This window comes from Micromonospora sp. WMMD882 (genome assembly GCF_027497255.1).
GTDB lineage: Bacteria > Actinomycetota > Actinomycetes > Mycobacteriales > Micromonosporaceae > Micromonospora.
Map to the genome: position 1 here is coordinate 2704043 of NZ_CP114903.1, position 57671 is coordinate 2761713.

Genomic DNA, 57671 nt, shown 5'->3' on the forward strand with positions numbered 1-57671 from the left:
AGGTTGAGCAGCGGCACCCCTCCGAAGATCGTCACCGGGGTCTCCCAGGGCAGCGGCAGGGCGAAGGGGATCGACCGGCGTCGCCCGGCGGGCAGTACGAACCCGCCGGCCACCGCCGCCTGGTGGAACTGCGTCAGGCGGCGGGGCGCCTCGGGGGCCACCGGCTCCACCGCGGCGACCAGCCCCAACCGGACGTGTCCGACCGGCACGTCGGCGGCGCCCGCGGTGAGCGTCACCCGCCCCGGCAGACGCAGGCCGGGGCGGGTGCTCGGATTGGTCACCGAGGTGTGCACGGTCAGCCCGGCGCCACCGGGCTCCGTCGACACCCCCGTGAACCGCATCGCCCTACCGCATCCGCCGCCCGCGCGGCACCGGGTCGGTCTCGTCGTCGAACTCGCCGATGACCTCCTCCAGGAGGTCCTCCAGGGCCACGAACCCGATCGGACGGGTCGGGCCGCCGCCGTTGCGTACCAGGGCGAGCTGCGCCTGCACGCCGCGCATCGCGGCCACCGCCTCGGTGACCGAGGCCGTGTCGGGCAGGGTGAACGCGTCGGACATCAGCTCCCCCGCGGTCGCCGTCCGGCCGGTCGTGACCGCCCGCACCGCCTCCCGTACGTGCACCAGGCCGACCACCTCGCCGGCCGGGTCCACCACCGCGAGGCGGGACCGGCCGCTGTCCCGGCTGACCGCCTCGATCCGCTCGGCGGACTCGTCCCGGGGGACCGTGACGATCTGCGCGAACGGCTCCATCACGTCGGCCACCTTGGTCTCCTGGAGCTCCAGCATGCTGGTCAGCATCTGGTGCTGCTCCGCGCCGAGCAGCCCGTGCTCGCGGGACTGCTCCAGCAGCATCCGCAGCTCGTCCGGGCCGTGCACCTGGGCGAGCTGGTCCTGCGGGTTCACCTTCGCCAGCCGCAGCATCGCGTTGGCGACCGCGTTGAGCAACGACAGCACCGGGCGGGCCACCCGGGCGAAGGCCCGGAACGGCAGGGCCAGCAGCAACGCCGAACGTTCCGCGTCGGTGATCGCCCACGACTTCGGGGCCATCTCGCCGACCACCAGGTGCAGGAAGGTGACCAGGCTCAACGCGAAGATCAGCGCGACGACGTGGCTGGCCGCGGTGGGCAGCCCGACCGCGTGCAGCAGCGGGCTGAGCAGGCGCTCGATCGCCGGCTCGGCGAGCGCGCCCAGGCCCAGCGTGCAGAGCGTGATGCCGAGCTGCGCGCCGGCCAGCATCAGGGAGAGTTCCCGGACGCCGTCCAGCGCCGCCCGGGCCGCCCGGCCCCCGCCCGCCGCGACCTGCTCCAACCGGTAGCGCTTGCTGGCGACCAGGGCGAACTCGGCGGCCACGAAGAAGCCGTTCAGGGCGAGCAGCACGACCGAGGTGATCAGCGCGAAACCGGTGCTCATGCGGCCACCTCGCTGGTGCCGATGACGCGCAGCCGAACCGAGTCGGCCACGTGCCGGTCCACGGCCAGCACCTCGACCAGGGCCCGTGGGGCGGCTTCACCGTCCTCGCCGGGCAGGCCGATCTCCAGCAGGTCACCCACCTCGGGGACCCGGCCCAGCTCCCGCATGACCAGCCCGGAGATGGTGTCGTACTCCGGCCCTTCGGGCAGCTCGATGCCGGTGCTGTCGGCCACCTCGTCGATCCGCCAGCGGGCCGGCACCACCCAGGACCCGTCCTCCTGCCGGGCCGGGGACCGCTCCGGCAGGTCGTCCTCGTCGAGGATCGGGCCGACCAGCTCCTCGGCGATGTCCTCCAGGGTGATCACCCCGGCGAAGCCGCCGTACTCGTCGACCACGCAGGCGAGCTGCCGGTGCCCGCTGCGGAGCCGGTCCAGCACCGTGGGCAGCGGCAGCGTCTCGGGCACCAGCAACGGCGGTACGGCCACCGCGCCCACCGGCGTCGTCGCCCGCTGCGCCGGGGGGACGCCGAGCACGTCGGAGATCCCGACCACGCCGATCAGGTCGTCGACGCCCTCGGCGCCGCGTACCGGGAACCGGGAGTGGCCGGTGTCCAGCAGCTCGACCACCCGGCTGACCGGTTCGTCGGCCCGTACGGTGTGCACGTCGACCCGGGGCACCATGGCCTCTCCCGCGGTCAGCTCCCGGAAGTCCAGCCCACGGTCGAGCAGGTCGGACATGGCGGCGTCGAGGTGGCCCTCCTGCCGGGACTCGGCGATGATCTTTTCCAGGTCCTCCGGGGTGGCGCCGCTGGGCAGCTCCTCGATCGGCTCGATGCCGATCCGGCGGAGCAGCCGCACGGCGGCCCGGTCGAACAGCTTGATCAGCGGGCCGGCCACGGCGAGGTAGATCAGGGTGGAGCGGCTCAGCGCCCGGGCCAGCGGCTCGGCGCGGGCGATGGCGAGGTTCTTCGGGGCGAGCTCGCCGAGCACCATCTGCACCACTGTCGCGATGACCAGGGCCAACGCCACCGACAGCGGCAGGCTGACGGTGGTCGAGAGGCCGGCGACGCCGAGCAGCTCGGCGAGGCCCGCGCCGAGGTACGGCTCGGCGACGTACCCGACGAGCAGGGCGGTGACGGTGATCCCGAGCTGGGCGCCGGAGAGCATGAAGGACAGCCGGCCGGTCACCTGGAGGGCGCGGACGGCGGCCTGGTCGCCGTCGTCGGCGAGCTGCTTGAGCTTGCCCCGGTCGACGGCGACGTAACCGAACTCCTGGGCCACGAAGTAGCCCGTGGCGGCGGTCAGGACGGTGATCAGAACGAGTCCGACAGCGATCAACACGGGAGGCTCAGGGCTCCTCGGGACGCTGCGGAACGGGAAGGCCGGGTCGTACCCGGCCGGCTACTGCTGCCCTCCTGGGCAGAAGAGTCGATCATGGTGCCATTTTATCGGCAGCCGCTGAACGCCGCCTGGATGTCGCCGACTCGTGGCCGGACGGGTCCGCCGGGACGCCACCGCCCGGCGGGCGGGTCCGCCACACCGGCCACGCCCGGCGGACGATCCGGGTCCGCCTGCCGTCCGGCCGGGCCTGGAGGGGTGACGTCGGAGGATCGTCCGGTCTGTCGGGAACGGGACAGCGGATCGGTCGCAGATCCATCAGCAGGAACGGGAATCAGCCCCTTCTCCGACGGCAGGCGACTCGTTGACCAGAACGGCCGACAGAAGTCGGAGAGCCGCTTCCGTGACGAGCGGGACGCCAGGCGCCCACGACGACGGTACGGCGATGCTGGACGGCACCGGTCCGTCGTCGTCGCCACCACGGGAAAGGACGTTCACGTGCCGGTCGGAATCACTTCTCTCACTGTCACGATCGTGGCGGCGGCTGCCGCCCTGACACCCGCCGGGCCGGCCGCGACAGTCCCCCTCGGCACCGCTGTCACCAGGGCGCCGGCCCTGACCGCCCCGCCCAGCCGGAGCCCCGGACCCCCCGGACGCCTCGGTGAAGAGTTCGTCATCCAGTCGTGCCACGGCGACGCCGTGGTCTTCGAGGTGGACGTCGACACCCTGGAATGGCCCGGTACCGGCTGGGCCTGGACGACCGCCTCGTGCCGGGACGTCAACATCAGGCCGGGCACCGGCGTCAACGCGCGGGTGTGCTTCCGGAAGACAGGGTCCTGCAACAGTTGGAAGTGGGCGCCTGCTGGTTCGTGGAAGGTGATCGCCACGGACGTCATCGACGGCACCGCGTTCCACCTCCAGTTCGATCGCCACAGCACCGGACGGGCCGCCTTCTGAGCGTTCCCGAGCGACCGGGCAGCGGGACGGACAGGGCGACCGGGCGGGCCGGGCGACCGGGCGGGCCGGGCGACCGGGCGGGCCGGGCGACGGATCAGGCCAACTCGTCGATGTCGAGCAGTTCGTGGTTGAGCCGACCGGACCGGTACGCGGCGCGGGCGATCAACTGGGCCGTGATCGGGGCGGTGGCGAGTTGGAAGAGCATGACCAGCAGGATCATGCCCAGCGCGGTGACGCTGCGCAGGCGGGCCGCCAGCCCCAGCATGATCAGCAGCACTCCGAGCACCTGCGGCTTGGTGACCGCGTGGATGCGGTCCAGGGTGCTCGGCAGGCGCAGCACCCCGATCCCGGCGGCCAGGCTGAGCAGCGCCCCGGCCAGCAGGCAGACGCCCGCCAGCAGGTCCGCCACCCCGATCACGCTCGGCAGGCCGGCCGCTTCGTCGCCGGTCACGGTTTTCCCCCGGCGGCGAAGCGGACCAGCGCCACCGTGCCGAGGAAGCCGAGCAGGGCCAGCACCACCAGCACCGGCAGGGTGGTGGCGCGGCGGTGCACGGCCGCCTCCGCGCCCACCGCGGCGACCATCGTGGCGAGCAGCAGCTCGGTGGCGACCAGCCGGTCCAGCAGGGACGGTCCGCGCACCATCCGGGCGAGGGCGAGCAGCACGGCGCCGCACAGCAGCGCGGTGAGGGTGACGGTCAGCAACGGACTCATCAGGCGGATCCTTTCTCGACAGGACGGGACGCCAGCAGGCGGACCTCGGCGCTGGAGCCGACGGCCCGCACGATGCGCCGTTCGACGTCCCGGACGCGCTGCCGGCTGCCGCTCAGGTCCTCGGGGGCACGGACGTCGAAGACGTGGACGTAGAGCACCCCGGAGTTCCGGTCCACTTCGAGGACGAGCGTGCCCGGCACCAGGGAGACCACCTCGGCGGTGAGGGCGAGGTTCAGGTCGGTGCGTACCCGCAGCTCGGCTGCGATGATCGCGCTGCGCGGCCGGTACCCGGGCCGGACGGCCGTCCAGGCGACGTGCACGCTGGCCCGGACCAGCTCGCCGACGAACCGCGTCACGAAGGCCAGCAGCGCGCCGGGGCGCAGCCGGGCCTCAAGGGTGACCGGGGGCAGCGGAAAGAACACCAGCACGATGATCGCGACGAGCGCTCCGCCGAGCACGTTGCCCAGGTGGAACCGTCCCCAGAGCAGGTTCCACAGCAGCACCATCCAGCCCGCCGCGATGATCTGTTCCCGCCAGCCGCCCGGCCCGCGTACCGGAGGGGCGTCGGCCGTGGTCGGCGGGCCGGGCGGGGAGCCGTCAGCGGCGGACGACGGGCCGGATGGGGAACCTCCGGCCGTGGGCGACGGGCCGGGTGGGGGGCCCGCGGCGGCGGACGAGGCGGCCGGCGGCGGCCCGCCGGCGGGTCCGGCCGGGTCGTCGGGGCTCACGGCGCGCCGTCCGGGAAGACGGCCCGCACGTACGGGGTGCGACGGTTCAGGTCGGCCGCCGCGTCCGCGGTGACCGCGAAGATCGGCCCGGCGGCCACGGTGAGCGCCACGCCGAGGGCGACCAGCGCGAACGTCGAGGCGACCATCAGCGGGGGCAACCGGGTCGGCGGGTCGGCGGCGGCGAGCCGGGGTGACCGCCAGAAGGCGATGTTCCACACCCGGGAGGCGGCGTAGAGGGTGAGCAGGCTGGTCAGCGCCCCGGTGCCGATCAGCGCCCAGGGCAGTGGGCCGCCGGCCTGCGCGGCGGCCTGGAAGAGACCGAGTTTGCCGAGGAAGCCGGGGAACGGTGGCACCCCGGCGAGGTTCATCGCGGGGAGGAAGAACAGCGCGGCGAGCAGCGGGGCGACCCGGGCCAGGCCGCCGAGCCGACGCAGGTCGGTGCTGCCGGCGCGCTGCTCCACCAGGCCGGCGGCGAGGAAGAGCGTGGTCTGCACGGTGATGTGGTGCACCACGTAGAAGATCGCCCCGGTGAGTCCGGCCACCGTGCTCAACGCGATCCCGAAGATCATGTAGCCGATGTGGCTGACCAGGGTGAACGACAGCAGCCGCTTCAGGTCGGACTGGGCGACCGCGCCGAGGATGCCGACCAGCATGGTCGCCCCGGCCACCACGATCAGGACGCCGTCGACCTGGCCACCGGGGAAGAGCAGGGTCTCGGTACGGATGATCGCGTACACGCCGACCTTGGTGAGCAGGCCGGCGAAGACCGCGGTGACCGGGGCGGGCGCGGTGGGGTAGCTGTCCGGCAGCCACGCCGACAGCGGGAAGACCGCCGCCTTCACCCCGAAGGCGAGCAGCAGCACCAGGTGCAGGGCCAGGGCCAGCTCCGCCGGGAGCGTGTCGAGCCGGACGGTGAGCTGGGCCAGGTTGAGGGTTCCGGTGGCCGCGTAGACCAGCCCCGTCCCGCCCAGGAAGATCATCGAGGACAGCACGCTGACCACCACGTACGTCGAGCCGGTACGGATCCGCGCCTCGGTGCCGCCCAGCGTGATCAGCACGTAGCTGGCGGCCAGCAGCATCTCGAACGAGACGAAGAGGTTGAACAGGTCCCCGGCGAGGAAGGCGTTGGTGACGCCGGCGGTCAGCACCAGGTACGTCGGGTGGAAGATGCTCACCGGCGTGCCCTCGCCGAGGTCGGACTGCCCCTGACCGATGGAGTAGAGCAGCACGCAGAGCGTCACGGCCGCCGAGACGGTGATCATCAGTGCGGCCAACTGGTCGGCGACCAGCACGATGCCGACTGGCGGCGCCCAGCCGCCGATCCGGGCCACCACCGGCCCGTGGGCGTACGCCTGGACGAGCAGCACCGTCGACACGGTGAGCATGGCGACCAGCACGACCACGCTGACCGCCCGCTGCGCCCGGGCCCAGCGGCCCAGCAGCAGGGTCAGCGCGGCGCCCAGCAACGGCATCACCACCGGCAGCGGCACCAGGGACCTCACGGTCGTTCCTCCGGACCACCGGGGTCGCCGGCCGGCCCGCCGGACGACTCCCCGCCGCCGGAGCTCGTCGGGGTCGCGGCGTCCCGGTCGGCGAGCCCCACGACCTGCCGGTCCTCCGGGTCGTCGCGGACCTCGTCGTGGCCGGTGAGCAGCCAGCTCCGGTAGGCCACCGCGAGCAGGAAGGTGGCCAGCCCCAGGGTGATCACGATGGCGGTGAGGATCATCGCCTGCGGTAGCGGGTCGCTCATCCGCACGGTCGACGTGGTGCCCACCAGGGGCGCGTCCCCGGCCGGCCCGGCGAGCAGGATGAGCATGTTGACCCCGTTGCTGATCAGGATCACGCCCAGCACGATCCGGGACAGGCTGCGTTCCAGCAGCAGCATGACGCCGGTCGCGACGAGCACGCCGACCAGCGCCACCAGCACCAGGCTGGCGCCGTCGCCGGGGCCGGTCACGGCCGTTCCTCCCGGCGGTCGGCGGCCAGCGCGCCGACCCCGTCGCCACCGGTCTGCACCTGCCGGTCCACCTCGGCGCCGAGACTGCGCAGAACGTCCAGGGCCAGTCCGACCACGACCAGGTAGACGCCGACGTCGAAGAAGAGCGAGGTGACCAGGTAGCCGTCACCGACACCGGGCAGGCTGAACTCGATGCGGGCGCTGCCCAGCAGGTCGCCCAGCACGAGCAGGGCGACCACGCCGCTGCCCACGGCCAGCCCCAGCCCGGCGCCGAGCACCGTGCCGGCCCCGACCGGAGCGGCCTCCTCCAGCTCGTACCGGCCGCCGGCCAGGTAGCGCAGGCCCAGCCCGAGCCCGGCGACCAGGCCGCCGGCGAAGCCGCCGCCGGGGGCGTTGTGCCCGGAGAAGAGCAGGAACAGGGAGAACACCACGATGCTGTGGAACAGCACCCGGGTGATCACCTCCAGCACCAGCGCCCGGCTGCGTTCGCTCAACGTCGGCCCGCCCCGCAGCCAGACCCGCTGGCCGGGGGCCAGGGGTGGGCCGGCCGCGCCGCGTCGGCGGGGACGACGCGCGCCACGGGACCGCTCGAAGACCAGGCTCGCCACGCCGGTGGCGGCCACCACCAGCACCGCGATCTCGCCGAGGGTGTCCCAGGCGCGCAGGTCGACCAGTGTCACGTTGACCACGTTGCGTCCGTACGCCTCTTCCACGGCGAGCCGGGGGAAGTCCACCGAGACGGGCGGCGCCCGCCGGTGCGCCACCGCGGCGGCGGCCAGCGCCGCCAGCACGACCCCGGCGCTCACCCCGATCGCGCGCCGGGCCCACCGGCTGCGCCGGTGCGGCCGGGCCGAGAATCGGGGCGGGAGGCGGCGCAGCGCCAGCACGAACAGCACGATGGTGGCCGTCTCGACGAGGATCTGGGTCAATGCCAGGTCGGGCGCGCCGTGCAGCACGAAAATCATCGAGGAGCCGTACCCGGTGACGCCGACCAGCAGCATCGCGGTCAACCGGCGGCGGGCGGCCACCGCGAGCACCGCCGCCACCGCGACGACCACCGCGACAACCAGTTGCGCCGGGCCGTCCCACAGCCGGTCGGGCAGCGGCCACGGACGCAGCAGCAGCACCGCGCTACCCGGCAGCGCCACCAGGACGGCCAGCACGGTGCCGAGGTACTGCGGCAGGGAGCCGCGTTGGATCCGCGCGGTCACCTCGACCGCCGCCCGGTCGAAGACGTGTGTCACCCGCTCGTAGCGTCCCGCCTCGGAGCCGGGCAACCGCAGCCGGGTCACCAGCGGGGTCGGGATGTCCCGGCGCAGGAGTCCGAGGAACAGGGCCGCGCCGCCGGCCAGCACCACCACCGACCAGCCCAGGGCGGGCGTCACCCCGGCCCAGAGCGCCAACCCGTGCCCGACGCCGGGAAACCGCTCGGCGTACGGGGCGAGCAGCGACCCGACCGGCCCGGCCAGCGGAGCGAGGAGCAGACCGGCCCCGGCCAGCAGCGCCGGCGGAGCCACCAGCGCCCACGCCGGCCGGTGGACGGGCCGCACCGGCACGCCGGGCCGGTCGGCGAACGCCCCCCAGAGGAACCGGGCGCTGTACGCGACGGTGAACGCCGAGCCGACCACCACGACGGTGAGGGTCAGCGGCTCGTCGGCGACGGCGTACAGGACGGCTTCCTTGGCGACGAACCCGAACAGCGGCGGCGCCCCCGCCATCGACGCGGCGGCGAGCGTCGCCACCACGGCGAGCAGCGGCAGCCGTCGCCGCAGGCCGGTCAGCTCCCGCAGGTCCCGGGTGCCGGTGGCGTGCTCGACCGCCCCGACGACCAGGAACAGCGCCGACTTGAACAGGGCGTGGGCCAGCAGCATCGCCGACCCGGCCAGCGCGGCCGTCCGGGTTCCCGCGCCGGTCACCGCGACGAGCAGCCCGAGCTGGCTGATCGTGCCGTACGCGAGGAGCAGCTTGAGGTCGGTCTGGCGCAGCGCCGCCCAGCCGCCGACGACCAGGGTGGCGAGCCCGGCCACGGTGGTGACCGGCCGCCACGGCGGGGTGTGCGCCAGCACCGGCGACAGCAGGGCGACCAGGTAGACGCCGGCCTTCACCATCGCCGCCGCGTGCAGGTACGCGCTGACCGGGGTGGGCGCGGCCATCGCCGTGCGCAGCCAGCCGCTGAACGGCAGGACCGCCGACTTGGCCAACGCGCCGGTGAGGATCAGCAGCACGGCGACGGTCAGGTAGCCGCCGGCCGGCGGCGTGGCGGTGATCTCCGACCAGCGGTACGTGCCGGTCCGCTCGGCGAGCAGGACGAAACCGACGAGCATCGCCAGCCCGCCCAGGGTGGTGACGGTCAGCGCCTGCGCGGCGGCCCAGCGGGCGGCGCGGCGTTCCGGGTGGTGTCCGATCAGCAGGTACGAGCAGACCGTGGTGAGTTCCCAGCAGACGTAGAGCAGGAGCAGGTTGTCGGCGAGGACCAGGCCCAGCATCGCCCCGGCGAAGGCGACCAGGACGCCGACGAACCGGCCCAGCCCCGGCTCGTCGGGGGCCAGGTAGCCGGCGCAGTAGACCAGCACCAGCGCGCCGACCCCACCGATGAGCAGCACCATCAGCCAGGACAGCGTGGTCATCCGCAGGGCGAGGTCGAGCTGGAGCTGACGTACCCAGGGACGGGTCTCGACCAGCGCGTCCCCGGCGCGGACGGTCGGGGTCCGGGTGAGCGCCCAGCCGAACGCGGCGGCGGGCGCGACGGCCAGCGGATAGCAGGCACGCGGACCCCACCACCGGACCAGCAGCGGCGCGAGCAGGGCCGCCACGAGGTGAAGGATCAGCAGTACGAGCACGCGCGCCCTCCCGGTAGCCGCCGTGCACGCGAGGCGCTCGGCTACCAGGGATCACACGTCAGATCAGGGCCCCTATGGGGTGTTTTGCGCAAATGCCCCACCGTTGATGCATCCGGCGCCGCCCGGCCACGCCTCGCGCCCCGGGGGACCTCAGGGGCGGGGAGCGGCCTGTTCGCGCTGCGCCTCGACGAGCAGGTCCGGCCGGCCGAGGTGCAGCGCCACCCGGTTGGCGAGCCGCTGCGCCGCGGCGAGCGAGCGCACCGAGAGCAACCGCCCACGGCTCTCCCGACGCAGGACGAAATAGTGCACGGCGGCCCGCACCTGGGCCCGGTCGGCCGCGCTGGCCTGGGCGGTCTGCGAGACCAGTTCCCGCAGAGACCGGGCGAGCCGCTCGGCCAGCTCCAGCTCCGGCCCGTGCAGGCCGAGGCGCACCACGGCGAGGTGTGTGTCGATCTTGCGGATGAGCACGTCGACGCCGGATTCGCCAGCGCGGTCCTCGGCGGTCATCCGGCTCCCTCCACCTGGCTGGACGCTGTCGGAGAAGTTACTGTATGTGCCAGCGTGCGAGCAAGCAGTTAAGTAAGACTTAATGCGCGATAGCCTTCATCTTGGCGTTTACCTACCGAGATCAGGGCAAGCAGGACCGGTGGGCGGGCCACTGTCGTACCCGCGCGGCAGGATGGAGCCGTGACGGAGGCGGGGGCGGGCGCGACGGCGGGGTCGGGCGCGACGGCGGGGTCGGGCGCGACGGCGATGGCGGGCTTCGGCCCGGCCACCCGGGCGTGGTTCACCGCGGCGTTCGCCGCGCCCACCCCGGCCCAGGCCGGAGCCTGGCAGTCGATCGCCGCCGGCCGGCACGCCCTGGTCGTCGCGCCCACCGGCTCCGGCAAGACACTCGCCGCGTTCCTCTGGTCACTCGACCGGCTCGCCAGCGAGCCGGCCCCGACCGAGCGACGGCAACGCTGCCGGGTGCTCTACGTCAGCCCGCTCAAGGCCCTCGCCGTCGACGTCGAACGCAACCTGCGGACCCCGCTGGCCGGGATCCGGCAGGCCGCGACCCGGCTCGGCGTCCCGCCGCCCGACCTCACCGTCGGCATGCGCACCGGCGACACCCCGGCCGACGAGCGGCGGGCCTTCGCCCGCACCCCGCCGGACGTCCTCATCACCACCCCGGAGTCGCTGTTCCTGCTGCTCACCTCGGCGGCCCGGGATTCGCTGCGCGGCGTCGAGACGGTGATCGTCGACGAGGTGCACGCGGTCGTCGGCACCAAACGGGGCGCGCACCTCGCGCTCTCCCTGGAACGCCTCGACGAGCTGCTACCCCGGCCGGCGCAGCGGATCGGCCTGTCCGCCACGGTCCGCCCGGTCGACGCCTGCGCCCGGTTCCTCGGCGGGGCCCGCCCGGTCGACGTGGTGCAGCCGCCCAGCGCCAAGACGATCGAGGTCGGCGTCCAGGTGCCCGTACCGGATCTCACCCGGCTCGACGAGGTCGGGCCGCCGGAGGACGACCTCGGCGGCGTGGGGGCCCGGCGCGCGTCGATCTGGCCGGCGGTGGAGGAACGGGTCCTCGGGCTGGTCCGGGCGCACCGTTCGACGATCGTCTTCACCAACTCCCGGCGCAGCGCCGAGCGGCTCTGCGCCCGCCTCAACGAGCTGGCCGCCGACCCGCCGACCGAGCCGGCCCCCCGACCGCCGGGCGAGACGGGCGGCCTCCCGTCGGGCGCGGCGGACGGCCCGCCGTCCGGTCACCTGCCGGCCCGACCGCCGGCCGAGCTGACGGCCCAGGCCGGCACGGCCGTCGGGGCCGCCCCGGTGATCGCCCGCGCCCACCACGGCAGCGTCTCCCGCGAGGAGCGCAAACACATCGAAGAGGCGCTCAAGTCCGGCCAGTTGCCGTGCGTCGTCGCCACCTCCAGCCTGGAGCTGGGCATCGACATGGGCGCGGTCGACCTGGTGGTGCAGATCGAGGCCCCGCCCAGCGTGGCCGCCGGGCTGCAACGGGTCGGCCGCGCCGGGCACCAGGTCGGCGCGGTGTCCCGGGGGGTGGTGTTCCCCAAGCACCGGGGCGACCTGCTCTCCTGCACGGTGGTGGCGGAACGCATGGCCGCCGGGTCGATCGAGGAGCTGCGCCACCCGCGCAACCCGCTCGACGTGCTCGCCCAGCAGATCGTCGCGATGGTCGCGCTGGAGCCCTGGCGGGTCGCCGACCTGGCGGCCGTGGTCCGCCGGGCCGCCCCCTTCGCCGAGCTGCCCGACTCGGCCCTGCACGCCGTGCTGGACATGCTCTCCGGCCGGTACCCGTCGACCGCCTTCGCCGAGCTGCGCCCCCGGCTCGTGTGGGACCGCGCCACCGACGTGCTCACCGGCCGGCCGGGCGCGCAGCGGCTGGCCGTGACCAGCGGCGGCACCATCCCGGACCGGGGGCTGTTCGGGGTGTTCCTGGCCGGGGCGCAACGCGCCGCCCGGGTCGGCGAGCTGGACGAGGAGATGGTCTACGAGTCCCGGGTGGGCGACGTCTTCCTGCTCGGCTCGTCCTCCTGGCGGATCGAGGAGATCACCCCCGACCGGGTGCTGGTCTCCCCCGCCCCCGGGCAGGCGGCGAAGATGCCGTTCTGGAAGGGCGACCAGGCCGGTCGGCCGGTGGAGCTGGGCCGGGCCATCGGCGCCCGGGTTCGTACGCTGCTGCGGCAGGACGACGCGACGGCGACCGCCGCGCTGCGCGACGGCGGGCTGGACGAGTGGGCGGCCGACAACCTGCTGGCGTACCTGCGCGAGCAGCGGGCCGCGACCCGTTCCCTGCCGGACGACCGCACGGTGGTGGTCGAGCGGTTCCGCGACGAGCTCGGTGACTGGCGGCTGGCCGTGCACAGCGTGCTCGGCGCGCGGGTCAACGCGCCCTGGGCGCTGGCCGTCGGCCGCCGGCTGGCCGAGCGGTACGGGCTGGACGCGCAGGTGCTGCCGAGCGACGACGGCATCGTGGTCCGGTTGCCGGACACCGCCGACGAGCCGCCCGGGGCCGACCTGGTCGTCTTCGATCCGGCCGAGATCACCCAGATGGTGGAGGAGTCGGTCGGCACGTCGGCGTTGTTCGCCGCCCGGTTCCGGGAGTGCGCGGCCCGCTCGCTGCTGCTGCCCCGCCGCGACCCGCGCCGCCGCCAGCCGCTCTGGCAGCAGCGGCAACGCGCCGCCCAGCTCCTCGACGTGGCCCGCGAGTACGCCGACTTCCCGGTGACCCTGGAAGCGGCCCGGGAGTGCCTCCAGGACGTCTTCGACCTGCCCGCCCTGACCGGCCTGATGGGCGAGCTGGCCGCCCGGAAGGTCCGACTGGTCGAGGTGGAGACCGCCCAGCCGTCGCCGTTCGCCCGGTCGCTGCTCTTCGGGTACGTGGGCGCGTTCCTCTACGAGGGGGACGCGCCGCTGGCCGAGCGCCGGGCCGCCGCGCTGACCCTGGATTCGGCCCTGCTCGGCGAGCTGCTCGGCCGGGTCGACCTGCGGGAGCTGCTGGATCCGGCGGTGCTCGCCGAGACCGACCGGCAGGTGCGGTGGCTGACCGAGCAGCGCCGGCCCCGCGACGCGGAGGACGTGGTCGAGCTGCTCCGGGTGCTCGGCGACCTCTCCGACGCGGAGCTCGCCGAGCGGGGCGTGCCGCCGGGCTGGCTGACCGGGCTGGCCGCCGCCCGGCGGGCGCTGCGGGTGCGGATCGCCGGGCAGGACCGTTGGGTCGGCGTGGAGGACGCCGCCCGGCTGCGCGACGCGCTCGGCGTGGCCCTGCCGGTGGGGGTGCCCGAGGCGTACCTCACGCCGGTCGCCGACCCGCTCGGTGACCTGATCTCCCGGTACGCCCGCACGCACGGCCCGTTTCCGGCGCCGGCCTGCGCGGCCCGGTTCGGGCTCGGGGTGGCCGTGGTCGAGCAGACGCTGCGCCGGCTGGCCGCGACCGGCCGGGTGGTCTCCGGTGAGTTCCTGCCGGACGTCGCCGGCGTCCAGTGGTGCGACGCGGAGGTCCTGCGGTTGCTGCGTCGGCGGTCGCTGGCCGCGCTGCGCCGGGAGATCGAGCCGGCGCCGCCCCGGGCCCTTGCCGCGTTCCTGCCCCGCTGGCAGCAGGTGGGCGGCTCGGGTCGGGGCGTGGCGGCGCTCGCCGCCGGCGTCGAGCAGCTCCAGGGCGCGACGGTGCCGGCGTCCGCGCTGGAGAGGCTGGTCCTGCCGGCCCGGGTCGCCGACTACTCCCCCGCCTTCCTCGACGAGCTGTGCGCCAGCGGCGAGGTGGTCTGGGCCGGCTCGGGGGCGATCTCCGGCGGGGACGGCTGGGTCACCCTGGCGTACGCGGACGCCGCCCCGCTGCTGCTGACGCCGCCGGATCCGGCGCTGGCCCGCACCCCGGCGCACGAGGCGGTGCTGGACGCGCTCGGCGACGGGCAGGCGTTGTTCTTCCGGTCGCTGGCCGACCGGGTCGGCTCGACCGACGACGACGCGCTGGTCGCCGTGGTGTGGGACCTGGTCTGGGCCGGTCATCTGACCAACGACACGTTGGCCCCGCTGCGCGCGCTGCTCGGCGCGGGCGGCGCGCACCGGGCCCGACCGGCCGCGCCCCGGACCCGCTACCGCCGGCCCGGCCGGCTGGCGCTGCCCAGCCGGAGCGGGCCGCCCACGGTGGCCGGACGCTGGTCCCGGCTGCCCGAGCGGGACACCGACCCGACCCGGCGGGCCGCCGCCCTGGCCGACGTGCTGCTGGAACGGCACGGCGTGGTCACCCGGGGCGCGGTCGTCGCCGAGCAGGTGACCGGTGGTTTCGCCGCGGTGTACCCGGTGCTGTCCGCGCTCGAGGAACGCGGGGCGGCCCGGCGCGGGTACTTCGTGGAGGGGCTCGGCGCGGCCCAGTTCGCGGTGCCGGGGGCGGTCGACCGGCTGCGGTCGCTGGCCGAGGCCGGCGACTCCGGGCGGCCCCGGGCGGCGACCCCGCTGGTGCTCGCCGCGACCGACCCGGCCAACCCGTACGGCGCGGCGCTGCCCTGGCCGGAACGCGTGGTGGACTCCGGTGACGGCGCCGCCCCGGCCACCGGTCACCGGGCCGGTCGCAAGGCCGGCGCGCTGGTCGTGCTGGTCGGTGGCGAGCTGGCCCTTTACGTCGAGCGGGGCGGTCGGACGATCCTGTCGTTCACCGGCGACACCGACGCGTTGACCGGCGCGGCGAAGGCTCTCGCCGACGCGGTGCACTCCGGCGCGCTCGGCGCGATCAGCGTCGAACGCGCCGACGGCGAGGCCGTGCACGCCTCCCCGCTGCACGACGCGCTCACCGCCGCCGGCTTCCGGGCCACCCCCCGCGGCCTGCGGCTACGCGGCTGACCCCGGCCGGGCCGGCTGACCCGCCGGCCTCCCGCCGGCCGGTACGCTGTCGCCGCCCCGCCCCGCCCCGCCCCGCCCCGCTCAGCGCAGCCCGGCCAGGACGGCGTCGTAGCGTTTGCGCTGGGCGGCGCTGGTGGAGGTGTCCAGGTAGCTGAGCACGACGGTCCCGTCGCGGTACGCGTCGTCGCCCCACATGTCGGTCCGGTTGGTCGCGCTCGCCTCGTCCGGGAAGACGTACACCGACACGGCGTCGGTGACGAGCAGCTCGGCGCAGCCCAGCCCGGCGCCGTCCGGCCCGCAGTCGACCGAGCGGTCCCGCAGGTTGGGCACCGGCAGCTTCGCGGCGCGGAACGCGTCCACCACCTGCCGGGCGCTGGGCGCGCCGGCCGACCGGGTGGGCATGACGAACGGCGGGGTGCTGGCCCGGCCCGGCTCGCCCGGCCCGGCGGGCGGCGGGGTCATCCGTCCGGCCCGGGGCGGAGCGCTCGGGCTCGCGCCGGGGGCCGCCGGCGTGGCCGACGCCGACGGGGTCGCGCTCTGCGTCGGGGACGCCGACGCGGACGGGCCCGTCCACTCCGCGCCGCCCGGCCGCTCGTCGGGCTCGTCGCTCCCGCAGCCGGCGAGGGCGGTGGCGAGCAGCAGCAGGGCGGCGACAACACGGGTACGGGATGCGGAGGTCACCCCTCGCAGTCTGCCCGAGCCGCTCAAGGCGCCGGGAGGGCCGGTCGGTCGGCTTGCCCGTCAGCCGGCGGAGCCACGGGTCCGACGACGGGCCGCACGGTTCCGACGACGGGCCTTGGCGGTACGGCGACCGGGCGTCCGGGGTCGCCGCTCGGGGCCTAGGCTGGCCCGATGGGGTTCGGATGGATCTCGTTGACCACTGACTACGGGCTCTCGGACGGCTTCGTGGCGGCCTGCCACGGGGTGCTCGCCCGGCTCGCGCCACAGGTACGGGTGATCGACGTGACCCACCTGGTGCCACCGACCGACGTCCGGCAGGGCGCGGCGGTCCTCGCCCAGACCGTGCCGTACCTGCCGCCGGCCGTGCACGTCGCGGTGGTCGACCCGGGGGTGGGCACCGATCGGCGCGGCATCGCCGTCGAGACGCCGGCCGGCCTGCTGGTCGGGCCGGACAACGGCCTGCTGCTGCCGGCGGCCGAGGCGTTGGGCGGGGTCCGCGCGGCGGTGGCGCTGACCAACCCGGGGTGGCTGGCCCCGGCGGTGTCCCGCACGTTCCACGGCCGGGACGTCTTCGCTCCGGTCGCCGCCCGGCTGGCCGGCGGGGCGGCGCTGCCCGACGCGGGCCCGCCGGTCGACCCGGCCGAGCTGGTCCGGCTTCCGACGCCGACGCTGGAGCTGACTCCGGCCGGTTTCACCGCCGAGGTGCTGACCGTCGACCACTTCGGCAACGTGCAGCTCGCCGCGCCCGGCTCGGTGCTCGACGGCCGACCGGGCCGGCTCCGGGTGGCGGACCACGAGGCGGTGCACGGTGGGACGTTCGGTGACGCGCCGCCCGACGGTCTGGTCGTCTACGCCGACTCGGCCGGGCGGGTGGCGGTGGCGGTCAACGGAGGCCGGGCCGCGCAGCGACTGGGAGTACGGGCGGGCGACACCGTGTCGGTCCGGCATCCGGACTGAACCCGCTCCCCCGCTGCGTCGGCACACTCCATTGTGAAATGCTTTCCCGGTGGGTGAGCAGTTGGTTCCGGTGGCCTGTCCCTGCTGCGGTTACCGGACGGGTGGGGGCACGTGTCCGGTCTGCTTCTGGACCGACGACGGGCAGGGTGACGCCGACGCGGACGTGGTGCGCGGCGGTCCCAACGGTGACCTGAGTCTGTCGCACGCCCGGCTCAACTTCGCCATCTACGGCGCGAGTCACCCCCGCTACCAGGAGATGGTCCGCCCGCCCCGGCCGGACGAGCAGCCCTGACCGCCCGGCCCGGCCGGGGGGGGGACCCGCGACCGCGGCACCCGACCGCCCCTGCCGGGGTGACCGGCAGGCTACCGGGCGCCGCCTGCGACGCTTTGCTCTGCGCCCGCGGAGGCACCACCGGTCTCCTGAGGTGTCTGGTGCGCACGTGGGTGCAGAGCAAAGCGTCGGGAGGGGCGATGGTGGGGTCGACGGGGAAGGAATTCTTCGTTCCCGTCCCGCACGGGAGTGGACGGGCCGGCGGGTGGGCAGGATGGGATGGTGCCCGAAGGTGACACCGTCTGGAACACCGCCCGCGTGCTACGCCGGGCGTTGGTCGGTCACCGGCTGACCGGTACGGATTTCCGGGTGCCGCAGCTCGCCGTCACCGACCTCACCGGCTGGACGGTCCGCGAGTCCGTCAGCCGGGGCAAACACCTGCTGCTCCGCCTCACCGCCCCCACCGGAGCCGACAGCGCCGCCGACAGCGCGGGCGGGGACGACAGCCGGGACGGGGACGACAGCGCGGGCCGGGGCGGCGCAGGCGGGGACGGCAACGCGGGCGGGGGGCGGTGGACGCTGCACTCGCACCTGCGGATGGACGGCGCCTGGCGGACGTACGCGCCGGGGGAACGCTGGACCGCCCGCCCGGCCCACCTGATCCGGGTGGTCCTGCGCACGACCGACGCGGTGGCGGTCGGGTACCACCTGCACGAGGTCGCGTTGCTGCCGACCGACCAGGAGGACACCCTGGTCGGCCACCTCGGCCCGGACCTGCTCGGCCCGGACTGGGACGCCGCGGAGGCGGCCCGGCGGCTCGCCGCGCGCCCCGAGGCGACCATCGGCGAGGCGCTGTTGGACCAGCGCAACCTGGCCGGCGTGGGCAACCTCTACAAGTGCGAGCTGCTGTTCCTGCGGGGCGTCTCGCCGTGGACGCCGGTCGGCGCGGTGCCCGACCTGACCGGCCTGGCGACTCTCGCCCACCGGCTGCTGGCCGCCAACCGGGGACGGTGGACCCAGAGCACCACCGGCTCGTTGCGCCGGGGGCAGACCAGCTACGTCTACGGTCGTCGGGCCCAGCCGTGCCGGCGGTGCGGCGCCGCCGTCCGCAAGGACGAGCTGGGCGACCGGGTCACCTACTGGTGTCCGGTCTGCCAACCGGGACGACACTGACCGGTCGTCGGCAGATTGGGATGATTGGGCAATTCCCCCACCGAGGACCCGCGTCGCATGCTGCGGTTACGCGTTCACAGACTGTCAGCAGCGCCACGGGTACGACCCCGGTCACACCGGGGTGACGGTCGTCGTACCCCCGGCCCCGGGGGTGAGCCATGGCCATCTTCCGCAGATTCCGCCGTACCCCGACGACCACCACGGCCGGGACGATCCCGGCCGCCCGCAGCGGGACGGAGCCGTCCACCGCCGCGCCCACCACGGTCGGCCCGCCCGCCCTGGAACCGACGGCGGTGCCGCGCTACTTCGGGCCGGAACCGAACTTCGCGCACAGCCCCCGCCCCCGGCGTGACCCGACGGGCGTCGTGACGCCCGGCACCGGCCTGCGCAAGTTCGTCGACGCGCTGCCCGGCCCCGGGCCGGAGCGGGCCAACGAGCTGGGCGCGTACCTGCCGGTGGCGGTGCCCGACACGATCACGTACCCGGGCTGCGACTACTACGAGATCGGGTTGCAGCAGTACGCCCAACGTCTGCACCGGGACCTGCCCCAGACCACGCTGCGCGGTTACCGGCAGCTCAACCTGGGCACCGACCGGCACGGTCACAACACCGTCCACCCGCCCGACCGGGCGTACCACCTCGGGCCGATGATCATGGCCCGGCGGGGCCGCCCGGTACGGATCAAGTTCATCAACCAACTGCCCACCGGACGGGCCGGCGACCTGTTCCTGCCGGTCGATCCGACGCTGCCCGGGGCCGGGCCGGGGCCGTTGGACGGGCCGGCGCCGTACCCGCAGAACCGGGCGGTGCTGCGCCTGCACGGGGCACGGACCGGCTGGATCAGCGCCGGCAACCCCACCCAGTGGATCACCCCGGCCGGGGAGATCACCCCGTACCCGACCGGACCCGGGCTGGCGCACGTGCCCGACATGCCGCCGCCCGGACCGGGCGCGACCACCCTCTACCTGCCGAACGACCAGAGCGGCCGGATGATGTGGCTGCACGACAACACCCTCGGCCTGGCCCGGCTCACCACCTACTCGGGGCAGCTCGCGCCGTACCTGCTCACCGACCCGGCCGAGGAGGAGCTGATCGCCGACGGGGTGCTGCCCGCCGACCAGCTCCCGCTGGTGATCACCGACCGGACCTTCGTGCCGGACGACGCCCAACTCGCCGCCGAGGACCCCACCTGGGACCGGGACCGTTGGGGCGCCAAGGGCAGTCTCTGGCACCCGCACGTCTACCAGCCCCGGCAGAACCCGTTCCGGCCGGACGGGCGGAACCCGACCGGCCGGTGGGACTACGGCCCGTGGTGCCGTACCCCGGACGGGCCGGTGGCGCACGGCCCGACGGCGAACCCGTACCACGACCCGGTCGACGCGCCCGGCGAGCCGCCGCTGGCCCCGGGCGTGCCGCACCCCAGCGCGGTGCCCGGCGCGTACGGGGACACCCCGCTGGTCAACGGCGTCGCCTACCCGTACCTGACGGTCGCGCCGCGCGCGTACCGGTTCCGGATCCTCAACGCCTGCCCGGACCGCAGCCTGAACCTCCAGCTCTACCGGGCCCGCTCGGACGGGCCGATGTGGCACGACGACGGCAGCCTGGCCGACGCCGGAGCGGGCGAGGTGCCGATGGTGGCGGCGTCGCCCGCGCCGGGACGGCCGGCGTGCTGGCCGACCGACGGTCGGGCCGGCGGCGTGCCGGACCCGGCGGCGGCCGGGCCGGAGCTCGTCCGGATCGGCAACGAGTGCGGTCTGCTGCCGGCCCCGGTGGCGCTGCCGAACCGGCCGGTCGGCTACCGGTACGACCGGCGCGACGCGACGGTGCTCAACGTGGACGGGCACGCCCTGCTGCTCGCCCCGGGCGAACGGGCCGACGTGCTCGTCGACTTCGCCGCCGTGCCGCCGGGGACCGTCCTGATCCTCTACAACGACTGCCCTGCCCCGCTGCCCGGCGGCGACCCCCGCCACGACCACCACGCCGACTCCCCCGGCGCGGTCGGCGGATACGGGCCGGACACCCGCACCCTGCTCCAGCTCCGGGTCACCGGCCCGCCCGCGCGGCGGTACGACCTGGACCGGCTGCGGGACCGGCTGCCCGGCGCGTACGCGGCCAGCCAGCCGCCGCCGATCGTGCCGCAACCGGCCTACGACCGGGCGTTCGGCACCCGCACCGGGCAGGAGACGGTGGTGCCGGCGCACGCGGCCACGGTGAGCTTCACCCCGGTCGGGGCCACCGGGCCCGTCACGCTCCCGGTGCGGGACAAGGCCGTCCGGCAGGTCTTCGAGGCGGGGCACGGCCGGCTGACCGCCCGACTCACCGCCACCACCGCCGACGGGGCGACGCTCCCCCCGGCCGGCGCGCCGACGCCGACCGCCCCGCCGACGGAGATCCTGTACGCCACCGATCCGGCTGTCGGCGTCGGCACGCCCGGCGACGGCACCCAGCTCTGGCGGATCAGCGGCGACGGCCGGCTCACCCAGCCGCTGCATCTCGGCGGCGGGGACGCGCAGGTGGTCAACCGGGTCACCCGGGACGGCGTGGTCCGGCCCCCGGCGGCCGACGAGCGGGGCTGGAAGGAGACGATCCGGGTCGACCCCCGGGAGGCGGTGGTCGTCGCCCTGCGGCCCGTCCCGCCCGACCTGCCCTTCACCATCGGCGACTGTGTGCGCCCGCTGGACCCGACCGACCCCGACGGCACGCCGGTCGACCTCGGCTGGGAGTACCAGTGGCACAGTCAGCTCGCCGCCCACCGGGACCAGGGCGCCGCCCGGCCGCTGGTGCTGCGGGTCTCGCCGCCGGCCCCCACCGGGCTGACCGCCACCCCGGTCCCCGGCTCGACGATCGCGCTGCCGGCGATCGCGCTGGCCTGGACCGGCAACGGCGACCGGCCGCCGGCCACCGCGCACCGGCTGGACCGGGCCACCGATCCCGCGTTCACCGCCGACGTGACGACGCTGACCGTGGCCGCCACCGCCACCAGGTACGTCGACGCCACGGTCACCCCGGGCGTCACGTACCACTACCGGATCCGGGCCGAGAACGCGGTGGGCTGCTCGGGCTGGTCGGGCAGCGCCGCCGCGGTGGTGCGGCTCGCCGCGCCGACCGGGTTGACCGCGGTCGTGCCACCGGCCGCCCCGCTGCGGGTGGCGCTGCGCTGGACGAACCGGTCCTTCGCCACCGGGGTGGACGTGCAACGGGCCACCAACCCGACCTTCACCAGCGGTCCCGGGACCACCACGGTCGACGTCGTCGGCCACCACGTCGATCCGGTGGTGGCCCCGGAGACCACGTACTACTACCGGGTCCGGACCACCTGTCGGGGCGCCGCCTCGCCCTGGTCCACGGTCAGCGTGGTGACCACCCCGGCGATGCCACGCACCCCCGAACCGGTGATCGCCACGGCGTGCGTGTCGGGCCCGGAGACCGCCACGGTGATCCTCCGGTGGACCGCCGACGCGCCCGGCGGGAGCGGCTACGGGTTCGTCGTGGAACGGGCCGCCGATCCGGCTTTCACCCGGGAGCTGACCGCCTTCACCGTCTCCGGGCGTGGTTTCACCAACACCGGGTTGGCGCGGGGGGTCACCTACTGGTACCGGGTCCGCGCGGTCAACGTGGTGGGCAGCTCGGCGTTCACCGGCCCGGTGCCGGCCACCACGCCGACGTGAGGCCGGGTCGGCTCAGGCGGGGCGGCGTGCGGCCGGGCCCGGCTCAGGCGGGGCGGCGTGGGTCGCCGACCGCCCGCAGCTCGGCCAGGGCCGACGCGACCCCGTGCAGCAGGTCGGTCGCCTCGGTGAGCCGGGACGCGGCCGGGTGGGCGTCGGTGGGGCGGGCGTCCTCGGCGACGTAGCCGGCCGCCGCGACGACCAGGTGCTCGTACGCGGCGACGCCTTCGTGGAGCTGGGTGACCAGGACGCGGTGGGTGTCGGCCAGCGACTCCCGGGCCGGCGACGGGGCGAGCCGGACGGCCCGTTCGACGCTCGCCACCCGCTCGGCGAGGTCCCGCAGGGACCGGTCGGCCGCCGCGGCCTCCAGCTTCACCGGGTCGGCGAGCCCGGTGAGCCCGGTGAGCCGGCCGGCCATCCCGGCCAGGGTCAGCGCGGCGCGGTCCAGTCGGGCCCACGGCTCGGCGGCGGCGGTGCCGCGCAGCGCCACCCGGGCGCGGACCCGACGCACCTCGGCGACCACGTTGGGGCCGACCGGCAGGCGTTCCACGGCGGCGACCAGCCGGGCCCGGGAGCGGGCGGCGGCCTCGGCCGGGTCCAGCTCCGGCGGGGCCGGCTGCGCGGCGAGGGCCCGCAGGTCGATCCAGCGCCAGGCGGCCAGCGCCAGGGCGCCGCCGGCCGCGCCGGCCCACGCCGCGTCGGGCAGACCGAGCCCGGCGTACGGGGTGAGCACCGCCGCCGCCCCGCCGAGCCCTCCGGCGGTGACGCTCCACCGTCGGGCGGACGCCCGCAACCGACGCAACCGGCGGAAGTACCGTGCTCGTTCGTCTGCCACGCCTGCCTCCTCGCCCCGGCCGGTCACCCGGCGGCGGTGGTGTCTCCGGTGCCGCGGTCCCGGGTCATGCTGGCCCGGATCTCGTCCAGCCGGGCGGCGGCGGCCGGGTCGGCGGCGGGCGCCGCGGCCTGCTCGGCGCCGGCCTGGGCCGGACGGTCGGTGAGCTGCCCGCCGGCCATGCTGGCCCGGATCTGCTCCAGCCGGGAGGACCCGGCCGAGTCGAGGCTGGACTTCTGGATCTCCAGCATCCGGCCCTCGACGGAGTTGCCGGCCAGCTCGGCGCGGCCCATCGCGTTGGCGTACCGCCGCTCGATGCGGTCCCGCACCTCGTCGAGGCTGGGGGTCGAGCCGGAGGCGGTGAGCGAGGACATCGACTCCAGCGAGCGGGCCACGCTCTCCTGCATCTTGGCCTGCTCGAGCTGGCTGAGCAGCTTGGTGCGCTCGGCCAGCTTCTGCTGGAGGATCATGGAGTTGTTCTCCACCGCCCGCCGGGCCTGGGAGGCCGCGCCGATGGCCTGGTCGTGCAGGGTCTTGAGATCCTCGGTGGCCTGCTCGGCGGAGACGAGCTGGGTGGCCAGCGTCTGCGCGGACTGCTCGTACTTCGTCGCCTCGGCCTCGTCACCCTTGGCCCGGGCCTGGTCGGCCAGGACGAGCGCCTGCCGGGCCATCCCCTGGAGGCGCTCGACCTCCGACATCTGCCGGGAGAGCTTCATCTCGAGCTGACGCTGGTTGCCGATCACCGCGGCGGCCTGCTGCACCAGCGCCTGGTGCTGGCGTTGCGCCTCCTCGATGGCCTGCTGAATCTGCACCTTCGGATCGGCGTGCTCGTCGATCCGGGCGCCGAACATCGCCATCAGGTACTTCCACCCCTTGACGAACGGGTTGGCCATCTCCGCGGTATCCCCTCAGTCGCGCCGCTGCGCCCGCCCGCCGGGCCGGACCGGTGGCCCGGCGACCGACGGCTCATCCATCCTCCCAGCCCGCCGCCACCCAGGCGATGACGATGCGCCGGGACGGGCGTCACACCTGCTGATCAACCCTACGCGGCCGACACCAGCGGCGACCACGGGCGGTGTGGGCCAGCCGGTCGACGCGGCGACCGAACCCGGACCGGTGATCGGTCGGGCCGGCGGGACGGCGGTGGTCAGGCGGCGCAGACCACGTCCCGCTCGGCGGGACGGACCCGGGCGGAGCGCAGGGTGGCCTTGAGCGGGGAATCCTGGCGGACGGCCACCGCGACCGACCCGTCGCCGCCGACCTGCCGGACCGCCTGCGGGGCGACCTTGCGGACGCCGGCCCGGGTCACCGGCTCGACCGACTCGTCGACGACCGGAACCAGCACGCCCGGCATCTGCTCGGCCAACGCCACCGTGTCGCTGACCTCGCGCAGCAGCTCGGACAGGCGCGCGCCGAGCGCGTCGCAGATGGCGGCCAGCAGCTCGCTGGAGGGCTCCTTCTGGCCGCGTTCGATCTCGGAGAGGTAACCCAGGCTGACGTTCGCCGCGGACGACACCTCGCGTAGGGTGCGGTGCTGCCCCTGCCGACGCGCCCGCAGTGCATCACCGATCACCCGGCGTAGCAGGACCATCGCACCTCCCTGGAGGAACCGTTCCCCGGCGGCCGGGGCGCGCCGGGTGCGGGGGGCCGCCCCCGGGCCGGACCGCCCGTCGGAGTCTTCCCGCAACCGTACCCGCTGCCGGCCCCGCCGACATACCACCCCGGCGGGCCAGAAATCGGACCGGGCTCAGCGCCGGGCCGCGTCGACCGGCTCGCCGGCGGTCCGGATCTGGGCGGTGAGCAGGCGCAACGCCTCCTCGACGGCGGTCGCCCGGATGTGGTCCCGACCACCGTCGAGACGCAGTTCCCGCACGATCGTCCCGTTCGGTCCGGCAACCGCGACGAACACCAGGCCCACCGGTTTGCCGCCCTGCGGCTCCGGCCCGGCCACGCCGGTGGTCGCCAGCCCCCAGTCGGCCCCGCACCGCTGCCGCCCGCCCTCGGCGAGGGCCACCGCCACGTCCGGGTCGACCGGCCCGCGGGCGGCGAGCAGATCCGCCGGGACGCCGGCCAGCGTCGCCTTCAACTCGGTCGCGTACGCCACCACGCCGCCCCGGTAGACGCCGCTCACGCCGGCGATCTCCACGATCGAGGCGGCCAGCGAGCCACCCGTCAACGATTCGACGGTGGCGAGCGTCTCGCCCCGCTCGGAGAGCCGGTGCACCACCCCGGCGGCCGGATTGGTGACCGGCCGGTCGTCGGCGTCGTCCGGCGCCGTCACGTCGTCACGTCCCACTGCCATGTCCGCCTTTCTTCCCCCACCCGGTCGCGTCAACCATCCTGCACCGGGCCCGGTCGCGGGCGGACTGCCCGGCCGGGACCGGCGACGGAGCGCCCGCCCGGGGGCCGGCGACGGCCCGCCCGCGGGCGGGGTCAGCGGGGGGCGCGCAGGCGCAGGGCACGGACCACGTAGTCGAAGCCGGTCAGCACCGTCACGACCACCGCCGCGGCCATGATCCACGGACCGATCCCGGCCCAGCCGGCCGGCATCGGCCAGAGATACCAGACGATGGCGAGGATCTGCAGCGCGGTCTTGGCCTTGCCGCCCCGGCTGGCCGCGATCACCCCGTGCCGGATCACCCAGAACCGGATCAGGGTCACCCCGGCCTCCCGGACGAGGATCACCGCGGTCACCCACCAGGGCAGCCGGTCGTACCAGGACAGCAGCAACAGGGCGGCCCCGGTGAGGGCCTTGTCGGCGATCGGGTCGGCGACCTTGCCGACCGAGGTGACCAGCGCGTACCGGCGGGCGATCCAGCCGTCCGCGAAGTCGGTGAGCGAGGCGAGCGCGAAGACCAGGCAGGCCGCCACCCGCCACCCGGCGTGGGTCATCGTCGAGACGACCACCAGCACCGTGAAGACCGGCACCAGCACCAGCCGCAACGCGGTGAGCGCGTTGGCCGCGTTCACCACCGGGACCGGCGCCACCACCGTCGGCGGCGTCGGGTCGACCGCCCCGGTCACCGGGTCGACCCGTCTCGACGTGCCCGGTACCGCGCCACCTGGCTCCCCCGCTCGGTCAGGGCCCGCCGTCACCGTGCCGCGCCGGGCGCCGCCGAGATCATCTCATCCGGTACGGCGACCAGGTCGACCCCTTCGGTGCCGGTGACGGTCGCCCGGACCAGGTCACCCGGCCGCAGGGCGGCCACGTCCACCCCACCGCCGGGCGGGGCGACCAGGGTGGTCGAGCCGTCCACCTCGGGGGCCTGGTGCGCCGCCCGCCCCTCCACGACGCCGTCGTCGACCGAGTCGACGAGCACCTCGACGGTCGAGCCGAGCCGCTCCTCGGCGCGCTGCGAGCAGAGCTCGTCGGCGAGCGCGACGAGCTTGTCGTACCGCCGCCGGACGGTGGCCGCGGAGACCTTGCCGGGCAGCCCGGCGGCCTCGGTGCCGTCCTCGTCGCTGTAGTCGAACACGCCGATCGCGTCCAACCGCGCCTCCGTCAGGAACCGGACCAGCTCGTCCACGTCGGCCCGGGTCTCGCCGGGGAAGCCGACGATGAAGTTGCTGCGCGCCCCCGCCTCCGGGGCCAGGGCGCGGGCGCCGGCCAGCAGCTCCAGGAAACGGTCGGTGGAGCCGAACCGGCGCATCCGGCGCAGCACCGGCTCGCTGGAGTGCTGGAACGACAGGTCGAAGTACGCCGCCACGCCCGGCGTGGTGGCGATCGCCTCGACCAGGCCGGGCCGGGTCTCGGCCGGCTGGAGGTAGCTGGCCCGGACCCGGACGATCCCGTCGATCGCGGCGAGCTGCGGCAGCAGCTTCTCCAGCGCCCGGGGATCGCCCAGGTCCTTGCCGTACGACGTCGAGTTCTCGCTGACCAGGACCAGCTCCCGGACGCCCGTCCCGGCCAGCCACTCGGCCTCGGCGAGCAGCTCGTCGGGCGTACGGGAGACGAAGGCGCCGCGGAAGGCGGGGATGGCGCAGAACGCGCAGCGCCGGTCGCATCCGCTGGCCAGCTTGAGCGACGCGACCGGGCCGGTGTCCAGCCGGTGGCGCAGCACCGGACGCAGGTGCGCCGGGGTGTGCTCGTCGGTCTGCGGGGCGACCCGGGTCGGCGTGCCGTGGCCGGGCGGCGACGCCGGCGTGCCGTGGCCGGGCAGGGACACCGCGCTGGCCCGCCGGGCCACCGGGGTCAGCGGCAGCAGCTCGCGGCGGTCCCGTGGGGTGTGCGCGGGCACCGTCTCGCCGACGAGCACCGCGTCGAGCCGGGCGGCGATGTCGGGGTAGTCGTCGAAGCTGAGCACGGCCCGCGCCTCGGGCAGGCTGTCGGCCAGCTCCCGGCCGTACCGCTCGGCCATGCAGCCGGCCGCCACCACGGTGGCCCCGGTGTCGGCGGCGGCCAGCAGCGTCTGGATCGAATCCTGCTTGGCCTTCTCCACGAACCCGCAGGTGTTCACGACCACCACGTCGGCGCGCTCGCCGTCGGTGGTCACCTGCCAGCCGTCGGCGTGCAGGCGGGCGGCCAACTCCTCCGAGTCGACCTCGTTGCGGGCACAGCCCAGGGTCAGCAGGGCGACCCGGCGACCGTCAGCGGGGGAAGGGGAGGCGGCAGACACCACCCGAGGGTACCGGGCGCGCGGTGGCCGCCCGCCGACGCCCGGCCCACGTAGCCGCGCTCACACCGTGGTCGCGGCGAGCTGGACGAGCCGGTCCAGCAGGAACGCCTCGGTGCCGGCCAGGCCCACCGAACAGAACACGGTGACGTCGTCGCGGTCCGTCCGTCCGGACGCCGCGCCGGCCAGCACCGCGCCCAGGTCACCCAACCGCTCCGCGTACGGGGGCAGCGCCGCCAGCATCGGCGGGTCGTACGCCCCGGCCTGGGCGGGCGAGTCGGTGACCAGCGCGCCGGCGGCGTCCAGCAGGGTGGTGTCGAACTCGGCGCGCCCGCGCTGTTTGAAGCCGACCAGGTTGACGTGGACGCCCGGGGCGAGGTCCCCGGCGTCGAGCACCGGGGTGGGGCTGTCGGTGGCGACCAGCACCACGTCGCGCCCGCGGACCGCCTCACCCGGGGTGGCAACCGCGCGCGCCGGGACGCCCAGCTCGGCCTGGACCCGGGCGGCGAACCGCTGCCGGCGCGCCGGGGTGGGGCTGTGCACGGTCACCTCCCGTAGCGGGCGGACCGCCGCCGTGGCCCACACCTGGGCCCACGCCTGCCCACCGGAGCCGAGCACCCCGACGGTGGTCGCCTCCGGGCGGGCCAACGCGTCCACGGCGACCCCGCCGAGCCCTCCGGTGCGCCGCGAGCCCAGCTCCGCGCCGACGCCGACCGCCCGTACCGCCCCGGTCCGGCCGTCGTGCAGCACCACGAGCTGCTCCCCCTCGGGGTGACCGAAGGTGTCGTAGGAGCGGTAGCCGTACCACTCGCCGGTGAGCTGGCCGGCGGTGAACACCAGCCGGCCGCCGTCGAGCCGGGCCGACGCCCGGGGCGGGGCGACCAGGCGACCCTCGTACGCGGCCAGCACCGCGCCACGCATCGCCTCGACGGCGCGGCCCGCGTCGAGGACGGCGGCGACCTCCCGGTCGGAGAAGAGCAGAGCCATGAGCCGATCCTTCAACATGAAGACAACTTCAGGTCAATGGTGGTGTCCGGGGTCACCCTCGACCGGCCGGTCGGCCGGGTCGGGCATCCCCCGACCGGTGCTACCGTCGGCGACGGCACCCCTCGGGTGTTCCGGACGAGTGGTGGCGTACCCGGTGACGCGAAGACGCCCCTCGGTCGTACGCGACCGACCCGTCCGGGAGGGCCTCGGACGCGGTGGCGGAGGGGGCGACGTCATGGCCTGGTTGGTGCTCGTGGTGTCCGGGTTGTTGGAGACGGCGTGGGCGATCGCCCTGGACCGCAGCGCCGGGTTCACCCGGCCGGTCCCGTCGCTGGTGTTCGCGGTGACCGTGGTGCTGAGCATGGTGGGGCTGGCGTACGCGCTGCGGGAGATCCCGGTCGGCACCGGTTACGCCGTGTGGGTGGGGATCGGCGCGGTGGGCACCGCCACGGTGGGCATCCTGGCGCTGGGCGAGTCGGCGAGCCTGCCCCGGCTGATGTGTCTGCTGCTGGTGGTGGCCGGCGTGGTGGGGCTGAAGGTGTTCCACTGAGGAGTCGATGCGTAGCCGTCCGGCGGGCGGGGTAGAGATCCCGGCGACGCCAAAGGAACAGTCGCACGCACCGGAGGACGACATGGCCAACATGCACACCACCGCCCGCCCGCGCACCAACGCCGCCCGGATCTGCACCATCCTCGGCTTCGTCTTCGCGGTGCTCGCGGTCTTCATCTCCCCGCTGCTCTTCGGCCTGGCCGGCGTCGTGCTCGGCATCGTCGGCGCGGTCCTCGGCGACAAGCCGCTCGGCTGGTACGCCGCCGCGGCGAGCGTGGTCGGCGCCCTGGTCGGCGCGCTGCTGGTCGCCGCCCTGCTGAACTGACCTGCCGAAGCCACCCGGGCCGGGCGCGCGGATCCCCGTGCGCCCGGCCCGCTGCCGCGCGCCGGTCACGTTGCCGCGCGCCGGTCACGTTGCCGTGTGGGGCGGGCTCAGTCGCCGGCGCCCGACAGGGCGGCCAGCGCCTCCTCCAACTCGTCCGGCTTGACGAGGACGTCGCGGGCCTTGGAGCCCTCGGACGGGCCGACGATGCCCCGGGTCTCCATCAGGTCCATCAGCCGGCCCGCCTTGGCGAAACCGACCCGCAGCTTGCGTTGCAGCATCGAGGTGGACCCGAACTGCGAGGTCACCACCAGCTCGATCGCCTGCACCAGCAGGTCCAGGTCGTCGCCGATCTCCTCGTCGATCTTCTTCTTGTTGTCCTGGGCCGGGGTGAGCACGTCCGGCCGGAACTCCGGCTCGCGCTGGTCCTTGCAGAACCTCACCACGTCGGCGATCTCGCGCTCGGTGACCCAGGCCCCCTGGATCCGGATCGGCTTCGACGCGCCCATCGGCAGGAAGAGACCGTCACCCCGCCCGAGCAGCTTCTCCGCGCCCGGCTGGTCGAGGATGACCCGGGAGTCGGCAAGCGACGAGGTGGCGAACGCCAGCCGGGACGGCACGTTCGCCTTGATCAGGCCGGTCACCACGTCGACCGAGGGACGCTGGGTGGCGAGCACCAGGTGGATGCCGGCGGCCCGGGCGAGCTGGGTGATCCGGACGACCGAGTCCTCCACGTCGCGCGGCGCGACCATCATCAGGTCGGCCAGCTCGTCCACGATCACCAGCAGGTACGGGTACGGCTTCATCTCCCGTTCGCTGCCCGGCGGGGCGGTGATCTCGCCGGTGCGGACCTTGCGGTTGAAGTCGTCGATGTGCCGGACCCCGTTGGCGGCGAGGTCGTCGTAGCGCATGTCCATCTCGCGGACCACCCACTCCAGCGAGTCGGCGGCCTTCTTGGCGTTGGTCACGATCGGGGTGACCAGGTGCGGGATGCCCTCGTAGCTGGTCATCTCGACCCGCTTCGGGTCGATCAGCAGCAGCCGCACCTCGTCCGGGGTGGCCCGGGTCAGGACGGAGACGAGCAGGGAGTTCAGCAGACTGGAGTTGTGCGTCGGCACGAGAGAGCGGCCGGCGAGATACAGATGGCTCGGGCTGTCGACCTCGATACACCGGACCGGCACCGACGGAACCGGGCGGACACCGACGATGTAGCGACGGGCGAGGGTCGGACGATTCGTGGTGACCTGGCGGCTCAGCTTCCGGGTGAGCCGGAAGACCTTGTCCCGGGGGGTGAAGCGGATGCGGTAGCAGATGGACGTCTCCGGCCTTCTTCCCGCGACGGGCTTCGTACTCATCGTCGCCTGGTAGCCGAGACCGAGGACGAGTTCCAGGGCGTCCCGGGCGAGCCGCTCGTTGGTGAGCGCGAGTTCGACGCCACCCTGCTTCGTGACCGTGCCGTCAGTGTCCAGCAGGCCGGCGAGCAGCGCCCGTCGTTGCGTCTCGGACGCCCTCAGGTAGACGGGTGGGATGTGCTTCTCACCGATCTCACGGAAGAGTGCCCGTAACGTCCGGTACGGCTGCCGAGGACGGTTGGATGGCGCCTCCGAGGCGGTCCAGTCCCTTGGTCCTGACCGCGTCCGCGCGAGGTAGACGGCGGTGGTCGACACACCGACGTGCCTGGCCGCCGCCGGCCCGCTCATGCCCCGATCGACAAGGAGCAAGGCTTCGGCGATCCGCCGGCCCCTGTCCTGACGGTTGGAGATGTGAAACCGGATCTTCCCCCGCGGCCGCGCGGTCACCTCGTAACCGTCCAGGCGGATCTGCTCCAGGATCTCGTGGTCGGCGCAGGTCAGGGTCGAAGAGCCGGTCGTCCCGTCGCCCAGCCAGCAACCGAGGGTGTAGGGGGCGATGGGCACCTCTCGCTCGGAACAATCCAGGGGACCGGCCACAGCGACGGCGTGGTTCGCCCACTCGCCGTTCGGCCCCACGCGGAGGGTCTCGGCGATCTGCCTCGTCGTCACCGTCGCTTCGTCATGCGACTGTCTGGCCGCCGACCTGTCTGGATGAAGCACCCGTGCGGACAATGCCTGGTACACCCGGTGACGGGAATAGGTGGGAACCCAACGGGTGACCACCCGGCCCGCTCGCTCATACGGCGCCCGACCGAGCGCCGGCTCCTTGGGGATGCCCCGAAGGATCTGGTGGAGGGTGTTCCTGAACTGCTCGCCGAGATCCGTCACCACCTCACGACTGGAGACCGGGCGGTCCGGCTCCGCCAGTACCTCCGCCAGGCGCCGACCCATCAGTCCACGATCCTCAGGTGTCCAGTACGAACCGTCCTTCCACCGGTGCGTACGCTGCACGCGTCCGGCCCGTGTCGTGGTGCGCCACTCGTGGTCGGCATCCGCGATGATGACCGTGCCGTCGGAGAACGTGACCTCGTGACAGGGGCGGTCACGCATGATCGGCGTGGCGGCCAGCACCCGGCAGGGCTTACCGTGTTCGTCGAACACCCGGTCACCCACCCGCAGCTCGCCCATGGTGGACCAGCCGTCAGGAGTGGCGATCGGGGTCTCCAGCGCCAAGGCCTTGCCGGCCCCGGTGGCGCCGGCCACCAGGATGTGCGGCATCTTCGCGAGGTTGGCGACCACGTAGCCGCCCTCGATGTCCTTGCCGAGGGCCACCACCATCGGATGGTGGTCGCTGGTGGCCGCCCGGGAGCGCAGCACGTCACCGAGGGCGACGTTCTCCGGGTCGGTGTTCGGGATCTCCACGCCGACCGCGCTCTTGCCCGGGATCGGGCTGAGGATCCGTACGTCCGGGGACTTCACCGCGTACGCGATGTTGCGGGAGAGCTGGGTGATCCGCTCGACCTTGACGCCCGGCCCCAGCTCGACCTCGTACCGGGTGACGGTGGGGCCCCGGGTGAAGCCGGTGACCTCGGCGTCCACCCCGAACTGGTCGAAGACGCCGGTCAGCGCGGCGATCACCTCGTCGTTGGCCTTGCTCCGGGTCTTCGGGGCCGCGCCGCCGGCGAGCAGGTTCGCCGGCGGCAGGGTGTAGTCGCCGGACAGGCCGGTGAGCGCCAACTGCTCGGCCCGGGTGGGCGGCGGCGAGTGCTCCGGCGGCTCGGGCTTACGCCGGGCGGCGGGCACCCGGGCCGGGGCCTTCCGGGGCAGGACCACCGTCTCCTGGAGGTCGACGTCCTCGTCGTACGGGTCGTCCAGCTCGATCGGCTCGGGCGGTGGTGGCGGGGCGGCCTTACGCGGACGGCGACGCGGCGGGGCCTTCTCGGCGGTCTCCTCCTCGGCCGGCACGGGCGGCACGCCCAGCACCCCGCCGGTGAGCAGACCGAGCCGTTCGGGGATCTTGTTGATCGGGGTGGCGGTGACCACCAGCAGGCCGAACACCAGCAGCAGGAGCAGCAGCGGCACCGCCACCCAGGCGGTCACGGCGCGCTCCAGCAGACCGCCGACGCCGGCCCCGACCAGGCCGCCGGCGTAGTCCCGCTGGACCTGGTCGACCGGGCGCTGTCCGATGTGCAGCACGGCGGCGGTGGCGACCAGCATCGACCCCCAGCCGACCAGGCCACGCCCCCGGTGCGCCGGGTCGGCCGGCTCCCGCATCATCCGCCAGGCGCCGATCATCAGCAGGACGGGCAGCACGACGGAGATCGCGCCCAGGAAGAGCCGGACCATGTCGGCGAGGCGGGCGCCGACCGGGCCCGCGCCGGAGAACCAGATCGCCACCGCGCTGAGCAGGGCAAGTCCGAACAGGAGCAGCCCGGCGCCGTCCCGACGGTGTTCCGGGCCGACCTCGCGGGCGGTGGCGGCCTGCCGGCCGACGGCCCGGAACGTCCACCCGACACCGTGGGCCAGCCCCATCCAGGCGGCGGTGATCGCGCGGCCGAGGCCGACGCCGCGGCTCGGCCGGGCGGAAGGGCGACGCCGGGCGGAGGCGCCGCCCTTCTTCGCCGGCTGGCGGGCACGACTGTTCTGGTTACCGCGCGGCGACGCGCCGCGTCGCCGGCTCGCCTGAGAGGTACGGCCCGCCATAGAGTCACGGTAACGGCGTGACCCGCCGGAACGCCGCTTTTGGCGATCGTGTCCGTGCGTCGCAGCGCGCTTTCCGCCGTCAGTCGTGATATTTACCTCAGAAGGGATGTCGGATGACGCCGTCCGAGATCGAGGGCGGCCCGGTCGATCCGTTGGCCGGGCACCCGCAGGCGTTGCGGCCGTTGACCGCCGAACTGGTCGCGGCGGTGCTGACCACCCGGGGGTACGCGTGCCGCCCGGACGCCGACGGCAACCTGGTCGGCCGCTGGGGAGACAGCCTGATCTGGTTCCGGCGGTTGGGCGCGGCCGGCGAGGTGCTCCAGGTCCGGACGCTGACCGGGCCGGTGTTCCCGATCGAGGACGTTCCCGACCTGCGGGTCTTCTGCAACGGCTGGAACCACGACCGGTACTGGCCGAAGGCGTTCGTGGTGGTCGACGACGACGGGCGGGCCCGGGTCTGCGGTGAGGTGATCACCGACCTGGAGCGCGGGGTGACCCCGCACCAGCTCGACCAGTTGGTCGGCCGGGGGGTAACCGCCGGCTGTCACCTCGCCGACGCCGTCGCCGCGCGGGCCGGCCAGACACACCCGTCCGGCCAGCCGGGCGGCGGAGCGTCGTCGTGACCGGTGACGTCGACGCCTGGGCCGACGCGCTCGCCGCCGCCCGCGACCGGCCGGACGACGCGGCGAAGATCGCCGAGCTGGAGCGGATCGCCGGGCACGCCGACGCCACCGGGCAGGTCCGGCTCGGTGTCGACGCCCGGTTCGCGCTCGTCGAGACGTACCGGTTCCACGGGGAGCCGGGACGGTCCGCCGGGCCGGTACGTCACCTGCTCGCCGCCCTGGACCACTCCCCCGCCCTCTTCTCCGCCGGGGACGTGGCGCTGCTGCGCCGCTGCCAGCGGACCGCCGTCGAGGCGGCAGCGGCGAGTCCCCAGGTCACGTTGGTCGAGGCCCGGGCCCTTCTCGACGACCTGGTCACGCGGCTGGACGGCGACGAGCCCGGGGTGCCGGCCGAGCTGGGCTGCCGGCTCGCCGACCAGCTCGGGGACTCGTCGACCGCCCGGGAGCGGTTCGACAGGTGGCGGGCCGCCGGCCCGGGGCCGGACTGTCCCGCCTGCGTGGCGGTACGGCAGGCCGAGCTGCTCACCGGCTGGGGCGAGTGGGCCGAGGCGGCCCGGGTCCTCGACCGGGCGCTCGCCGGGCCCGGGTCGTGCCCGGAGCAGCCGGAGGCGGCGCTGGCCGCGGCGCTCCTGCCGTACCTGCGGCTCGGCCGGTACGACGAGGCGGGCCGGGCGCACCTGCGCGCGTACCGCCGGCACCGGCGGTCGGCGGCCGGATTCGGGCGGCTGCCGGCCCACCTGACGTTCTGCGCGCTCGGCGGTTACCTGACCCGGGGGCTGACCATCCTGGTCGAGCAGTTGCCCCGGCTGGCCCGGCCGACGGACGAGCGGTCCGCGATGGAGTTCGCCGCCGCCGGGGCGCTGCTCTGCCGGCTGGCCGGCGAGTCGGGGCTGACCCGGACCCCCGTCCCACCCGGACCGGCGGTCGCTGCGGCGGAGCCGACCGGTCCGGACGCGCCGCAGGGGCCGACCGGACCGGTCCGGTCGGCGGGAACGACCGGACCGGGTGGACCGGCGGAGACGGCCGGACCGTCAGGTCCGGACCAGACGATCCGGCCCGGCCGACTGCCGGACGGGCCGGCCGGGCTGGGGCACGCCACCCGGCTGGCCGAGGCGTTCGGGCTGATCCGCCCGCTCCGGGTCGACGGTGGGCGGGACGTGGCGGCGCTCGGCGCGGAGTTGCTGGCCACCGCCACCGACCTCGCGGGCCGCTTCGACGCGCGTAACGGCACCGGTCACCAGTCGGACCGGATCGTGGCGTGGCTGGCCGAGCGACCCCGCCCCGGCATCCCGGCCCCGCTGCCGACCGACCCGGACGAGGACCCCCCGGAACCCGCCCCGGGCGCCGGGCCGGGAGCGCCCGACGCCGGGTCGGCCGACGGGCCCGCGCAGTTGACCGTCGCCATGATCGTCGCGGCGGTGGAGCGACGGGGCGACACCTGCGCCGTCGACCCGGCCGGCACGGTGGTGGGCCGCTGGGGCGAGGCGATGATCCGGTTCGACCGGGTCGGGTCGCGGAGCGAGATCCTGCACGCCCGGGTGGTCGCGACCCGACGGCTGCCGGCGGCACGGCGTCCCGAGGCGTACGAGTTCGTCAACGCCTGGAACCGGGACCGGCTGCAACCCCGGGCGTACGTGCACGAGGTGGCCGACGGTGAGCTGGTCCTCGCCGGGGACCTCACCACCGACCTGGCGTACGGGGTCGCCCCGGCGCAGGTGGCGGTGCTGGTCGACGCGGCGGTCACCACGGGCGTCGCGTACGCCGACGCGGTTGCCGCCCTGCCGTGACCCCGGCGGCGGCGAGGGCGGTTGCCGTCGACGTCACGCCCGACGGCGGACGGGCCGGGCCGGCACCGGCCGGACCGACCCGTCTTCGCCGACGTCCGGACCGGTCAGACCTCGACCACGGTCGGCACGATCATCGGCCGTCGCCGGTACGCGTCGTTGACCCAGCGGCCGACGGTGCGCCGGACGATCTGCTGGAGCTGGTGGGGGTCGGTGATGCCGTCGGCGGCGGCCCGGTTGAGCGTCTCGGTGATCAGCGGGACCACCGCGTTGAACGCCGCCGGGTCCTCGGAGAAGCCCTTCGCCGAGACGGTCGGGCCGCCGACCACCTTGCCGGTGACCGAGTCGACCACCACGGTGCAGGCGATGAAGCCGCCGTCGCCGAGGATCCGCCGCTCGGTCAGCAGGGACTCGCTGACGTCGCCGACGGCCAGCCCGTCGACGTAGACGTACCGGCTGGTCACGTGCCCGACCAGGCTGGCCCGGCCCTCGACCAGGTCGACCACGTCGCCGTCCTCGCAGAGCACCACCCGGTCGGGGGCGACGCCGGACTCGATGCCGAGCCGGGCGTGCGCCCGCAGGTGCCGCCACTCGCCGTGCACCGGCATCAGGTTGCTCGGCCGCACCACGTTGAGCAGGTAGAGCAGCTCACCGGCGGGGGCGTGGCCGGAGACGTGCACCTTGGCGACGTCCTTGTGGATCACGGTCGCGCCGGCCCGGGCCAATCGGTTGATCACCCGGTAGACCGAGGTCTCGTTGCCCGGGACCAGGGAGCTGGCCAGCACGACGGTGTCGCCGGGGGCGATCGTGATGTGCCGGTGGTCGCCGCTGGCCATCCGGCCGAGCGCGCTCATCGGCTCCCCCTGGGAGCCGGTGGACATCAGCACGATCCGCTCCGGCGGGAGCGCGGTCGCCTCGTCCAGGCCGACCACCAGGCCGGCCGGGATGTTCAGCAGGCCGAGGTCACGGGCGATGCCCATGTTGCGGACCATGGACCGGCCGATCAGGGCGACCTTGCGGTCGTGTTCGGCGGCCGAGTCGAGCACCTGCTGCACCCGGTGCACGTGCGAGGCGAACGAGGCGACGATGATCCGCCCCCGCGCCTTGGCGAAGATCGAGTCGAGGACCGGGCCGATCTCGCGTTCCGGGGTGACGAAGCCGGGGATCTCCGCGTTCGTGGAGTCCGACAGGAGCAGGTCCACGCCCTCCGCCCCGAGCCGGGCGAAGCCGGCCAGGTCGGTGATCCGGCCGTCCAGCGGGAGCTGGTCCATCTTGAAGTCACCGGTGTGCAGCACCAGCCCGGCCGGGGTGCGGATGGCCACCGCGAGGGCGTCCGGGATGGAGTGGTTCACCGCGAAGAACTCGCACTGGAACGGGCCGAGCCGCTCCCGGCCGCCCTCCCGCACGGTCAGCGTGTACGGCTCGATCCGCCGCTCGGCGAGCTTCGCCTCGACCAGGCCGAGGGTGAACTGCGAGCCGACGAGAGGGATGTCCGGCTTGTGGGCGAGCAGGTACGGCACCGCGCCGATGTGGTCCTCGTGCCCGTGGGTCAGCACGATGGCCTGGACGTCGTCGAGCCGGTCCAGGATGGGAGCGAAGTCGGGCAGGATCAGGTCGACGCCGGGCTGCTCCACGTCGGGGAAGAGCACGCCGCAGTCGACGATCAGCAGCTTGCCGTCGTACTCGAAGACGGTCATGTTCCGCCCGATGGCGCCGAGCCCGCCGAGCGGCATGATCCGCAGGCCACCTTCCGGAAGCGGCGGGGGGAGTTCCGTCTCGATGTGCGCCTCGGTCACGCGGCCACCTCATTCTGCGGCGCCGGCAGCCGGCGCCCGTCGTGTCGTTTTCTCATCAGGGTAGGTCGAGCCCGGCCGCCGCGCAGTCGGCGCGGAGCTGGGCGAGATCCTCGTCGGTGGCGTCGCTCAACGGCGAGCGGACCGGCCCGGCCGGCAGCCCCGACGCCGCCAGACCGGCCTTGACCAGGATCGTTCCCGGGGCCCGGAAGACCCCGGCGAACAGCGGCAGGAGCCGGTGGTGCAGCGCCAACGCGGCAGCGGTGTCCCCCGCGTCGTACGCCTCGATCATCTGCTTGGCCAGCGCCCCGGTGAAGTGGGTGGAGGTGCCGACCAGGCCGACCCCGCCCACGGCCAGGGTGGGCAGGGTGAGCGGGTCGTCGCCGCAGTAGAGGGCCAGGTCGCAACGGCTGGTCACCCAGCTCGTCGCGGTCAGGTCGCCCTTGGCGTCCTTGAGCGCGACGATCCGGTCGTGCTCGGCGGCCGCCACCAGCGTCTCGGTGTCGATGGGCACGGCGGACCGGTGCGGGACGTCGTAGAGCATCACCGGCAGGCCGGTGGCGTCCGCGACGGCGGTGAAGTGCCGCAGCAGCCCCCGCTGCGGCGGCTTGTTGTAGTACGGCGTGACGACCAGCAGCCCGTGCGCGCCGGCCTTCTCCGCCGCGGCGGCCAGCTCGATGGTGTGCCGGGTGTCGTTGGTGCCCACCCCGGCGACCACCTGCGCCCGGTCTCCGACCGTCTCGGCCACCACCCGGATCAGGGTCTCCTTCTCCGCGTCGGTGGTGGTCGGCGACTCGCCGGTGGTGCCGTTGACCACCAGCGCGTCGTTGCGCTGGGCGTCGACCAGGTGGGCCGCGAGCCGGGCCGCGCCGTCGAGGTCGAGCGCGCCGTCGGCGGTGAACGGGGTCACCATGGCGGTGATCAGTCGGCCGAAGGGGCGCGACAGGGCCCGCCCGGGGGCGGCAGGGTGGTCGTGCGTCATGCTGACAACCTAGCAACCGGGCCGGGCCGCCCCGGCGGGGAAGGGTTCACCGACCCCTCCGCCGCGTGACCCGACGCTCAGGAGCGTTCGGCGTACGGGCTCTCGGCGACCTCGGTGCCGTCCGGGCGGGTGGAGATCACGAAGTCGGCGAAGACGTTCGGCGCGACCCGCTGGAGCTGCCGCAGACACTCCACGGCCAGCTCGCGGATCTCCACGTCGGCGTGCTCGGTGGCCCGCATCGCGACGAAGTGCCGCCACGCGCGGTAGTTGCCGGTCACCACGATCCGGGTCTCGGTGGCGTTGGGCAGCACCGCCCGGGCCGCCTGCCGGGCCTGCTTGCGGCGCAACGTCGGATTGGGCTCGTCGAGGAAGCGCTGTTCGAGACCCTCCAGCAGCTCGGTGTACGCCCGCACGCCCGCCTCGGTCGCCTCGACGAACCGCTTGTGCAGCTCCGGGTCCTCGGCGATCACCCGGGGCTCGACCATCGCCGCGTCCCGCTCCGGCACGTACCGCTGGGAGAGCTGCGAGTACGAGAAGTGCCGGTGCCGGATCAGCTCGTGGGTGAAGGACCGGGAGACGCCGCTGAAGTAGAAGCTCACCGAGCCGTGCTCCAGCACGCTCAGGTGGCCGACCTCCAGGATGTGCGCCAGGTAGCCGGCGTTGGTGGCGGTGGCCGGGTTCGGCTTCTTCCAGCTCTGGTAGCAGGCCCGCCCGGCGAACTCGGCGAGCGCCTGGCCGCCCTCGGCGTCGGTCGACCACGGCACGTCGTCCGGGGTCTCGAAGTGCGTCCACGCGACGAGCCTGACCTGGGGCTGCACCATCTCCGGCATGCTTCGGACTGTAGTGGCCCCGGTCGGGCGCGCCGCAGCCGGGCTCGCCGGCGGCCGGACCCGGCCGTCCGGCACGTCGGGTCGGTCGTGGTCCGTCCGACCCGCCCGTCGGCGGGCGGACGCCGGTCAGACGTAGAGCGCCGTGAACGGGGCCCAGGGCAGGTTACGGGCCACCGAGAAGACCAGCCAGGCCACCAGGAACCCGCCGATCACCTTCGGCCCGATCCGTAGCTGCGGCAGCCGCCAGCCGAACGCCTGCTGCCCCGCCCAGGCGACGAAGAGGTACGCCAGGAAGGGCAACGCGAAGACGAAGAGGAAGTGGTGCCGGGCGGCGGCCGGCAGGTCGGCGTGCAGCACGTACCAGAGCGCGCGGGTGCCGCCGCAGCCCGGGCAGTCGAGCCCGGTGGTGAGCTTCAGCAGGCAGGTGGGCAGCGCGTCGGGCGCGGCCCGGGTCGGGTCGCTGACCAGCGCGTACGCCACTCCGGCGCCGACACAGCCGAGCGCGGCCAACGGCACCGCCCAGCGCGGCGCCCGATCGTAGAGGCGGACCACGAAACGGGTGAACCGGTCCGGCTCGGCGACCTGGACCGGGCCGGCCGGCCACGACCCGTACGGGCCGGCGGCCTGCGGACCGACGGCAGGCGGGCCGGCGGGGTGCGGATCGACCCCGGGCGGCCCGGCGGGGCGCGGATCAGCCCCGGGCGGGCCGGCGGGACGCGGGCCCGGATGCGCCCCGGGGGCGCCGGTGGGCGGCGGCGGGGGGCCGGCCTGGCCGTCAACGCTCGTCACACCGCTCACGGTACACCGGCGGTGCCGGCCAACGCGGCGGCGAGCGGCCCGGCGAGATCCCCGGCGACCGGTGGCGCGACCGCGTCCAGCCCGAGCCAGTCGGCCAGCCGGCGCAGCTCGGCGGCGAGCGCGACAGCGGTCTCCCCGGGGTCGACGCCCGGCTCGGCCCAGGCCGCCGGCACCAGCAGCGCCCGCGACCGCCGGTCGGCTTTCAGGTCGACCCGGGCGGTGAACCGGTCGCCCTGCAGGAACGGCAGGACGTAGTACCCGTGCACCCGCTGCGCCGCCGGCACGTAGATCTCGATGCGGTAGCGGAACCCGAACAGCCGCTCGGCGCGGGCCCGCTCCCACACCACCGGGTCGAACGGGCTGACCAGCGTCTGCGCCCGGATCCACCGGGGCAGCCGGGCCCGGGCGTGCAACCAGGCCGGCTGCCGCCAGCCCTGGACCGCGACCGGGACCAGCTCCCCGGCCTCGACCAGCTCGCCGATCGCCCGCCGGGTGGCCGTCACCGGCAGCCGGAAATAATCCCGCAGCTCCGGCTCGGCGGCCACCCCGAGGCAGCGGGCGGCGAGCGCGACCAGGGCACGGTACGCGTCCTCGTCGGCCGGGGTCGGCGCGTTCAGCACCTCGGCGGGGAGCACCCGCCCGGGCAGGTCGTAGCGGCGGGCGAAGGAGGTGGTGCGGTCGGCGGCGGCCACCTCGCCGGCCCAGAAGAGGTACTCCAGGGCCTGCTTGACCACCGACCAGTTCCAGCCCCAGTTGCCGGTCTCGCGGGGGGCGTCGTGCTCGATCTCGGCGGCGGTCAGCGGACCCCGGGCGGCGATCTCGTCGCGGACCCAGGCGACCAGCTCGGGCTGCTCCCGCACGATCCGCCGCATGCCGCCCCAGGCCTTCTCGTCGGCCTGGGCCATCCGCCAGCGCAGCGCCGGGTGCAACGCCACCGGCACCAGGGACGCCTCGTGCCCCCAGTACTCGAACAGCTCGCGCGGCGGACGGTAGGCGGCCCGGTCCAGCAGCTCGGTCGGGTAGGGCCCGAGCCGGCTGTAGAGCGGCAGGTAGTGCGCCCGTCGCAGCACGTTCACCGAATCCATCTGGATCAGCCCGACCCGGTCGAGCACCCGGCGCAGATGGCGACGGGTGGGCTCGCCGGCCGGGGCCGGGTCGGCGAAACCCTGGGCGGCCAACGCCACCCGGCGGGCCTGGGCGAGAGAGAGCGATTCGAGCGCGACCATCGTCGGGCACCCTAGCCCACGGGTACGACACGACCGCGAAGCGCTGGACCACCCGCCGCCGGGGGCATAGAACGGTGTCATGCGCGCCATCCGCCGTGAGGAGCCCGACGACGCCGAGGCGGTCGCCCGGGTGCACGTCCGGGGCTGGCAGGCCGGCTACGCCGGCATCATGCCGGCCGAGGTGCTGGGAAGGCTCAACGTGGCGGCCTGGGCCCAGCGTCGCCGGGACACCGGCGCCGCCGACCCGGCGAACCCGTTCACCACGCTGGTCGCCGAGGTCGACGGCACGGTGGCCGGGTTCGCCACGTTCGGGCCGTACCGGGTCAACCAGAGCCGCGCCGAGCTGGACGAGACCTGCGGCGAGGTGGTCGGCCTCTACGTCGACCCGACGCGCTGGGGCGACGGGACGGCCGGCGCGCTGTTCGCGGCGGCCCGCGCCGGACTGGCCGGGCGGGGCTGGACGGCGTACCGGGTGTGGGTCCTCGCGGCGAACACCCGGGCCCGGCGGTTCTACACCCGGGCCGGCCTGTCACCGGACGGCGAGGAGTCCACCTACCCGGTGCCGATGGCCGGCGGCCGCCCCCCGCTCCCCCTGGCCGAGCTGCGCTACGCCGGCCCGCTCGGCTCCGCCGGCTGACTCCCGGTCGGGCCCGCCGTCCGGGGCCGTCGGGCCGCCGTCGGGGCGGCGCACCGGCAGCGCCACCAGCAGCGCCACGCTGATCCACACGTAGAAGTTGCTGAACACGAACCCGTCCACGCCGCCGAAACCGCGCTCCCAGTGCCACACCAACCGACTGCACAACACGAGGTACGCGACCGCGGCGAAGGCCAGCAGGCCACGTCGGCGGCGGCTGCCGGCGGGCGCGGCCACCGCGTCGTCGACCAGCAGGATCAGCGCCGGGATCAACCAGACCAGGTGGTGCACCCAGGTCACCGGGCTGACCAGGCACATCACCACACCGGTCAGGGCGAAGCCGGTGGCCTCGTCGCCGGCGGCGACGGCGGACCGGCACCGGCGGGCCCACAGCGCCACGGTCAGCGCCACCAGCAGCAGCCACAGCAGCGTGCTCGGGCTGCCCGGGTCGAGTCGGGCCACCACGCCCTGCCACGACTGGTTCGAGATGAACTCCAGGTCGCCGACCCGGTCGGTGTTCCAGATCGCCTGGGTCCAGAACTCGCGGGAGGCGTCCGGGAAGAGCGCGGCGGCGGTCAGGGTCGCCGCCGCCGCGGCGGCCGTCGCGGTGGCGGCGGCCCGCCAGCGCCCGGTGACCAGCAGGTAGATCAGGAAGATGCCCGGGGTCAGCTTGATCGCGGTGGCCAGCCCGATGCCGACGCCGAGCCAGCGGCTGCCGCGCGGCGCCAGCCAGAGCAGGTCCACCGCGACGAGGAACAGCAGCAGCATGTTGACCTGGCCGAAGTTGACCGTCTCCCGCATCGGCTCGAAGGCGGCGGCCAGGCAGACCGCCACGGCGAGGGTGAACCAGCGGCTCCAGCCGGCGCGGACCGCCACCGGGTCGAGCAGCCACCAGATCACCACGGCGCTGGCCACCAGGGTCGACGTCACGCTGACCAGGATCGCCAGGTGCCAGGAGAGGTACGCCATGGGCAGCATCACCAGCGCGGCGAACGGCGGGTAGGTGAAGCCGTACTTGCTGCGCGGCTTGAGATAGTCGTAGACCTCGCCGCCGTCGTGCACCCAGTGCGACAGCGCGCCGTGGTAGACGTGCAGGTCGAAGAAGCCGTGCCGCTCGGCCGCCACGGACAGGAAACCGGCCACCGCCACGGCGAGCACGACGACGACGCCGACCTGCCCGACGGTCCGTCTGGCACCCTGGGGCACCGTCGCCTCCCTCACCTTGCGTAGGCTTCCGTGCCATGGCTCTCGGGTACGTCCGCCCGGCGCGTCCCGAGGACGCCGGCGAGATCGCACGCATTCAACTCGCGACCTGGCGGGTCGCCTACCGCCGGATTCTGCCACGGCACGTGTTGGACAACCTCGACGAGGCGTACCTGGCCCGGCGGTGGGGGGACGCGGTGACCGCGCCGCCGTCGGCCACCCACCGGGTGCTGGTCGCCGTCGAGCAGGCCGAGTCGTCGTTCCTGGTGGGGTTCCTGGCGGCCGGCCCGGCGGACGCGGAGGCCCTAGCCCCGCAGGAGCCGGCCGAGTCCCTCGGGGCGGACGTGGCGGCGGTGACCGACCTGCTGGTCGAGCCGCGCTGGGGTCGGCGCGGGCACGGCAGCCGGCTGCTCGCCGCGGCGGTGGACCACTGGCGTGACGACGGGTTCGGCCGGGCGGTGGCCTGGGCCTTCGAGGGCGACGAGGCGACCCGGAAGTTCCTCACCGGCACCGGCTGGGAGCCCGACGGCGCCGGTCGGGCGCTGGACGTCGACGACATGCTCGTCCCGCAGACCCGCCTGCACGTGGCCGTGTCGCCGTCGTAGGGAAGGGCGCCCTGTCAAGGCCCCGCGCACGGCAGGGGGCCCTCCCAACGCTCAGGTCAGCCCAACAGGGCATCCAGGCCGACGGTCAGGCCCGGACGCCGACCGATCTCCCGGACGCCGAGCAGCACGCCGGGCATGAACGACACCCGGTCGTACGAGTCGTGCCGGATGGTCAGCGTCTCGCCGGTGGCGCCGAACAGCACCTCCTGGTGGGCGACCAGGCCGGTGGCCCGGACCGCGTGCACGCGTACCCCGTCGATGTCGGCGCCACGCGCGCCGGGGACCTCGCTGGTGGTGGCGTCCGGGGTCGGCCCCAGGCCGGCGTCGGCGCGGGCCTGCGCGATCAGGCGGGCGGTGTGGGTGGCGGTGCCGCTCGGCGCGTCCAGCTTGCGCGGGTGGTGCTGCTCGACGATCTCCACCGACTCGAAGTGCCGGGCGGCCGTCGCGGCGAACTGCATCATCAGCACCGCGCCGATGCCGAAGTTCGGGGCGATCAGCACGCCCACCTCCGGCCGGGCGGCCAGCCAGCCGCGCACCTGGTCGAGACGCCGATCGGTGAAGCCGGTGGTGCCGACCACCGCGTGGATCCCCTGCCCGATCGCCCAACGCAGGTTGTCGAGCACCACGTCGGGGGTGGTGAAGTCGACCACCACCTGGGCGGCGGAGGCGGCGTCGAGGTCGTCGCCCTGGTCGATCGCCGCCACCAGCTCCAGGTCACCGGCGGCGTCGACCGCCCGGCACACCTCCGCGCCCATCCGCCCCCGGGCGCCCAGCACCCCGACCCGGACCGGCTCGTCGCGTCGCGTCACCTGCTCCTCAGTCACGCGGCACAACCTATCGCACCGGAAAACGCCGGACCGGCACGGACGAGAAGCCCGGGGGCGACCGGGCGACCTACGGGCACGGGGCCCGTCGGTCCAGATCAGGGAAGTAGCGCCGCCACTCGTCGTCGGTCAGGTCGACGGTCGGGGACTCGCACAGCTCCCGGTGGATCCGGTCCGGGTTCAGCGGCCACAGCGCGATGGCGGCGTCCGGGGCGAGCCACTGCGCCCGGGCGTCCGCCGGCAGCTCGCCGAGGACCGACCCGTCCGGGGTGAACTCGGCGAAGTCGCCGGGTAGCACCGCGAAGGAGTTGAACAGGTGGTCGCCGTCCGGACGCCGCCACACGGCGAAGCTGTCCCCCTCGGCCTGGCCGGTGCTCACCAGGGTCCGGCCGTCCGGGCCGACGTCCAGCGTCCGCCGGCCGGGCACCCCCAGGAGCGCCTGGCCGGGAACGGGGTCGTCGAGGTCGGTGATGTCCCAGGACCGCACGCCGTCGCCGGAGTCGACGGCGAGGGTGTTCGGATCGGTGATCATCACCCCGGAGGTCATGCTGTCCCGGGGGACCGCCCCCGCCCTGCGCGGCCGGTACGGATCGCTGACCTCCCACATCCTGGTCAGCGGCTGGTTGGTCCCTTCGTCGGAGTCCCCGGTGAAGGCGACCTGCCGGGTCCGCTCGTAGAGCAGGGTGCCCCGGCGGGCGGCCCCGGGCATCACCCCGGCCTGACGTGGCCGGGAGGGCTCCCGCACGTCCCACAGGTACAGGTCGGTCTCGCCCCAGACGGTCAGCGTCCGGTCGTCGAGGAACCACACCCCCTGGGACGCCTCGCTGCTGTCGAACCGGGCGGTCACCACGGGCGCGGCCGGATCACCCACGTCGACCAGGACGACGGTGGACGACCGCCCGTCGCTCAGCGCGAGCTGCCGGCCGTCCCGGCTGACCGTCACGAAGAGGTCGACGGTGGGCGGGCCGGGCCACCGGCGGTCGCCGGGACGCGGCAGCACCTCCAGCGGGTCCGGGCCGACGCCCGTCCAGCGCAGGTCCGCGGCGGGAACGGGGTGGCGGGGGTCGGCGAGGTCCCACAGCCGTACGGTGTCGGCGGCGCCCTTGCTCGCCACGGTGCGACCGTCGGGCAGGAACACCCCCGCCGGCCACTCCGGTGGCAGGTGGGCGACCAGCTCCGGCGGGCGTGCCGTCACGTCCCACAGTTGGGCCCCGCCCGCCCTGTCGGGGTCGGCGTTGGTCAGCACGTACCGGCCGTCGAAGCCGACCGCCCGGCCCGGCACCGGGGCGCCGACGTTGTTGAGGTAGCCGCCGAGCACCGGGACGGTGGGCGACCAGACCCGCACGGTCCCGCTGTCCGTGCCGCTGGCCAGGCCCCGGCCGTCCGGTCGGAAGGCCACCGCCCGGCCGGGGTCGTTCCCCGGCAGCCGGGACAGCCGGTCGATCGGGTTGAAACTGTCCGGGTCGATCTCAAACAGGTTCAGCTCGCCGGTGGTGCTGGCGGTGACGAAGACGCCGCCGTCGGCCCGGAACGACAGCGAGAAGATCGTCCCGGCCCGCGACGGATCGTTGAGGTCGAGCCCTTCCAGGGCCTTCGGGCGACGCGGATCGCTGGTGTCCCAGGCGTTGACCGTCCCCAGCGACCCGCCGGCGACGAGCATCCGCCCGACCGGGTCGAACGCGACAGCGGTGGCGCTGTCCACGGGCAGCGCCGCCACCCGGGCGGGCCGCCGCCGGTCGGCCACGTCCCAGAGCGTCACCTGACCGCCGCTGGTCCGGCCCTCCTCGATGTAGTGGGCGGCGGCCAGGCTCAGGCCGTCCGGGCTGAAGGCGACGCCGCCGACCTCGCTGGCGCCGTGACGCCAGGTGGCGAGCAGCGTCGGAGCACCCGATGCGGGGACGTCCCACAGCCGCAGGGTGCCGCGCTCCCCGCCGGTGGCCAGGGTGCGGCCGTCCGGGGCGAAGGCGGCGGTGAGGGTGAGCACGGACGACGTGGCCAGCTCCGCCCGCTGCCGGGGCTGGGCCGGGTCGGTGATGTCCCACACGGCCAGCGACTCCTTCGACGCGCCGACGAGCAGCGGGGCCACCGGACTGACGGCGACGGCCGTGGTCGCTGGCCGGCGCAGCACCGCGCGGGCCGCCGGACGGCGCGGCTCGGTGGCGTCCCACAGCCGGATGCTGCGGTCGACCGACGAGCTGACCAGGGTCCGACCGTCCGGCGTGTAGGCCAGGCCGATCACCGGCTTGTCGTGCCCGGTCAACGGCTGCGGCCGGGGGTCGGCGTAGGAGGCGTACAGGGCCTGCCGGGCCTCTGGCGTCGGGGCCGTCCGGTACGCGGTGAGGCTCAGCGTCAGCGCCGCCTCCGGCTGAGTCGACCGCAGCGCCTCGGCCTGCGCGGCCAACTGGCGGGAGGCGAGCTGGGCGTCGAGGCGGGCGGCCCGCTGCTGTTGCTCGACGGCGAACACCGCCCCCACGCCCAGCAGGAGCGCCACCACCGCGACCACCGCGACACCGGTCCGGCGCAGCCGGTGCCGGCGCACGCTGCGGGCCAGGTACTCCCGCTCCACCGGGCCGAGCCGGTCGGTCCCGTCGACCGGCAGGCTCCGCCGGGCGACCGCGAGCCGGGTGCCGGAGAGCAGGTCGCCCCGGTGCCGTCCACCGGCCTGCCAGATGCCCGCCGCGTCGGCGACCTGTTGGCGGGCCAGCAGGCGGGCCCGGTCCTCGGTGATCCAGGCCCGAAGCCGGGGCCAGGCGGTCAGCAGGGTCTCGTGACTGATCCGGACCACGCCGTCCGGGTCGATGCCGACCAGCCGACGGGCCGCGAGCTGCTCCAGCACCGGCGCAGCGGCGCCGCCGAGACCGGCCAGCAGCTCCGCGCGGGGCACCGGGCGGGCGGTGTCGACCCCGTCGTCGGCGACCCGGACCAGGCGCAGCAGGAGGTGCCGGGCCGCCCGCCGACCGGTCGCGTCGAGCCCGTCGTACGCGTCGTCGGCGGTCTGGGCGATCGCGCCGTTGAGCCCGCCGCTGGCGCGGTAGCCGGCGACGCTCAACCGGTTGCCCTCCCGCCGCCGCCAGGTCTCCCAGAGCACGTGCGAGAGCAACGGCAGAGCGCCCGGCTCGGGCCCGCGGGCCCGGCCCGCGCCCAGCTCGTGCAGCAGCAGCTCGGCGAGGCCGTCCCCGAGCCGCAGCCCCGCCTCGGCTGCCGGCCGTTCGATGGTGTGCCGCAGCTCCTCGGCGGCCATCGGCCCGACCACCACCCGCGGCCCGGCGAGCAGCCCGGCGAACGCCGGCTGCTCGCTGGCGGCGCCGTAGAAGTCGGCCCGCAGGGCGACCACCACCACCGCCCGGGGCAGCCCGTCCGGTCGGGACGCGCCGAGGCTGGCCAGGGCGGCCAGGAAGGTCGTCCGCTCGGCGTCGGTGGCGAGGGTGAAAAGCTCTTCGAGCTGGTCGACCACGAGCAACGCCGGCGGTCTGCCGGCCGGATCGCCCACGCCGGCCCGGTCCCACAGCTCCGCCGCCGCCTCCGGACGCTCGGCGAGCTGCTCCGGCGTGCCGTCGAGCACCCGGGCCAGCGCGGCGGACGGACGACGACCGGGGGTGAGCGCCGGCAGGATCACCGGGTAGACCCGGTCGCCGTCGTCGGCGGCGGCCAACCCGTTCCGGCGTACGGCGGCCAGCAGCCCGGCGTGCAGCAGTGAGGTCTTGCCGCTGCCCGAGGGGCCGAGCACCAGCAGCGGGGTGGGGTCGGCGAGCCGCCGGGCGGTCGCCGCGACCAGATCGGCGGTCACCGTCTCGCGGCCGAAGAACGACCAGGCGTCCCGCTCCTGGAAGGCGGCCAGCCCCCGCCAGGGGCTCGGGCCGGCCAGCGGCGGCTCGGGGTCGCCACCGGGCCCGTCGACGGCGACACCCCGGCGCGCCGGGTTGGCGGCGAGCTCCAGCCGGCCGGCCTGCCCCTCCTCCTGCCGCAGCGGTCGCGGCGCCTGCTGCTTCCCCAACGCGTCGAAGAGGTGGTAATAGGCGTCGTCCAGGGTCAGCATCCGCCCCGCCTCCGGGTCACCGGAGTCCAGGAAGCGGAGGAACTCACCGGTGAACGCGGTGTGCTCCTGGGCGGGGTCGGCCAGGGCGAGGTTCTCGGCGGCGGCGAGGAGGTAGACCCCGTGCACCGGAGGCAGATCGGCCAGCGGCTCCGGGACCGGGGCGGTGAGCCGGGCCTGCCCGGAGAAGCAGCAGTCCAGGACGACCACCATGGTGGTGGCCCGGGACGCCTGCAGCGCCTGCGACAGACCGGAGACCGGGTACGCCTGGTGCGCGGCGAGCCCGGGCACCAGGCGGTCGGTGCCGCTGGCCGCCAGATACAGGTCGGCGTGACCGCGCAGCCGCAGGCCGTGGCCCACGTACCAGATCAGCAGGACCTCGCCGGCCTGCTGGGCGGCCGTGCTGACCGCGTGCGCGATGGTGAAGGCGTCGGGCGGATCGCGCAGCACGGTGATCTGCTCGGCCGGCACCCCGCACCGGTCGGTCAGCCGGTCGACCAGCGCGGTGACCGTGCGGCCCACGATCGGCAGGGAGGACAGCGCGCCGCCCTGATGGGTCTGCGTCCCGACCACCAGGACGCGTAGGCCGTTGCCGCTCAGGTCAGCCATCGACGCGGGCCGTGTCCCGGCCGGCGGCGGGCAGCGCCGCGGGCCCGGCGGGCGGGTCGATCGCCGGGCTGCCCGACGTGCCGCCACCCGGCCCGGCGGCCCGGGCCGGATCGGCGGGGGGCCGGGCCGGATCGGCGGGGGGCCGGGCCGGATCGGCGGGGGGCTGGAGGGCGGCGACCACGGCGCCCAGCTCGCCGCGGAGCTGCGCGTCGGTGAGCGTCCGGACCTTGTCGGCCTCCAGTCGGGCGCGCCTGCCGTCCGGCAGCTCGATCTCGATCCGCACCGCGCCGCCACGGTGCCGGATCCAGGTGACCAGGATCGTGGCGAGGGCGGTGGCGACACTGCCCGGGGCCACCGCCACGAGGATCGCGTCCAGCGTCGGCCCGAGAGCGCCCGGTGGTGGCGGCGACTCGACCGGAACGACCCGGCCCCGCAGCTCCGCGCTCTCGACCAGCCACTGGTGCAGGGACTCCGACTCGACCTGACGGTCGTCGGCGTCCACCGTCACCCGTACGTCCATCCGAACCCCCCGAGTTCGTCGTCCGCAGATGAACCGAATCCTAGCGACCGGGTACGACACCGATCGACAGATGTCACCATCCAGACAGGACGGACGAAGCGTCGGAGGGGACGGACGAAGCGTCGGGACGGATCAGCCGGAGAAGTCGTCCGGGCCGAACGGGCCGACCACCGCCAACGACATCGGGCGACTCAGCAGCTCGGCGGCGAGGACGTTGACGTCGTCGACGGTGACCGCGTCCACCCGGGTCAGCAGCTCGTCGACCGGCATCAGGTCCCCGTAGAGCAGCTCGCCCTTGGCCAGCCGGCTCATCCGGGAGCCGGTGTCCTCCAGGCCGAGCACGAACGACCCCTTGCTCATGCCCTTGCCACGGGCCACCTCGGTCTCGGTGAGCCCGTCGGTGGCCACCCGGGCCAGCTCGGCGCGGGTCAGGTCGAGCACCTCGTCCAGCTTGCCCGGCGCGCAGCCGGCGTAGACGGCGAACAGGCCCGAGTCGGCGTACTGGCTGGCGTAGGAGTAGACCGAGTAGGCCAGGCCGCGGCGCTCCCGGATCTCCTGGAACAGCCGGGAGGACATCCCGCCGCCGAGGACGTTGTTGAGCACGCCCAGAGCGAACCGCCGCTCGTCGAGCCGGTCGATGCCCGGGCAGCCGAGGAGCACGTGCGCCTGCTCGGTCTCCTTCGCCTCCACCAGCCTGGTCGCCGGCTTCGTCCGTACCGCCGGGGTGTTCGTCCGGTGCGCGGCCGGCGACGCCGGGTCGGTGTCCAGCGGGGTGCCCTTGAGCGCCTGCCGGACCAGCCGCACCACGGCGGCGTGGTCGAGGTTCCCGGCGGCGGCGATCACGATCTGCGGCGGGACGTACCGCTTCCGGTAGAAGCTCTGGATCTGCCGGCGGGTCATCGGCGTCACCGTCTCCTCGGTGCCGGAGATCAGCCGACCGAGCGGATGGTCGCCGTAGACGGCCCGGGCGAACAGGTCGTGCACCTCGTCGCCGGGCTCGTCGTCGTGCATGGCGATCTCTTCGAGGATCACCCCGCGCTCGGTCTCCACGTCCGCCGCCTCCAGCAGCGAGTCGGCGACCAGGTCGCACATCACGTCGATGGCCAGCGGCAGGTCCTCGTCCAGCACCCGGGCGTAGTAGCAGGTGTACTCCTTGGTGGTGAACGCGTTCGTCTCACCGCCGACCGCCTCGATCTCGGCGGAGATGTCCAACGCGGTCCGCTTGTGGGTGCCCTTGAAGAGCAGGTGCTCCAGGAAGTGCGCGGCGCCGGCCTGCGGCCCGGTCTCGTCACGGGAGCCGACGGCCACCCAGACGCCGAACGAGACGCTGCGCATCGCCGGGATCGCCTCGGTGAGCACCCGCAGCCCGCTGGGCAGGACGGTACGTCGCACCGTGCCGCCCAGCGGGTCGTCGCTCAACGTCCGGGTCACCGCCCGGGCGGTGGTCGACCGCCCGACCGGGGCGGCCCCGGACGCCCGGCTCCGGTGGCCCGGCCCGGCCGGCGGACGGCCGCCACCGGCGAGGTGGGACCCCTGGCCGGGCCGACGGCCCGGCTCCGGCCGGTCCGAGGCGTTCAGTGCGTGGTCGGCCCGACTCACAGGTACCTGACTCCTGACGGGGACGAGGGGCGGGCGCCCGCCCCTGAGACGGGACCAGCCCGGCTCGGCGAGCCGGGCTGGTCGACGGATCCTCCGGCGCACGGGCGTCCCGTCCGGCCGGGTGGAGCGACCGGGCCGGGGCGGCGTCGCGCCACCCGGCCCGGATGGTTCGTCAGCTGTGCCGGGTCCGGCGACGCGGACGCTCGCCGCCCTCGCCACCCTCCCGGCGCGGGCGCTCGCCGCCCTCGCCGCCGTCACCGCGACGCGGACGGTCCTCGCCGTCGCCGTCACCGCGGCGCTCGCCCCGCGGGGCCCGGTCACCGCGCTCGCGGGCCGGACGCTCGCCGCCCTCGGCGGCCGGCGCCTCCGCGCCCTCCGGACGGACCTTGTCCAGGTAGATCTTGCCGCGGGCGTCGATGTCGGCGATCTCCACCTCGACCCGGTCACCCACGTTGAGGAAGTCCTCGACCTTCTCCACGCGCTTGCCGTCGCCCACCTTGGAGATGTGCAGCAGGCCGTCCCGGCCGGGCAGCAGGGAGATGAACGCGCCGAACGCGGCGGTCTTGACCACCGTGCCGAGGAACCGCTCCCCCGCCTTCGGCAGGGTCGGGTTGGCGATGCCGTTGATCCGGTCGACGGCGGCCTGGGCGGAGGGCCCGTTGGTCGCGCCGACGTAGATGGTGCCGTCGTCCTCGATGGAGATCTCGGCGCCGGTCTCGTCCTGGATGGCGTTGATGGTCTGCCCCTTCGGGCCGATCACCATGCCGATCTTGTCGACCGGGATCTTGACCGTGGTGACCCGCGGCGCGTACTCCGACATAGTGGCCGGGGCCTCGATCGCCGCCTGCATCACGTCGAGGATGGTCTGCCGGGCCTCGTGCGCCTGCTGGAGCGCGGCGGCCAGCACGTCCGACGGGATGCCGTCGAGCTTCGTGTCGAGCTGGAGCGCGGTGACGAAGTCCCGGGTGCCGGCGACCTTGAAGTCCATGTCGCCGAAGGCGTCCTCCGCGCCGAGGATGTCGGTGAGCGTGACGTACTCGGTCTTGCCCTCGACCTCGTCGGAGATGAGGCCCATGGCGATGCCGGCCACCGGGGCCTTCAGCGGCACGCCGGCCGAGAGCAGGCCCAGCGTGGACGCGCAGACCGACCCCATCGACGTCGAGCCGTTCGAGCCGAGCGCCTCGGAGACCTGCCGGATCGCGTACGGGAACTCCTCCCGCGACGGCAGCACCGGGATCAGCGCCCGCTCGGCCAGCGCGCCGTGGCCGATCTCCCGCCGCTTCGGCGAGCCGACCCGGCCGGTCTCACCGGTCGAGTACGGCGGGAAGTTGTAGTTGTGCATGTAGCGCTTGCGGGTCTCCGGGGCGAGCGTGTCGAGCATCTGCTCCATGCGGAGCATGTTCAGCGTGGTGACGCCGAGGATCTGCGTCTCGCCCCGCTCGAACAGCGCCGACCCGTGCACCCGGGGCAGGACGCCGACCTCGGCGCTCAGCGGACGGATGTCGCGCGGCCCCCGGCCGTCCATCCGGACCTGCTCGCGCAGCACCCGGTTGCGCACCTCGGACTTGCTCAGCGACCGGAACGCCGCGCTGAGCTCCTTCTCCCGGCCCTCGAAACGCGGGCCCAGCTCCTCGACGACCTTGGCCTTCACCCGGTCGAGGGCCTCCTCGCGGTCCGCCTTGCCGGCGATCTTGAGGGCCTCGGCGACCTCGCCCCGGACCAGCTCGGCCACCGCGTCGAAGACGTCGGCCTGGTAGTCCAGGAAGACCGGGAACTCGGTGACCGGCTTGGCGGCCACCTCGGCCAGCTCGCTCTGCGCCCGGCACAGCTCACGGATGGCCGGCTTGGCGGCCTCCAGACCGCTGGCGACGACCTCCTCGGTGGGGGCGGTCGCGCCACCGGCGACCAGGGCCACGGTGTGCTCGGTGGCCTCCGCCTCGACCATCATGATCGCCACGTCGCCGTCGGGCAGCGCCCGGCCGGCCACGACCATGTCGAAGGTGGCCCGGCCCAGCTCGTCCCGGGTCGGGAAGGCGACCCACTGGCCGTCCACGTGGGCCATCCGGGTCGCCCCGATCGGGCCGGAGAACGGCAGGCCGGAGAGCTTGGTGGACATCGAGGCGGCGTTGATCGCCACCACGTCGTACGGGTGCTGCGGGTCCAGCGCGAGGATGGTCTCGACGACCTGGACCTCGTTGCGCAGGCCCTTGACGAAGGACGGGCGCAGCGGCCGGTCGATCAGCCGGCAGGTGAGGATGGCGTCCTCGCTGGGCCGGCCCTCGCGGCGGAAGAACGAGCCGGGGATCCGGCCCGCGGCGTACATCCGCTCCTCGACGTCGACGGTCAGCGGGAAGAAGTCGAACTGCTCCTTCGGCTGCCTGCCGGCCGTGGTGGCGGAGAGGACGACCGTCTCGCCGAGCTGGGCGACGACGGAGCCGGCGGCCTGACGGGCCAGCCGGCCGGTGGAGAAGGTGATCTCACGGGTCCCGAAGGAGCCGTTGTCGATCACGGCGGTACGGGCTTCGGTGCCGAGTCGGTTCTCGGTCATGGGTATGTCGTGCTCCTTGTACGTCGGGGGCCCGCGACGCTCGGGAGCTGCTCAGACGGCCGGTCTTCGATCGAAGCGCCCGGGTCCGGCGGATGCCGGGGTCCCGGGGGCCACTACCGGAGACCGGTACGCTGACCGGCTCCCGTCTCGGTGGTCACGCTGGCCCTGGGTGTTCGGATGATGGACGGCGATCGGGGGAGCGACCAGGTCGGTCGCTCCCCCGTCACGTCACCGGCGCAGGCCGAGCCGCTCGATGAGCGACCGGTAGCGGTTGATGTCCTTCTTCTGGACGTAGTTCAGCAGCCGACGCCGCCGGCCGACCAGCAGCAGCAGCCCACGGCGGCTGTGGTGGTCGTGCTTGTGCACCTTGAGGTGCTCGGTGAGGTCGGCGATCCGCTTGGTGAGCACCGCCACCTGGACCTCGGGGGAACCGGTGTCCCCCTCGGCGGTCGCGTACTCGGAGCGGATCTTGGCCTTGGCTTCCTGGTCGAGCGCCATTTTCTCCCTGTTTCGGTGGGCTGGTCAGTGGGCGCCGCCGTCCGCCCGGAGACCGGATCGGAGGCGAACCTCGCACCCGCGGCGTCGTGCAGGCACGCGAGGCCCCGCGTCGGTTGACCGACGTCCCTGTCAGATTACCAGCACCCCGCGGATCTGCCCGCCAAGGGCCGGTGGGACGCCGGGCGGGGCCGACGCGACGCCTCAGGCCAGGGCGGTACGGGCGCGGTCGACGTCCTCGTTCATCTGGGCGATCAGCGGCTCGATCGAGTCGTACCGGCGTTGCTCACGCAGGCGCGCCACGAAGTCCAGAGCCAGCCGCTCGCCGTACAGGTCGCCGGTGAAGTCCAGCACGTACGCCTCGACCCGGCGCTCCCGCCCGGAGAAGGTCGGGTTCGTGCCGATGGAGACCGCCGCGGCCAACGGCTGCGGATGTCCGCGCCGGACCAGCCGGGCGGCGTAGATGCCGTCGGCGGGCACCGCCGCGTGCCGGTGACAGAGCAGGTTGGCGGTCGGGAAGCCCAGCTCACGGCCCCGCTGGTCGCCCCGGACCACGACCCCCTCCAGCCGGTGCGGGCGGCCGAGCGCGGCGGCGGCGGCGGTGACGTCCCCGGCGTCCACGCAGGCCCGGATGTACGTGGACGAGAAGACCGTCCCGTCGGAGGCGACCAGCGGCGCCCCCTCCACGGCGAAACCGAACGTCCGGCCGAGCCGCTCCAGCAGCGCGACGTCACCGGCGGCCCGGTGCCCGAACCGGAAGTTCTCGCCGACCACCACCAGGGCGGCGTGCAAATGCTCGACCAGGATGTCGTGCACGAACGCCTCGGCGGGCAGCCGGGAGAACTCCGGGGTGAACGGCACCACGCAGAGCACGTCCACGCCGAGCTCCTCGATCAGCTCGGCCTGCCGGGCCGCCTCGCTGAGCACCGCCGGGTGCGAGCCGGGCCGGACCACCTCGGACGGGTGCGGGTCGAAGGTCACCACCACCGACCTGACGCCCAGTTCCCGGGCCCGCGCCACCGCGTGCCCGATGGTGGCCTGGTGGCCACGGTGCACCCCGTCGAAGACGCCGATGGTGACCACCGACCGTCCCCACCCGCCGGGCGCCGCCTCGTACCCCCGCCAGCGCTGCATCTGTCTTCCTCCCCTGCGTCCGCACCGGCCTGGCCGGCAGTTACCCGCCGGCTCAGGCCGGGGCGAGCACGATCTCCGCCCGGGCCCGACCGTCCCGTTCGCTGACGATAGCGACAAGCCCGCCGGCCGGGTCGAAGACCGCGTACGGCCCGTGGACGCCGACCGGGTCGAGCGGACCGCCGTGGGAGAGCGTTCTCGTCTCGTCGGCGCTGGCGTCGCGGCGGGGGAAGAACCGGTCGGCCGCCGCGGCGAGCGGCAACCCGACGACGTCGGGGGCGCGCTGCTCCAGTTCCGTCAGGGTCGCCGCCTCGGCCAGGCCGAACCCGCCGACCGCGGTACGTCGCAGGGCGGTGAGATGGCCGCCGACGCCCAGCGCGCGGCCGGCGTCCCGGGCGATGGCCCGGATGTACGTGCCGGAGGAGCAGGTCACGTCCACGTCCACGTCCACCACGTCCGGGGCGCCCCGCCGGACGGCCAGCGCCGCCAGCCGGGACACGGTGACCCGGCGGGCGGCCAGCGTCACCGTCTCGCCGTCCCGGACCCGCTTGTAGGCCCGCTGGCCGTCGATCTTGATGGCGCTGACCGCGCTCGGCACCTGGTCGATCTCGCCGGTGAGCCCGGCCAACACCGCCCGGATCGCCTCGTCGGTCAGCCCGCCGGCCGGGGCGCGGTCGGTGACCTCTCCCTCGGCGTCGTCGGTGACGGTGCTCTGCCCGAGCCGGATGGTCGCCGTGTAGCTCTTCTCCGCCCCGATGACGTACGTCAACAGCCGGGTGGCCCGGCCGACCCCGATGACCAGCACGCCGGTCGCCATCGGGTCGAGGGTGCCGCCGTGTCCCACCCGTCGGGTCCGCGCCAGCCGCCGGATCCGCGCCACCACGTCGTGCGACGTCATGCCGCCGGGTTTGTCCACCACGATCAGACCATCTGCGCTCACGTCGGCCTAGCCTGCCAGACTCCCCCGGCCGTCCCCGCGCCGGAGGTCCGGGCACCGGGCAGGACGGCGGCCACCCGGCCGGGCACGGCCGGACGCGACACGGGACCGGTCCACGCGGGGGCGTCGGAAAATGGACGGCTTCCCGCTGCGGCCGGTGTCACAATCGGCGGCACCCGACCCGCCGGCCAGGGGGTCGACGGCCCGGAGGAGACCGATGTCCACGGCACGGGGGACCACCGACACCACCCGGCACGGCGGCCCGTCCCCGGGCCCGCCCGGCGGCCGGCCGACGCTGCCGGAGTGGATGCTGAACCCGCCGCCGCCCCGCCCGACGCTGGGCGACCGGACGACCGCGACGCTGCTCCGGCTGCCCGGCGCGGTCGCGGCGCGCCACCGCTGGTGGGTGTGGCGGGACCGGCGACGGTTGCACGAGCGCTTTCCCCGCACGTTCAAGATCGTGGCGTTCTTCGGCTCCTGGGCGATCGCGCTGGGGCTGCTGCTCGGCGCGTACGGACTGTTCGCCCGGCTCTGACCGGGCGGCCCGGCGCGGCGCCGTCGTACCGGCCGGTGGCGTCGGCGGGCGGCTCCGCTCGCGCCGTCGCCTGCCCTCACCCGCCGCCTTCGACCGCTCCGCCGTCTTCCAGCGCCCCCCGGCGGACCCGGCGGTGGCGTGGTCAGTCGACCCCGGCGACCGCCCAGCGGTCGGAGCGCAGCCGCCGCGCCAGCCCCGCGAGGCGGAGCGCGACGAACAGGACGAGCGCCGTCCAGATGCCGGCGAGACCCAGGTCGAAGGCGTGGCTGAGCCAGACCGCCGGCAGGAAGCCGGTCGACGCGGCCAGCACGGTGAGGTTCCGCAGGTAACGAACGTCGCCCGCGCCGATCAGCACGCCGTCGAGGGCGAACACCACGCCGCCGATCGGCTGGATCACGACGAACCACGGCCAGACCGCGGCGGCCTGGGCGCGTACCAGCGGATCGGAGCTGAACAGCGTGGGGAGCAGGCCGCCGGCGGCGGTCGCCAGCACCGCGAACGCCACCCCGCAAACCCCGCCGACCAGGGCGACGCGGCGGGCGAGCGCCCGCGCCCCGGCGGCGTCGCCGGCCC

The 57671-nt window shown here is 74.9% G+C and carries 47 protein-coding genes, 2 pseudogenes and 1 riboswitch (2 of these 50 running past the window's edge); of the genes and pseudogenes, 13 read left to right on the plus strand and 36 right to left on the minus strand.

Going from position 1 to position 57671, the window contains the following annotated elements; translation table 11 throughout:
- The 3 genes in view from O7606_RS10935 to O7606_RS10945 are tightly spaced (at most 4 nt apart) and all read right to left on the minus strand, a layout consistent with a single transcriptional unit that may run on beyond the window.
- On the minus strand, positions 1 to 341 hold the beginning of the coding sequence (locus tag O7606_RS10935; protein ID WP_281598942.1) for a sporulation protein. The gene continues 583 nt to the left of window position 1, outside the view; the window shows 341 of its 924 coding nt (coding positions 1–341); the start codon lies at positions 339 to 341; its stop codon lies off the left edge, out of view.
- Positions 342 to 345: 4 nt separating this feature from the next.
- Positions 346 to 1410 (minus strand): hemolysin family protein, encoded by a 1065-nt coding sequence (locus tag O7606_RS10940; RefSeq protein ID WP_281598943.1) that lies wholly within the window; start codon positions 1408 to 1410, stop codon positions 346 to 348.
- Positions 1407 to 2750: a hemolysin family protein gene (locus O7606_RS10945; RefSeq protein WP_281598944.1), complete on the minus strand. Its 1344-nt coding sequence runs from the start codon at positions 2748 to 2750 to the stop codon at positions 1407 to 1409. The genes O7606_RS10940 and O7606_RS10945 overlap by 4 nt, the downstream gene beginning before the upstream one ends.
- 708 nt (positions 2751 to 3458) lie before the next feature.
- On the opposite strand from O7606_RS10945, the gene O7606_RS10950 reads away from it, so the two are divergent.
- Positions 3459 to 3704: a hypothetical protein gene (locus O7606_RS10950; protein WP_281598945.1), complete on the plus strand. Its 246-nt coding sequence runs from the start codon at positions 3459 to 3461 to the stop codon at positions 3702 to 3704.
- Positions 3705 to 3798: 94 nt separating this feature from the next.
- On the opposite strand, the gene mnhG is transcribed toward O7606_RS10950, so the two are convergent.
- The 7 genes from mnhG to O7606_RS10985 form a co-directional block, all read right to left on the minus strand.
- Positions 3799 to 4155 carry a monovalent cation/H(+) antiporter subunit G gene (mnhG, locus tag O7606_RS10955; RefSeq protein ID WP_281598946.1) on the minus strand — a complete coding sequence of 119 codons (357 nt, stop codon included), beginning with the start codon at positions 4153 to 4155 and terminating at the stop codon, positions 3799 to 3801.
- On the minus strand, positions 4152 to 4415 hold the full coding sequence (locus tag O7606_RS10960; RefSeq protein WP_281598947.1) for a monovalent cation/H+ antiporter complex subunit F: 264 nt from the start codon (positions 4413 to 4415) through the stop codon (positions 4152 to 4154). The genes mnhG and O7606_RS10960 overlap by 4 nt, the downstream gene beginning before the upstream one ends.
- Positions 4415 to 5143, minus strand: coding sequence for a Na+/H+ antiporter subunit E (locus tag O7606_RS10965; RefSeq protein ID WP_281598948.1), 729 nt, complete (start codon positions 5141 to 5143; stop codon positions 4415 to 4417). The genes O7606_RS10960 and O7606_RS10965 overlap by 1 nt, the downstream gene beginning before the upstream one ends.
- Positions 5140 to 6645 (minus strand): Na+/H+ antiporter subunit D, encoded by a 1506-nt coding sequence (locus O7606_RS10970; RefSeq protein ID WP_281598949.1) that lies wholly within the window; start codon positions 6643 to 6645, stop codon positions 5140 to 5142. The genes O7606_RS10965 and O7606_RS10970 overlap by 4 nt, the downstream gene beginning before the upstream one ends.
- Entirely contained in the window at positions 6642 to 7028 is a 387-nt protein-coding gene (locus O7606_RS10975) for a Na(+)/H(+) antiporter subunit C (protein WP_281599610.1), read from the minus strand. The genes O7606_RS10970 and O7606_RS10975 overlap by 4 nt, the downstream gene beginning before the upstream one ends.
- A 68-nt stretch (positions 7029 to 7096) precedes the next feature.
- Positions 7097 to 9940, minus strand: coding sequence for a Na+/H+ antiporter subunit A (locus O7606_RS10980; protein WP_281598950.1), 2844 nt, complete (start codon positions 9938 to 9940; stop codon positions 7097 to 7099).
- Positions 9941 to 10090: 150 nt separating this feature from the next.
- A complete protein-coding gene (locus O7606_RS10985; RefSeq protein ID WP_281598951.1) occupies positions 10091 to 10447 on the minus strand; it encodes a hypothetical protein in 357 nt (118 codons plus the stop codon).
- A 246-nt stretch (positions 10448 to 10693) separates the two neighbouring features.
- Between O7606_RS10985 and O7606_RS10990 the strand changes: the two genes are divergently transcribed.
- Positions 10694 to 15283 (plus strand): ATP-dependent helicase, encoded by a 4590-nt coding sequence (locus O7606_RS10990; protein WP_281599611.1) that lies wholly within the window; start codon positions 10694 to 10696, stop codon positions 15281 to 15283.
- A gap of 81 nt (positions 15284 to 15364) precedes the next feature.
- On the opposite strand, the gene O7606_RS10995 is transcribed toward O7606_RS10990, so the two are convergent.
- On the minus strand, positions 15365 to 15964 hold the full coding sequence (locus tag O7606_RS10995; protein WP_281598952.1) for a hypothetical protein: 600 nt from the start codon (positions 15962 to 15964) through the stop codon (positions 15365 to 15367).
- A gap of 171 nt (positions 15965 to 16135) precedes the next feature.
- On the opposite strand from O7606_RS10995, the gene O7606_RS11000 reads away from it, so the two are divergent.
- From O7606_RS11000 to O7606_RS11015, 4 genes are all read left to right on the plus strand, one after another.
- The gene (locus O7606_RS11000; protein WP_281598953.1) at positions 16136 to 16921 is read left to right on the plus strand and encodes an SAM-dependent chlorinase/fluorinase; all 786 of its coding nucleotides are present in this window, start codon (positions 16136 to 16138) and stop codon (positions 16919 to 16921) included.
- 49 nt (positions 16922 to 16970) lie between these two features.
- A complete protein-coding gene (locus O7606_RS11005; RefSeq protein ID WP_281598954.1) occupies positions 16971 to 17213 on the plus strand; it encodes a CPCC family cysteine-rich protein in 243 nt (80 codons plus the stop codon).
- Positions 17214 to 17474: 261 nt separating this feature from the next.
- Entirely contained in the window at positions 17475 to 18365 is an 891-nt protein-coding gene (locus O7606_RS11010; protein ID WP_281598955.1) for a DNA-formamidopyrimidine glycosylase family protein, read from the plus strand.
- Positions 18366 to 18523: 158 nt separating this feature from the next.
- A complete protein-coding gene (locus O7606_RS11015) occupies positions 18524 to 22033 on the plus strand; it encodes a hypothetical protein (protein ID WP_281598956.1) in 3510 nt (1169 codons plus the stop codon).
- A 43-nt stretch (positions 22034 to 22076) separates the two neighbouring features.
- Here the strand turns inward: O7606_RS11015 and O7606_RS11020 are convergent, their stop codons facing one another.
- The 7 genes from O7606_RS11020 to O7606_RS11050 all read right to left on the minus strand — a co-directional run bounded on the left by O7606_RS11020 (position 22077) and on the right by O7606_RS11050 (position 28462).
- Positions 22077 to 22865, minus strand: a complete 789-nt coding sequence (locus O7606_RS11020) for a hypothetical protein (protein ID WP_281598957.1) — start codon at positions 22863 to 22865, stop codon at positions 22077 to 22079.
- A gap of 23 nt (positions 22866 to 22888) precedes the next feature.
- Positions 22889 to 23755: a PspA/IM30 family protein gene (locus tag O7606_RS11025; protein WP_281598958.1), complete on the minus strand. Its 867-nt coding sequence runs from the start codon at positions 23753 to 23755 to the stop codon at positions 22889 to 22891.
- 254 nt (positions 23756 to 24009) lie between these two features.
- Positions 24010 to 24453 carry a helix-turn-helix transcriptional regulator gene (locus O7606_RS11030; RefSeq protein ID WP_281598959.1) on the minus strand — a complete coding sequence of 148 codons (444 nt, stop codon included), beginning with the start codon at positions 24451 to 24453 and terminating at the stop codon, positions 24010 to 24012.
- A gap of 156 nt (positions 24454 to 24609) precedes the next feature.
- Positions 24610 to 25164, minus strand: coding sequence for a CinA family protein (locus O7606_RS11035; protein ID WP_281598960.1), 555 nt, complete (start codon positions 25162 to 25164; stop codon positions 24610 to 24612).
- Between the two features lie 131 nt (positions 25165 to 25295).
- On the minus strand, positions 25296 to 25886 hold the full coding sequence (pgsA, locus tag O7606_RS11040) for a CDP-diacylglycerol--glycerol-3-phosphate 3-phosphatidyltransferase (protein ID WP_281598961.1): 591 nt from the start codon (positions 25884 to 25886) through the stop codon (positions 25296 to 25298).
- 68 nt (positions 25887 to 25954) lie between these two features.
- Positions 25955 to 27481: a 30S ribosomal protein S12 methylthiotransferase RimO gene (gene rimO, locus O7606_RS11045; protein WP_281598962.1), complete on the minus strand. Its 1527-nt coding sequence runs from the start codon at positions 27479 to 27481 to the stop codon at positions 25955 to 25957.
- Between the two features lie 57 nt (positions 27482 to 27538).
- Positions 27539 to 28462 carry an ornithine cyclodeaminase family protein gene (locus O7606_RS11050; protein WP_281598963.1) on the minus strand — a complete coding sequence of 308 codons (924 nt, stop codon included), beginning with the start codon at positions 28460 to 28462 and terminating at the stop codon, positions 27539 to 27541.
- 111 nt (positions 28463 to 28573) lie between these two features.
- Positions 28574 to 28637: riboswitch (guanidine-III (ykkC-III) riboswitch) on the plus strand.
- Positions 28638 to 28697: 60 nt separating this feature from the next.
- Between O7606_RS11050 and O7606_RS11055 the strand changes: the two genes are divergently transcribed.
- Both O7606_RS11055 and O7606_RS11060 read left to right on the plus strand, forming a co-directional pair.
- Positions 28698 to 29012: an SMR family transporter gene (locus O7606_RS11055; protein ID WP_281598964.1), complete on the plus strand. Its 315-nt coding sequence runs from the start codon at positions 28698 to 28700 to the stop codon at positions 29010 to 29012.
- Positions 29013 to 29094: 82 nt separating this feature from the next.
- The gene (locus O7606_RS11060) at positions 29095 to 29337 is read left to right on the plus strand and encodes a hypothetical protein (RefSeq protein ID WP_281598965.1); all 243 of its coding nucleotides are present in this window, start codon (positions 29095 to 29097) and stop codon (positions 29335 to 29337) included.
- A 107-nt stretch (positions 29338 to 29444) separates the two neighbouring features.
- Here the strand turns inward: O7606_RS11060 and O7606_RS27625 are convergent, their stop codons facing one another.
- The 3 genes and pseudogenes from O7606_RS27625 to O7606_RS27635 all read right to left on the minus strand — a co-directional run.
- Positions 29445 to 30515, minus strand: a complete 1071-nt coding sequence (locus O7606_RS27625) for an FtsK/SpoIIIE domain-containing protein (protein WP_348651164.1) — start codon at positions 30513 to 30515, stop codon at positions 29445 to 29447.
- 108 nt (positions 30516 to 30623) lie between these two features.
- Positions 30624 to 31874 (minus strand): annotated as a pseudogene (locus tag O7606_RS27630) (LAGLIDADG family homing endonuclease); the annotation flags it as partial.
- Between the two features lie 39 nt (positions 31875 to 31913).
- Positions 31914 to 33389, minus strand: a pseudogene (locus O7606_RS27635) (DNA translocase FtsK 4TM domain-containing protein); the annotation flags it as partial.
- Between the two features lie 113 nt (positions 33390 to 33502).
- Between O7606_RS27635 and O7606_RS11070 the strand changes: the two are divergent.
- Together O7606_RS11070 and O7606_RS11075 are read left to right on the plus strand one after the other, a co-directional pair.
- Complete coding sequence (locus O7606_RS11070) at positions 33503 to 34012, plus strand: YbjN domain-containing protein (protein ID WP_281598967.1); 510 nt, start codon at positions 33503 to 33505, stop codon at positions 34010 to 34012.
- A complete protein-coding gene (locus tag O7606_RS11075) occupies positions 34009 to 35799 on the plus strand; it encodes a YbjN domain-containing protein (protein ID WP_281598968.1) in 1791 nt (596 codons plus the stop codon). Before O7606_RS11070 ends, O7606_RS11075 begins: the two co-directional genes overlap by 4 nt.
- A 104-nt stretch (positions 35800 to 35903) precedes the next feature.
- Here the strand turns inward: O7606_RS11075 and O7606_RS11080 are convergent, their stop codons facing one another.
- The 5 genes from O7606_RS11080 to O7606_RS11100 all read right to left on the minus strand — a co-directional run bounded on the left by O7606_RS11080 (position 35904) and on the right by O7606_RS11100 (position 41425).
- Positions 35904 to 37592: a ribonuclease J gene (locus O7606_RS11080; protein ID WP_281598969.1), complete on the minus strand. Its 1689-nt coding sequence runs from the start codon at positions 37590 to 37592 to the stop codon at positions 35904 to 35906.
- 55 nt (positions 37593 to 37647) lie between these two features.
- Positions 37648 to 38571 (minus strand): 4-hydroxy-tetrahydrodipicolinate synthase, encoded by a 924-nt coding sequence (gene dapA / locus O7606_RS11085; protein WP_281598970.1) that lies wholly within the window; start codon positions 38569 to 38571, stop codon positions 37648 to 37650.
- 77 nt (positions 38572 to 38648) lie between these two features.
- On the minus strand, positions 38649 to 39392 hold the full coding sequence (gene thyX / locus O7606_RS11090; RefSeq protein ID WP_281599612.1) for an FAD-dependent thymidylate synthase: 744 nt from the start codon (positions 39390 to 39392) through the stop codon (positions 38649 to 38651).
- A 135-nt stretch (positions 39393 to 39527) separates the two neighbouring features.
- Complete coding sequence (locus O7606_RS11095) at positions 39528 to 40190, minus strand: DUF2752 domain-containing protein (protein ID WP_281598971.1); 663 nt, start codon at positions 40188 to 40190, stop codon at positions 39528 to 39530.
- Positions 40191 to 40195: 5 nt separating this feature from the next.
- The gene (locus tag O7606_RS11100) at positions 40196 to 41425 is read right to left on the minus strand and encodes a crosslink repair DNA glycosylase YcaQ family protein (RefSeq protein WP_281598972.1); all 1230 of its coding nucleotides are present in this window, start codon (positions 41423 to 41425) and stop codon (positions 40196 to 40198) included.
- Between the two features lie 79 nt (positions 41426 to 41504).
- Between O7606_RS11100 and O7606_RS11105 the strand changes: the two genes are divergently transcribed.
- Positions 41505 to 42062, plus strand: coding sequence for a GNAT family N-acetyltransferase (locus tag O7606_RS11105; protein WP_281598973.1), 558 nt, complete (start codon positions 41505 to 41507; stop codon positions 42060 to 42062).
- On the opposite strand, the gene O7606_RS11110 is transcribed toward O7606_RS11105, so the two are convergent.
- Complete coding sequence (locus tag O7606_RS11110; protein WP_281598974.1) at positions 41955 to 43265, minus strand: glycosyltransferase family 87 protein; 1311 nt, start codon at positions 43263 to 43265, stop codon at positions 41955 to 41957. The genes O7606_RS11105 and O7606_RS11110 overlap by 108 nt on opposite strands.
- A gap of 35 nt (positions 43266 to 43300) precedes the next feature.
- Here O7606_RS11110 and O7606_RS11115 point away from each other — a divergent pair, with 35 nt between their 5' ends.
- Positions 43301 to 43867: a GNAT family N-acetyltransferase gene (locus O7606_RS11115; RefSeq protein WP_281598975.1), complete on the plus strand. Its 567-nt coding sequence runs from the start codon at positions 43301 to 43303 to the stop codon at positions 43865 to 43867.
- Positions 43868 to 43923: 56 nt separating this feature from the next.
- Here the strand turns inward: O7606_RS11115 and dapB are convergent, their stop codons facing one another.
- From dapB to truB, 8 genes are all read right to left on the minus strand, one after another.
- Positions 43924 to 44691 (minus strand): 4-hydroxy-tetrahydrodipicolinate reductase, encoded by a 768-nt coding sequence (gene dapB / locus O7606_RS11120; protein WP_281598976.1) that lies wholly within the window; start codon positions 44689 to 44691, stop codon positions 43924 to 43926.
- Between the two features lie 70 nt (positions 44692 to 44761).
- Complete coding sequence (locus O7606_RS11125; protein WP_281598977.1) at positions 44762 to 49333, minus strand: AAA family ATPase; 4572 nt, start codon at positions 49331 to 49333, stop codon at positions 44762 to 44764.
- Positions 49326 to 49853 (minus strand): hypothetical protein, encoded by a 528-nt coding sequence (locus O7606_RS11130; RefSeq protein ID WP_281598978.1) that lies wholly within the window; start codon positions 49851 to 49853, stop codon positions 49326 to 49328. Before O7606_RS11130 ends, O7606_RS11125 begins: the two co-directional genes overlap by 8 nt.
- A gap of 132 nt (positions 49854 to 49985) precedes the next feature.
- The gene (locus O7606_RS11135; RefSeq protein WP_281598979.1) at positions 49986 to 51284 is read right to left on the minus strand and encodes a pitrilysin family protein; all 1299 of its coding nucleotides are present in this window, start codon (positions 51282 to 51284) and stop codon (positions 49986 to 49988) included.
- 340 nt (positions 51285 to 51624) lie between these two features.
- A complete protein-coding gene (locus O7606_RS11140; RefSeq protein WP_281598980.1) occupies positions 51625 to 54000 on the minus strand; it encodes a polyribonucleotide nucleotidyltransferase in 2376 nt (791 codons plus the stop codon).
- Between the two features lie 228 nt (positions 54001 to 54228).
- Positions 54229 to 54498: a 30S ribosomal protein S15 gene (gene rpsO, locus O7606_RS11145; protein ID WP_281598981.1), complete on the minus strand. Its 270-nt coding sequence runs from the start codon at positions 54496 to 54498 to the stop codon at positions 54229 to 54231.
- Positions 54499 to 54699: 201 nt separating this feature from the next.
- Positions 54700 to 55629, minus strand: coding sequence for a bifunctional riboflavin kinase/FAD synthetase (locus tag O7606_RS11150; RefSeq protein WP_281598982.1), 930 nt, complete (start codon positions 55627 to 55629; stop codon positions 54700 to 54702).
- Between the two features lie 52 nt (positions 55630 to 55681).
- Positions 55682 to 56566: a tRNA pseudouridine(55) synthase TruB gene (truB, locus tag O7606_RS11155; protein WP_281598983.1), complete on the minus strand. Its 885-nt coding sequence runs from the start codon at positions 56564 to 56566 to the stop codon at positions 55682 to 55684.
- A gap of 214 nt (positions 56567 to 56780) precedes the next feature.
- On the opposite strand from truB, the gene O7606_RS11160 reads away from it, so the two are divergent.
- Positions 56781 to 57098, plus strand: coding sequence for a hypothetical protein (locus tag O7606_RS11160; protein WP_281598984.1), 318 nt, complete (start codon positions 56781 to 56783; stop codon positions 57096 to 57098).
- Positions 57099 to 57240: 142 nt separating this feature from the next.
- Here O7606_RS11160 and O7606_RS11165 read toward each other — a convergent pair whose 3' ends face one another.
- Positions 57241 to 57671: the end of an MATE family efflux transporter gene (locus tag O7606_RS11165; protein WP_281598985.1), read on the minus strand. The gene runs 892 nt beyond the window's last position; the window shows 431 of its 1323 coding nt (coding positions 893–1323); its start codon lies off the right edge, out of view; its stop codon occupies positions 57241 to 57243.

Excerpts from the sequence above, each read along its gene's own strand:
- O7606_RS10985 (WP_281598951.1), bottom strand. The coding sequence starts at position 10,447 with ATGACCGCCGAGGACCGCGCTGGCGAATCCGGCGTCGACGTGCTCATC.
- O7606_RS10960 (WP_281598947.1), bottom strand. The coding sequence starts at position 4,415 with ATGAGTCCGTTGCTGACCGTCACCCTCACCGCGCTGCTGTGCGGCGCC.
- thyX (WP_281599612.1), bottom strand. The coding sequence starts at position 39,392 with ATGGTGCAGCCCCAGGTCAGGCTCGTCGCGTGGACGCACTTCGAGACC.
- O7606_RS10990 (WP_281599611.1), top strand. The coding sequence starts at position 10,694 with ATGGCGGGCTTCGGCCCGGCCACCCGGGCGTGGTTCACCGCGGCGTTC.
- O7606_RS10975 (WP_281599610.1), bottom strand. The coding sequence starts at position 7,028 with ATGCTGCTGCTGGAACGCAGCCTGTCCCGGATCGTGCTGGGCGTGATC.
- O7606_RS11115 (WP_281598975.1), top strand. The coding sequence starts at position 43,301 with ATGGCTCTCGGGTACGTCCGCCCGGCGCGTCCCGAGGACGCCGGCGAG.
- O7606_RS11025 (WP_281598958.1), bottom strand. The coding sequence starts at position 23,755 with ATGGCCAACCCGTTCGTCAAGGGGTGGAAGTACCTGATGGCGATGTTC.
- O7606_RS11070 (WP_281598967.1), top strand. The coding sequence starts at position 33,503 with ATGACGCCGTCCGAGATCGAGGGCGGCCCGGTCGATCCGTTGGCCGGG.
- O7606_RS11060 (WP_281598965.1), top strand. The coding sequence starts at position 29,095 with ATGGCCAACATGCACACCACCGCCCGCCCGCGCACCAACGCCGCCCGG.
- O7606_RS11105 (WP_281598973.1), top strand. The coding sequence starts at position 41,505 with ATGCGCGCCATCCGCCGTGAGGAGCCCGACGACGCCGAGGCGGTCGCC.
- O7606_RS11125 (WP_281598977.1), bottom strand. The coding sequence starts at position 49,333 with ATGGCTGACCTGAGCGGCAACGGCCTACGCGTCCTGGTGGTCGGGACG.
- O7606_RS10940 (WP_281598943.1), bottom strand. The coding sequence starts at position 1,410 with ATGAGCACCGGTTTCGCGCTGATCACCTCGGTCGTGCTGCTCGCCCTG.
- O7606_RS11035 (WP_281598960.1), bottom strand. The coding sequence starts at position 25,164 with ATGGCAGTGGGACGTGACGACGTGACGGCGCCGGACGACGCCGACGAC.
- O7606_RS11055 (WP_281598964.1), top strand. The coding sequence starts at position 28,698 with ATGGCCTGGTTGGTGCTCGTGGTGTCCGGGTTGTTGGAGACGGCGTGG.
- O7606_RS11000 (WP_281598953.1), top strand. The coding sequence starts at position 16,136 with ATGGGGTTCGGATGGATCTCGTTGACCACTGACTACGGGCTCTCGGAC.
- O7606_RS11140 (WP_281598980.1), bottom strand. The coding sequence starts at position 54,000 with ATGACCGAGAACCGACTCGGCACCGAAGCCCGTACCGCCGTGATCGAC.
- rpsO (WP_281598981.1), bottom strand. The coding sequence starts at position 54,498 with ATGGCGCTCGACCAGGAAGCCAAGGCCAAGATCCGCTCCGAGTACGCG.
- dapA (WP_281598970.1), bottom strand. The coding sequence starts at position 38,571 with ATGACGCACGACCACCCTGCCGCCCCCGGGCGGGCCCTGTCGCGCCCC.
- O7606_RS11130 (WP_281598978.1), bottom strand. The coding sequence starts at position 49,853 with ATGGACGTACGGGTGACGGTGGACGCCGACGACCGTCAGGTCGAGTCG.
- O7606_RS11100 (WP_281598972.1), bottom strand. The coding sequence starts at position 41,425 with ATGGTCGCGCTCGAATCGCTCTCTCTCGCCCAGGCCCGCCGGGTGGCG.
- O7606_RS11050 (WP_281598963.1), bottom strand. The coding sequence starts at position 28,462 with ATGGCTCTGCTCTTCTCCGACCGGGAGGTCGCCGCCGTCCTCGACGCG.
- O7606_RS11030 (WP_281598959.1), bottom strand. The coding sequence starts at position 24,453 with ATGGTCCTGCTACGCCGGGTGATCGGTGATGCACTGCGGGCGCGTCGG.
- O7606_RS11160 (WP_281598984.1), top strand. The coding sequence starts at position 56,781 with ATGTCCACGGCACGGGGGACCACCGACACCACCCGGCACGGCGGCCCG.
- O7606_RS11015 (WP_281598956.1), top strand. The coding sequence starts at position 18,524 with ATGGCCATCTTCCGCAGATTCCGCCGTACCCCGACGACCACCACGGCC.
- O7606_RS11150 (WP_281598982.1), bottom strand. The coding sequence starts at position 55,629 with ATGCAGCGCTGGCGGGGGTACGAGGCGGCGCCCGGCGGGTGGGGACGG.